Here is a 55,438-nt window from a genome sequence, read left to right as displayed (position 1 = left end):
TAAAGTGAATGGCATTCGCTGCGCGCTCGTTCATGATTTGTTCAGCGCGAAAGCAACACGGGCGCATAACGACAGCAACGTTCTCGCTATGGGAGAAAGAGTCATTGGACCGGGACTTGCTCTTGAAATTGCAGAAACCTGGTTAGACACTGATTTTGAAGGCGGCAGACACAAAAAGCGGATCGATAAAGTATCTGCTATTGAAAAATAAATGAGGTGAAAAGGCATGGAGAACGCAGCGCACTGGAGAGAATCTCTGACTGTATTTTTAGATGCTTTGTACCAGAAAAAAGCCCTTGATCACCGGCATGTACTGATTATTGGGGCGAGCACGAGCGAAGTGATCGGTAAAAATATCGGCTCCGCCGGATCAGAAGAAGTGGCAGAGGATCTATTTCAGGAATTTGCTTCTTTTCGTGAAAAAACAGGAGTCCATTTAGCCTTTCAAGGATGCGAGCATATTAACAGAGCCATCACAGTGGAAAAGGAAACGGCGGATCTGCTCCAGCTTGAACCGGTAAGCGCCGTTCCCCATCCGCGTGCAGGAGGAGCAATGGCATCCAGGGCCTACCGGAGAATGAAGGATCCGGTAGTAGTGGAACATATTCAGGCAGATGCAGGAATTGATATTGGCGATACATTTATCGGTATGCACATCAAGCATGTGGCTGTGCCTGTTAGAACCTCCATTGATGCCATCGGCTCCGCTCATGTTACAATGGCGGTCTCCAGGCCAAAGTTAATTGGAGGAGAGCGCGCGAGATATACTGTGGAATAAAACTTAATGTTTTTTAATTTTTTATCCATTAAATACGGAAATGGACGCTTTGAAATGTTATAATAGCTTCGGATATTCAGAAAAACAGTCAAATAACGAATAATAAAAGGATTGAGAGAGAAGGGAGCACTACAAATGTTAGAAACAGTAAAGAAAAAAGACGCCGCGGTATTTGAAGCAATGGAAAAAGAACTGCAGCGCCAGCGCGACAAAATTGAACTGATTGCTTCAGAAAACTTTACAAGCGAAGCGGTAATGGAAGCCCAGGGATCTGTCCTGACGAATAAATATGCAGAAGGTTATCCCGGCAAAAGATTTTACGGTGGATGCGAGCACGTTGACACGGTAGAAGATCTTGCACGCGACCGCGCAAAGCAAATTTTCAACGCAGAGCATGCAAATGTGCAGCCGCACTCCGGTGCCCAGGCAAACATGGCAGTTTACTTTACTATTCTGGAACATGGCGACACAGTGCTTGGAATGAATTTATCCCACGGCGGTCATTTAACTCACGGAAGCCCGGTAAACTTCAGCGGCATTCAGTATAACTTTGTTGAATATGGCGTAACAGAAGATAAGCAGGTTATTGATTATGAAGAAGTCAGAAAAGCGGCATTAGAGCACAAGCCTAAGCTTATTGTAGCTGGAGCAAGCGCCTATCCGCGTGAAATAGATTTTAAGAAATTCCGCGAAATTGCGGATGAAGTAGATGCCTATCTGATGGTGGATATGGCACACATTGCAGGTCTGGTTGCAGCAGGCCAGCATCAAAATCCGGTTCCGCATGCCCATTTCGTAACAACCACTACGCACAAGACCCTTCGCGGACCGCGCGGCGGCCTTATTCTCTGCGAAGAGCGCTTTGCTAAAAAAATTGATAAGACGGTTTTCCCAGGTATGCAGGGCGGTCCGCTTATGCACGTTATTGCTGCAAAGGCAGTAGCATTCGGCGAAGCGCTGGAGCCTGAATTTGTCGATTATTCCAAACAGATTATTGCTAATGCAGCACGTTTAGGAGAGTCTCTTGTAAACGAAGGAATTGACATTGTATCCGGCGGCACGGACAATCACCTCCTTCTTTTAGACCTCCGCAATATTGGTATTACAGGAAAAGTAGCTGAAAAAGCGCTGGATGAAGCTGGTTTGACTACAAACAAAAATGCGATTCCGTATGATCCGGAAAAGCCATTTGTGACAAGCGGAATCCGTTTGGGTACTTCCGCTGTAACGACCAGAGGGTTCAAAGAGACAGAGATGGATGAACTTGGAAAGATTATCGCTATCGTCCTGAAAAATACAGAGGATGACCAAAAGCTTAAAGAAGCGGCCGATCGAGTAGATCAATTAACGGCAAAGTTCCCAATGTATCCGAACCTGTAAAATGATTGTATGAAAACCGCAGCCTGTTGCAGGCTGCGGTTTTTTTATGGAAAAACAAGAACTTTATTTATCTGAATCATTGCTATTTTCCCAGAAACCTTGATTGCAGGGTGATTATTCGGTAGAATTTCAAAAGAAGTGTGCGCACATAGAAACGTTTAGTCCAGGTGACCGATATTCATTTGATTATATAAAAGAGGAGCTGCATGTATGTCAAAAGTACACGTTTTAAATCATCCATTAATTCAGCATAAATTAACATTTATCCGTGATGTTTCCACGGGTACAAAAGAATTCAGAGAATTGGTGGAAGAGGTTTCCATGCTGATGGCTTTTGAAATCACAAGAGACCTTCAGCTGCAGGAAGTAACGGTGGAGACACCGGTCGGTCCCGCTAAAGGACATACGCTTGCCGGTAAAAAGCTGGGTATTGTTCCTATTTTAAGAGCCGGTCTTGGCATGTCTGATGGTATTCTGTCACTTATTCCTGCTGCAAAAGTAGGGCACGTTGGATTGTATCGTGATCCTAAAACCCTGAAGCCGATTGAATACTACGTAAAGCTTCCAAGTGACGTAGCAGAACGCGAATTTATCGTTATAGATCCCATGCTTGCCACAGGAGGATCTGCTGTTGAAGCGTTAAACAGCTTGAAAAAGCGCGGAGCTAAAAATATGAAGCTAATGTGCCTTGTTGCGGCTCCTGAAGGAGTGGATGCTGTACAGGAAGCTCATCCGGAAGTAGAAATTTATCTTGGTGCGCTTGATGAAAAGCTTAATGAAAAAGGATATATTGTTCCGGGTCTCGGAGATGCCGGTGACCGTCTGTTCGGAACAAAATAAATAGGAAACCGTGTCGAATAAAGACACGGTTTTTGTTTTACGAAGAAACAATATCTGTGTAACAGTAAATTTACAATCAAATTGTCATCTAATAGTCACATTTGCTGAGGCGCTCAAACCCTTATATTGCAAGGTTTTTTTCCTCATTATGGATTGACAGAAACCCTCCCTATTGTACGATTACAAGGATATATGATAGGGTTTTCATGTTCATGAGCAGATGAGTTCAACTCAGGATCTAGTTAAGCAAATGCTTAAGCTTCTCCTTTGAACCCTCCTAAGCAGTTATACATAGAAATACCATTCGTGCAGACAGTTTTTTTCACATAAGTCTATGAAGCTTAGGACGGCAATATTTAACGTTTTGATTCAGGGTGACGGACTAGTCCGTCTGCTGAAAAAAAGAAGGAGAAGGTCAGATGTCTTCCTTTCAGGAAATGTACAAGCGCTATTTTATGCTGAGTGTAGCAGTTGTTTTTATCTACGCAGTATGCGCAGCACTGACGTCACACAGCCTGTTTTTCTTGAGCCTGGCTACTGGATCTCTGCTGGGATTGTTTAATTTATGGAGCATGTACCGTGATACGCAGGCGGCCACTGATTTTGAACGTTCGAACAAAGTGGCGTTTGCTTTAAGGATGCCTGCCAGAATAGCTTCAGGCATCGTTATTGCCATGCTGTTTCTGCAGTTTCCGGAATATTTTGGTATAGTGCCGCTGGCAGTTGGTTTAATGACTCCGTACCTTATCATTCTTTTTTCTTTAGTGTTTTTTGCTTTTTCGTCCGATTGATGGGGTAACACAGTCACTTGCTAAACTATAGGAAAAGGGGTGAATTTAACCATGGATCACGAATTTCCGATAGCCTACGATGTGTTTGGCATTCCGGGTTTTCATGCGAATCTGTCTAACATTCTTATGCTGGCAGTAGCGGCAGTTATCGTACTTATTATAGGGATGGTCAGCGCGCGGTCAATTAAAATGAAGCCGACAGGAATGCAGAATGTGTTTGAATGGCTCATTGACTTTATTAAAAATATTATTTCCAACACGATGAGCTGGAAAACCGGCGAACGGTTTTTTGGATTAGGAATCACTATTTTCCTATTTATATTAGTCGCGAATCTTCTCGGTGTACCATTTATGCTCTTCACAGAAGAAACGCATACCGTCTGGTGGAGGTCCCCTACAGCAGACCCGATTATTACAATGACTTTTGCTATTATGGTACTTTTTATCTGCCACTATTACGGCATTAGGCTTAGAGGCGGAAAAGAATACGTGAAGGATTTCTTCCGGCCTATTCCTTTCTTATTCCCATTTAAAGTGCTGGAAGAGTTTACAAACACTATCACACTGGGAATGCGGCTTTCGGTAACTTGTATGCAAAGGAAATCCTGCTTACAATGCTTGCCGCGGCAGGTGGAGCCAGTGTACTGGTGCGCTTGGTGCAAGTGTGCCGATGATTGCCTGGCAGGCGTTCAGCTTGTTTATAGGAGGCATTCAGGCTTTTGTTTTCTTAATGCTTACCATGGTGTATCTGGCTCACAAAGTTGAGGAAGAACACTAGAAGTTTACTATTAGAAACAGCAGATTTTATATAAACTACAATACTAGGAGGATTTTTATTATGGGAGCTTTAGCAGCAGGAATCGCGGCAGGACTAGCCGCACTAGGTGCAGGTTTGGTGTATCACAGATCGTACGTGGAACAATTGACGGTGTAGCACGTCAGCCGGAATTAAAAGGTACATTACAGACGCTTATGTTTATCGGTGTGGCACTCGTTGAGGCACTTCCAATCATCGCGATAGTCATTGCCTTTCTCTTAATGGGTCAATAAACGGCGGAAATATGCATGCCGGAATAAAATGGCGAAGTCCTTCAACCGATGCTTCGCCATTCCTTTTGTAAAATGTAGAAAGGAGTGAAAGAAATGCCAGAAACACTAACGTTAGCGGATCCGCTATTCGCGATTGTAACGTTCACTATCCTCCTCCTTCTTCTCCGGAAGTTTGCCTGGGGACCGATGATGAACATGATGCAGGAGCGGGAAGAAAAAGTTGCCAACGATATTGATGCAGCGGAAAATAACCGTCTGGAATCAGAAAAATATTTAGAACAGCAGAAGCTTGAAATAGATCGTGCCCGTGAAGAGGCGCAGTCCATTATAGAATCAGCGAAGAAAACAGGAGAACAGCAGGGCAGGGATATTGTAGAACAATCCCGCCGTGAATCCGAGCAGGTGAAAGAAAATGCTCTGGCTCAGATCCAAAGTGAAAAAGAGCAGGCGGTGGCAGAATTAAGAGAGCAGGTAGCTACGCTTTCTGTCATGATTGCAACGAAAATTATCGAGAAGGAACTCGATGAGGCGGAGCAGGAAAAGCTTATTGAAGAATATCTTCAAGAGGCAGGCGGAAATCTATGAGCAACCCAGCAGCAGCAAGAAGATACGCCGTAGCCATATTTGAACTGGCCAGTGAAAAAGGAATGCTCGACGAAATCAATAACGAGCTTCAAGTAGTGAAGGAAACGTTTGTCCAAAACCCGGCATACATGGATTTTCTGGAAAATCCACGAGTTACGCAGGAAAAAAAGGCGGCTTCTATTGAAGAAACGTTTCTTTCAGCTAATGATATGATCCGCAGTACTTTACTGCTTTTATTAAAAAGAAGACGCATCGACTCGATCGTACTTATCGCCGAGCAGTATAAAAAACTTGCAGATGATCAGCAGAAGCGCGGTTTTGCAAAAGTATATACTGTAAAGCCTTTAAATGAGCAGGAAAAAGCGAGAATTTCTGAAGTATTTGCAAAAAGAGTCGGAAAAGACACGATATTCATTGAAAACATTATTGATTCATCGCTTATCGGCGGTATGAAAATACGCATTGGCGACACAATCTTTGATGGAAGTGTAAGAAATCAACTAAATCGTCTGGAACATCAGCTGATTTCCGGAAAAGACCTTAGATAGGGGGGAACGCAATGAGCATCAGACCAGATGAGATAAGCTCTCTCATTAAGCAGCAGATTGAAGGATTTGAATCCGATGTCCAGGCAAGCGAAGTGGGTACTGTCATTCAAATTGGTGATGGTATCGCCCGCGCACACGGCCTTGAAAACGCAATGGCCGGTGAACTGCTGGAATTTTCCACCGGAGTAATGGGTATGGCCCAGAACCTGGAAGAAAACAACATCGGTATTATTATTTTAGGACCGTACTCCGACATTCGTGAAGGAGATGAAGTAAAGCGTACAGGACGTATCATGGAAGTTCCTGTAGGTGAAGAAATTCTTGGACGCGTAGTAAACCCGCTTGGCCAGCCTTTGGACGGAAATGGTGCTATCGGCACCACGAAAACACGTCCGATTGAAAGCCCGGCGCCGGGTGTTATGGATAGAAAGTCCGTACATGAGCCGCTGCAAACAGGAATTAAAGCCATTGACTCTATGATTCCTATCGGACGCGGCCAGCGTGAACTTATCATCGGTGACCGTCAGATTGGTAAGACATCTATTGCCATTGATACGATCATCAACCAAAAAGATGAAGACATTATTTGTATCTACGTAGCAATCGGCCAGAAAGAATCAACCGTTGCAAACGTAGTGGAAACGCTTCGTCAGAAGGGAGCGCTTGATTATACTATTATTGTAAACGCAGGTGCTTCCGATCCGGCTCCGCTTCTTTACCTGGCACCTTATGCCGGCGTATCCATGGGTGAAGAATTCATGTACAACGGAAAGCACGTTCTTGTTGTATTTGATGACTTGACCAAGCAGGCAGCAGCCTACCGTGAACTTTCGCTGCTTCTCCGCCGTCCGCCGGGCCGTGAGGCATTCCCGGGTGACGTATTCTATATTCATTCCCGTTTACTGGAACGTTCTGCTAAATTAAGTGATGCGAAAGGTTCAGGCTCAATGACGGCTCTGCCGTTTGTTGAAACACAGGCCGGTGACGTATCCTCTTATATTCCAACCAACGTTATTTCCATCACAGACGGACAGATCTTTCTGCAGTCCGACTTGTTTTATTCCGGTGTTCGTCCCGCCGTTAACCCGGGTATTTCCGTATCCCGTGTAGGTGGTTCCGCTCAGATTAAAGCAATGAAAAAAGTAGCCGGTACGCTTCGTCTTGATCTCGCAGCATTCCGTGAGCTGGAGGCATTTTCGCAGTTCGGATCTGATCTTGATGAAGCAACCCAGGCGAAGCTGAACCGTGGTGCGCGTACTGTAGAAATGCTGAAGCAGGACTTGAACAAGCCGCTTCGTGTAGAAAAGCAGGTAGCGATTATTTATGCTCTGACCCAGGGCTATCTTGATGATGTTCCCGTAGTAGATATTCAGCGTTTTGAATCAGAGCTTATGGGCTATCTTGATGCAGAAGAAAAAGCACTTCTTGATGGAATCCGTGAAACAGGAAACCTTCCTGAAAAAGAAGACTTTAACCGTGCAATCGAAGGATTCAAGCGTACATTCAATCCTACAAAGTAATATAAGATAATCACCCTAAAGAAGAAGGTGGTGAGATAGTATGGCCTCTTTACGTGACATTAAAAATCGAATTAATTCGGTGAAAAAAACGAAGCAGATTACGAAAGCTATGCAGATGGTATCTGCTTCAAAACTAAACCGGGCCCAGCGTCATTCTCAGGCCTATGAACCGTACACGAGAAAAATAAAAGAAGTAGTAGCAAGCATTGCCGCGAGCAATACGGATGTAACCCATCCTATGCTTGAAGAGCGCACAGTCAAGAAAACAGCGTATATTATGATCTTCTCCGATCAGGGACTGGCAGGGGGTTACAATGCCAGCCTTTTCAGAAATTTCATACAGACAGTAGAAGAACGCCATTCTTCGAAAGAAGAGTACGGTGTGATCGTAATAGGCAGAATTGGCAGGGATCTTCTTAAACGAAAAGATATTACCATCTTTGACGAAGTAACCGGGCTTTCTGATCAGCCAAGCTTTGAAGATATTAAAAATATCACAAGACTTGCTGTTGATATGTATAAAGATCAGGAAATAGATGAGTTGAACATCTGGTATAACCATTTCGTGAATCCGATTCAACAGGATGTGACAGAGAAGAAAATTCTGCCGCTTACTGGTTTTGCAGAAGAAGATAAAAGTAATCAGTCCTATGAATACGAGCCTTCCGAAGAGGCAGTACTTAAACAACTTCTGCCTCAGTATGCAGAGAGCTTGATTTATGGGGCACTGCTTGATGCTAAGGCAAGTGAGTTCGGTGCACGAATGACAGCGATGAGTGCAGCAACAGACAACGCTACCGGCATCATCGATGACCAGACAATTGTGTACAACCGTGCAAGACAGGCAGCCGTTACGCAGGAAATTACCGAGATTGTCGGCGGCGCCGCAGCGCTTGAATAAAAGCCTTTAAAGTAACAGTGAGGAGGGAAATGAATGAACAACGGACGCATTACTCAGATTATGGGACCGGTTGTGGATGTGAGATTTCCAAGCGGCCATCTTCCTGAGTTAAATAACGCACTGACTATATCGCAGTCAAGTACGGCTGAAGGAACATCCGAGGTGCATGTGACGCTTGAAGTGGCACTTCACCTTGGCGACGACTCTGTTCGTACCATTTCCATGGGCTCTACAGATGGGCTCGTACGGGGAACAGAAGTAGTGAACACCGGCGGACCTATTTCCGTGCCGGTCGGCGAACAGACGCTGGGACGTGTATTTAACGTACTTGGAGATACGATCGATTTGGATGACAAACTGGAAGAGGACTCTGTAAGAAGCCCGATCCACAGACAGCCTCCTAAGTTTGATGAACTGTCAACGCAGGCAGAAATTCTCGAAACCGGTATTAAAGTAGTTGACCTGCTGGCCCCTTACGTAAAAGGTGGAAAGATCGGCCTTTTCGGAGGAGCTGGTGTTGGTAAAACCGTTTTAATCCAGGAGCTTATCAATAACATCGCGCAGGAACACGGCGGTATTTCCGTATTTGCCGGTGTTGGAGAGCGCACACGTGAAGGAAATGACCTTTACTTTGAAATGACCGATTCTGGTGTTATCAAAAACCGCGATGGTATTCGGACAAATGAACGAGCCGCCTGGTGCACGTATGCGTGTAGCCCTGACAGGCTTGACTATGGCTGAGCATTTCCGTGATAAGGAAGGGGCAGACGTTCTGCTCTTTATCGATAATATTTACCGCTTTACCCAGGCAGGTTCTGAAGTATCCGCCCTATTGGGACGTATGCCTTCAGCGGTTGGTTACCAGCCAACCCTGGCCACAGAAATGGGTCAGCTGCAGGAACGTATCACTTCAACGAAAACTGGTTCTGTAACGTCCATTCAGGCGATTTACGTACCGGCCGATGACTATACGGATCCGGCACCGGCTACAACATTCGCCCACTTGGATGCGACAACAAACCTGGAGCGTAAATTAACAGAGCAGGGTATTTATCCGGCTGTAGATCCGCTTGCCTCCACGTCCCGTGCCCTTTCTCCGGAAATTGTAGGAGAAGAGCATTACAAAGTGGCTCAGGAAGTGCAGCAGACGCTTCAGAAGTATAAAGAACTGCAGGATATCATTGCTATTCTAGGTATGGACGAGCTGTCAGAAGAAGACAAGCAAATTGTACACCGTGCAAGACGCGTTCAGTTCTTCCTATCTCAGAACTTCCACGTAGCCGAACAGTTTACCGGACAGACAGGATCTTATGTCCAGGTAAAAGACACTATCAGAGGATTCCGCGAAATTTTGGACGGAAAACATGATGACGTGCCTGAAGATGCGTTTCGTCTAGTAGGTCCAATTGAAGCTGTGCTGGATAAAGTAAAAGCATCGTCTTAATTATGGAGGCTGCTGTGAAGGAGGATAAATGATGTCTACTACCAATCTCAGTATCGTTACTCCTGACGGCACAGTTTATGAGGGAGAAGCAGACCTGGTCAGTGTACGTTCCACGACAGGGGAACTAGGTATACTGCCAGGCCATATTCCTTTAGTTGCGCCACTGGAAACAAGCCCTGTGCGGGTGAAAACAAATGCAGGCACAGATCTTGTAGCGGTCAGCGGCGGCTTTGTAGAAGTGCGTCCTGATACGGTAACTATATTAGCCGAGTCAGCAGAGCGCCCGGAAGAAATAGACAAAGATCGTGCGCAGACAGCAAAAGAAAGAGCAGAAGAGCGACTAAACCGTGCTAAACAGGAAGAAATTGATATCAAGCGGGCTCAGCTCGCTTTAAAGCGTGCTAATACCAGGCTTGAAGTAGCAAAACAAAAATAAAAAATGGTTCACTGTGTCCAAACAGTGAACCATTTTTTATTTTTATACGTTATCCTATTAAAGACCCTTATTTACAAGTCATTCATTTCTATATTTGTAATTTTCTATCTATTGTTGTAATCTTTTTGTAAAGATAATTTAAAAAACGTGTTATATTGTATTTACTATTTTTCTAAATATGGTACATTAGGTAAGGAAATATGTAACTTTTTCATTTTTTACACACACTTTGGTCCTTAATATTAAAATATAACGGTGACAACAGCGGGGTGTTTTAGGTTTATAATGAAAGGGAAAGGGAAAACTGACAGTCTAATACAAGGACTAGGAATTTTGACCCTTCTTTTATGTCTGCATATAGCTTATGATAGTGTGCGGATTGTACCGTCCTCAATAAGGAGTTTTTCAAATGGAAGCCGGTCAGGAAGCAGTTTTACATATACTCGTAAACATCTTCTTTCTTATAGTAGTATGGTGGAGCCTGCAGGCCTTTCGTTTTGATGTCTTTTTGAGAGATCCCGAAGGCTTGAAAGCTAAATTGCTTTATTTATTTGTCACAATAGCTATCAGTTATCTTGTGAGCTCTTTGGAGTATCTACAAGGATCTTTCATGCTGAGAAACCTGCTTTAAGACAAAATATCAAGAAAAAGCAATAAATCTGTAACCTTTGCTGCATGCTGCCGACTATATTAGGTGGAACCATGCTCAATGCAGCATAACTGACAATCGTCCCGTAACTAACCTAAGATAATCAATTGAGAATAATAATGTCTGATAATGATGTATTAAATAGTGGAGGGAAAAATGGTGGAAAAAATTCTAGTACGAGGCGGAAAACGCTTAAAAGGATCAGTGAAAGTAGAAGGAGCAAAAAATGCCGTTCTACCTGTAATTGCAGCATCACTGCTTGCAGAAACAGGAAAAAGCACGATCTATGAGGTACCGCCTTTAGCCGATGTATATACAATGAAGAGCGTCCTTTCCCATATTGACGCAGGAATTGATTATAAAGATGGAGTCTTTACAGCAGACGCAAGCGGATCAATCGGAACGGAAGCTCCTTTTGAATATGTGCGTAAAATGAGAGCATCTTTTCTTGTTATGGGACCAATGCTTGCGAGAAAAGGGCTTGCTCATATTGCCCTCCCAGGTGGATGTGCAATTGGATCCCGTCCAATTGACCAGCATTTAAAAGGTTTCGAAGCGATGGGTGCAGTTGTTGAGATTGGAAACGGCTATATTGAAGCCAAAGTAGAAGGACGCCTGCAGGGTGCCCGTATCTATATGGACTTCCCAAGTGTAGGAGCAACAGAAAATATTATGATGGCAGCGGCTCTGGCAGAAGGAACAACCATTCTGGAGAATGTTGCAGAAGAGCCGGAAATTGTAGATCTTGCCAATTATATTAATGCAATGGGTGGAAAAGTACGCGGAGCAGGCACCGGCACGATCCGCATTGAAGGTGTAGAAAGCATGCAGGGCGCGGTGCATACTATTATTCCAGACCGTATTGAAGCAGGAACATTCATGATTGCTGCAGCTATTACAGGAGGAGAGGTTTTCGTAGAAGGCGCGCTTCACGAACATCTCCGTCCTCTCGTAGCGAAAATGAGAGAAATGGGCGTTATTATTGAAGATGAAGATAATGGAATGCTTGTAAAAGGTCCAGACATGCTTCGTCCGGCTGATATTAAACACTGCCGCATCCTGGTTTCCCAACAGATATGCAGGCTCAGTTTATGGCTCTTCTTACACAGGCGCATGGAACAGCTGTCATTACGGAAACTGTCTTTGAAAACCGCTTCATGCATGCAGAAGAATTCCGCCGCATGAATGCCGATATTAAGACAGAAGGAAGAACAGCTGTTGTTACCGGCCCGGCTCAATTAACGGGAGCAGAAGTAGCTGCAACAGACCTTCGTGCAGGCGCTGCGCTCGTTCTTGCCGGTTTAGTGGCAGAAGGAGAGACATCCGTAACAGAACTCCGCCATCTTGACAGAGGCTACGTGGACTTCCATCAGAAGCTTCAGGCACTTGGAGCGAACGTTACGCGTGTCAGTGTAGAAGAAAGCAAAGTAGAAGAAGCAGAAGAAACAACCGTTCTTCGTTCCGTACAAAATCGTTAATAGCTAAAGACCAGGCCCGGCGCTTACGCGTCGGGCTTTTTATTTTGGGGAAATGGATAAAAAAAGTACACATTTAATTTCTTCTGCCGATATAGTGAAGGAGAGTTCTATAAGCAGCGGAAAGAAACTAAAAAAGGATGTGGAGCCCCGATGTTAAGAGGGTTTTATAGTGCAGCGAGCGGGATGATAACCCAGCAGCGGAAAACGGAAATGCTTAATAATAATATATCCAATGTTAATACACCTGGTTTCAAAGAGGATAAAGGGGCGATCCGGACGTTTCCGGAGATGCTTCTACAGGCAAAAAATACAACCGGGCAAAAGGGACAGGGCTCCCATCCTATTGGAGATCTGGCTGCGGGTGTTTATATGCAGGAAAAAACGGCTAACACGATGCAGGGAGATCTCCAGGAAACAGGAAATGCTGTTGACATTGCTATTTTAAATGGAAATATTCCTGAAAATGAAGCTGGAGATCCTAGTTCTATTTATTTTGCGGTAACGAATGATGAAGGAGAAACAGGATACTCCCGCAATGGTAATTTGGCCGTGGATGGGTCAGGATTTTTAACGACGAGCCAGGGACATTACATACAGGGCACAGACGGTCAGCCTATAGCTGTAGGCAATGAACGGTTTACATTAAGCCGGGACGGCATTGTGACAACGGAAGATGGGGAACAGGTTGGAGAGATGGCAATAGCCTATGCAGAGAACAGCGATGACCTCGTAAAAGAGGGATCCGGGCTTTACCGGTCGGAAAATGGGGAACTTCCCCTGGCCGGAGAAGCCGGCGCTGACTACCAGCTGCAGCAGGGCTTCGTGGAGCGATCCAACGTAGATGCGACCCAGACAATGGGAGAGCTGACAAGCAGCTACCGGAACTTTGAATCCAATCAAAAGATACTGCAATCGTATGACCAGAGCATGCAGCGCGCCGTAAACGAAGTCGGCCGTCTGGGATAGCCATAACTAAAGGAGACAGCTTATGAATTCAATGATGATGCCTGCATACAATACAATGGGAGAACTTCAGAAACAAATGGATGGCATTACCAATAACCTGTCCAACAGCGATCAAATTGGCTATAAACGAAGAGAAAGTACGTTTTCTGATTTACTGTTTCAGCAGATTAACAATCAGCCGAACGCCAATCAGCTGGGGCGCAGAACACCCGAGGGCATCCGCCAGGGAAATGGAGCGGGTATTGCCCAGACCGCTATCCGCCTGGAGCAGGGCGCATTGAAACAGACGGATCGTGAGCTTGATTTTGCGATTACCGACGAGGATTCCTTCTTTCAAGTAGAAAATACGCAGGGAGATGGAGCAGAGAGACGTTATTCTAAAGACGGAAACTTTAAGCTGTCTGAGAACCCGCAGGCGCCCGGATCATGGACATTAGTAAACAGTTCGGGTGAATATGTACTCGGAGAGAACGGGCAGAGAATAAACGTTCCTGACGGTGCAGGAGAGATTACGCTGCTGAATAATGGCCAGCTTACAGCTGTTCTGGAGAACGGGGAAACGGCAGAAATCGGCAGCATTGAACTGGCAAAAATACTAAAGCCGCAGCTTTTGGAAAACCAGGGCGGGAATTCTTATACACTTCCAGATCCTGCATTGCTTGATATCGCAGAAGAAGATATGATAGAGTTGCAACCGGGAACATCAGATCTGCTTCAGCAGAACACGTTGGAGCAGTCTAATGTTGATATGGGTCAGGAAATGACAAATCTTATTCAGGCACAGCGCAATTATTCCTTCAACGCCCGTGCGATTACGCAGGGAGACCAAATGATGGGGTTAATTAACAGCGTTCGCGGTTGATCAACCTGCTGGCTTGCCGGATAGATGGTATAGGAGAGAAGCCGATGAAGTCAGGAAAGAAGCCCAGGCAGGGGACGACTAGAACGGAACAAAGACATAGAGGAAAGCCGGCATCGGACAGCGGGAGCCCCCGTAAAGAAGATAGCCATGATAAACCTATTCCACCTTTATGGAAGCGTCTTGTTGGCCTGATTATCGTACTGCTTATTCTTGCTGTGGTGGGATTAATTGTCGGCTATCTTATTTTAGGAGACGGCGAATCTTTACACGTATTGAATCCCGTGACGTGGATTGAACTGCTCCGCTTTGTTACGGGTCGATAGATAGCACAGCCTGTTTATGGCATACTATAAGCAGGCTGTGTTTTATTATGCTCAAAAAAGAGGAGAGATACATATGTTAACCATCGATGAGATCAAAGAAATTATCCCGCACCGTTATCCCTTTCTTCTAATTGATAAAGTGATTGAAGTAGAAGATGGCAAGCGGGCCGTAGCTGTTAAAAATGTGACAGCGAATGAAGAGTTTTTTAATGGTCACTTCCCGGAGTATCCGGTAATGCCCGGCGTGCTTATTGTAGAAGCCATGGCCCAGACCGGTGCTGTAGCTTTGTTAAAGCTGGAAGAAAACCGGGGAAAGCTTGCTTTATTTGCAGGCATTGACGGCTGCCGGTTTAAGCGCCAGGTAAAACCGGGCGACCAGCTTACATTGGAAGTGGAAATTAAAGGCTTCCGCCGTTCTATCGGCAAAGGAAAAGCCACCGCTAAAGTAGATGGCGACATTGTAGCAGAAACAGAGCTGACTTTTGCGCTTCAGGACGCCCCGTCTTCTTAAATAAAGCTGATAATGAATAGCTGACAAAGCCCGCAATGCATCAATGCCGGGCTTTTTTTGTCGGGTTTATACAGGCATTATATGAAAAAGAACAAGGCGGCTGTGATAAAATAAAAAGAAACTGTTACAACGTATAAGGGGGGGCTCTTGCAATGCTTTTGACATCTAAAGAAAAAAAACACCTGCTTAAAGTATTAAAACGAGATCAATATAAATGGTTCCAGCCGCAGGCGGAAAAAGAAAAATCAAAAGAGCTGTACGATAAAATCAAACAGACTATTCGAAATGAAAAAATAAATGAAGATAAGCCCAGCAGTAAGCTTTAAAAATCCGTCCGTACGGTTTACGGATAAAGCGGAGTAAAGCAGGCGGTAAAAAACGAGAAAGCCCCCGGGGCTTTCTCGTTTTTTAGATTCCTATTAAGCTTGAACAGCCACAGTCCAGTTCATTTTATCTTCCATCATACCGGTTTGAATACCGGCAATCGTTTCATACAATTCAAGGGATAATTTCCCTGTTTCCCCATTGTTAATCGAAAGATCTGTGCCTTTCCATTTGAGCGTGCCTACCGGGGAAATAACGGCTGCGGTTCCTGTACCAAATATCTCTTCAAGGGTTCCATTTTCATGAGCCGCTTCTACTTCATCTATAGAGATCAAACGCTCAGTCACTGGAATATCCCAGCTTTTAAGGAGCTCGATTACAGAATTCCGGGTGATACCCTCCAGGATGCTTCCGTTTAGAGCCGGAGTAATAACTTCTCCATTAATTTTAAAGAAGATGTTCATGCTTCCTACTTCTTCTATATATTTCTTCTCAATGGCATCAAGCCAAAGCACCTGATCGTATCCGAGATCTTCTGCTTTTTTCTGGGCTTTCAGGCTGGCTGCATAGTTTCCGGCCGTTTTGGTAAAGCCTACGCCGCCTTTAACAGAACGAACATAATCATCTTCTACGAAAATACTCACAGGACTCATCTGTTCGGAATTGGAATAATAGGCTCCAACCGGGGACAAGATAATGATGAGCTTATAGCGTGAAGAAGGCTTGACGCTCAGGCTTGCTTCCGTTGCAATGATAAAGGGACGAATATAAAGCGACTGACCTTCTTTCGTAGGGATCCAGTCTTTTTCAAGCTTAACTAATTCTTTTAAAGCCTCCACCATGAAATCTTCGTCAATTTCCGGAATGTTCATGCGGCGGTTGGATTCGTTTAGGCGTTTGAAATTTTTCTCCGGGCGGAATAAAAGCAGCTTATCCTGAAAATGATACGCTTTTAATCCTTCAAATACCGCCTGCCCATAGTGAAACACAAGACTGGACGGATCCATGGTTAATGGCTGGTACGAAACAATTCTAGGGTCGTGCCAGCTCTCTTCCGTGCTGTAATCCATAATAAACATATGATCGGTGAATTCTGCGCCAAAGCGGAGGTTATCATAGTCCGGCTTTGCCTTTTTTTCTTCTCTCTCGTGAATGGTCAATGATAAAGACATACCGTATCGCTCTCCTTGTGTGTAAATACAATCGTATGGTGTGCATTATAGCAAGTATACTCTTAAAAAACCACTTAAGGAAAGAGTGTTCAGGAATAAGAGACAATCGATTTTTCGATAACGGGGCTTTTGCGAAATAATAAGAAAATACTTATGAGAAGCACCCCTGCCGATAAAATAAAACCGCCGGTATATTCGGTACCCGTTGTCACAGTGGCTGCGGCAAGCGGACCGATCAGCTGGCCGATACCATAGCTTGCTGTGAGACCGCCCATAATCAGCTGTGGTTTTAAAGGCTGCAGCTGTCTGGCAAGCATCATTGTTAACGCTACGATGCCCATGAAAGAGCCTCCATAGCCGATGGCAGAGATTACAGCAAATCCTGTGGTTGGAGAAAGTATAGGTAACAGCACTGCTGTTGTCTGCAGGATATAAGCGCTTTTCAGAGCGGAAAGTAATCCAATCCGATTTTGCAGCCAGGACCAGAATAAGCAGGAAGGGATAACTGCTGCACCAACAACTGCCCAAATATAAGAAGGAGATAGACCGAGTTCTCCTTTAGAAGACAAAAGGGAAATAATAAAGGTTCCAAATATAATGTATCCAAAACCCGCACAGCCATAAATAACGTACAGAGCCTGCACCGCCTTTGGATCCGGGTCACTCCCGGAAATAAAGGATGCCTTATCTGAAGAGGCTCCCTGATCGGGAAGCTCAGGCAGTTTCAGCTGAAGACCGAGCCAGATTAACAGGGACAGCACCAGACTGATAGCCCCGAAACCAAGCCATGCGCCCTCCATTCCAATCTTTTCGACCAAGGCAGGGGTAAACAGGCCGGAGAGCAGAATACCGCCTCCAACGCCTCCATAGAGCACCCCGGATACAGGCAGCCGGTCATACCTTCTTAATTTATTCAATACAAAAGCAGCAACGAGGACAAAAACGAGTCCACTTGCCACGCCTGAGAGAAGACGCCATATAAACCAGGGGAAAAGAGAACCGCTCCATCCCATTGCAGCTGTGGTGATAATACTAACAGCCAGCCCCGAATAAATAATACCTTTCCCTGGTTCAAGGCGGCGGGCCCACATCGCTCCAATGAAATAACCTGTGTAGTTAGCGGAAGCCAGAAGTCCGGCAGAAAAAGGAGTCAGTCCCTGGTTTTCCATTGGAGGAAGAAGCGGTGTAAAAGCAAATCGCCCGATTCCCATCACAACCGATAGAGCAAGAAATCCGGCTGCCATATAAATAATAGGTGTCCATTTCATTGTATCAGCCTCTTTTACGTAGTTCTTATTTCTTTTTTTGATGTATTTCCAATATTTTCAATTAATTATGAACTTAAAAATAGATATTCTTTTTAATGAAACTGCTATATGGTCCTATATTTAAAAACGAAAATTATTAAGTATAAAGACTTATATAAAAAGAAAGAAAATATATGTGGGGGGAGGCTGCGCTTTGTTTATTTTATGGCGGTCGTTCTTATTTTACACCAGATGTATCATTGGCAGTGCATAATGTTGAAACACAGCGGCTCTATTTGCGCTGCATCAAATGGCAAGCTATGGGGGATGGAAAAAAGGCTGTTTAAACGAAGAAGGAGATAGAGGATATAAAAGGTAGACAGAATATCTGATTGATTCGTTACAGGGTTGGAATAAAGCATTACGGGCTTTCTATGAACAGCAGAAAAACTAAAATAAAAAGCCGGCACCTTCTTATAAAGAAGGGACCAGCTTATTTTCCGGTGTACTGCTGTATTTATCATTAAAAGCTAAAATAGGGCACGATGCGCAGCTTTCATTGATTCCGGTGCAGGTAACCATGCATTCTATTTTTCCTTTATTGTATACCTGGGATAATTCCTGTTTGACATAACAGTCAAGTTTGGAGCAGAAAACCAGCTGTTCTGAAAGAGCATATTCCATCGTGTGCACCTCCCTTATTATTTGCCTTAAAAAGTATCTTCATACTTCTATATACCCATTATATGAGTGTAGAAACAACAATATGCCACATTCTTATAAAAAATATTTATAAAATTAAGGATAAAATGTTTAAAAAGCATTTAAATAAGGAAAATATTACTAGTATATGTAATGGTACATGAATTGCCTTTCTTTACCCGGAGGACTGTTTTGTTGTACCGGAAAGGGGAGGCTGACATGAAACACGGAAGATACATACTTTTTCTTATATTTCTTTCAGTCCTGCTGGCTGGATGCGGAACACAGAGTACAGATTCAGTTCTTCTGGAAGAAAGTCCGGAAACCCCCTCTTTTTTTCTGGTTTCCAATGAAGATAACATGACAGAAGAAAAACCTTTTTACGACGCACTTCTTACTTATTCCAATGCATGCGGAGAAGCCGGAGGGGCGGCGGTGGAAATCTTAAGTCAAACAGCTGGAACCGAAAGCGGCCCTGCGTCTTTTCTTTTTGTGGAGCAAGAGCAGGAAACGCCATATGACGGCGAAGTTGATGCAGAGAGCATCTATGGTTTTATGGAAGAACATTCCCCGTGTACGTCGGAAAATAAGTACTAAACAGTAGCAACACTTTATTTCTGAGAGTATAATGAGGAAAATGATGTTTGTTGATAGAGAGAGGTAAACTGCAATGAAAGATAATTATATTTCAAAGGAGTTCGCTGATTCACTCGTTGGTCAGACTATTGATTCAGCACAAGTGGGCGTTACGATTACCGATCCCTCCCAGCCGGATAATCCCATTATCTATTTAAACAATGGTTTTACCAAGATTACAGGCTACACGAGCATTGATACGCTGGGACGTAACTGTCGATTTCTGCAGAGTGATGTAGCGGGAGAAGAAGCGGTTGAAGAAATGCGCCGAGGCATAAAAGAAAAAAAGCCGGTTACCGTCGAATTACGTAACCGTCGCAAAGATGGCAGCGTTTTTTGGAATGAAATTTACATAGAGCCTCTCTATAGAGAGGGTAAGCTCTATTTTCTCGGCGTGCAGAAAGATATCTCCAAACAAAAAGAGTATGAAGAAAACCTGGAAAAAACCCAGGAGCAGGTTTCACAGCTTTCCACGCCTATCGTACCTATCACAAAAGAATTTTCCATTCTTCCTGTGATTGGGGATTTATCCTATGAGCGATTTGAGACAATCCGCAATTATATATCGGAAACCTATCATTCGATGCACTACTCTTATCTGGTACTGGATTTATCCGGACTGGGTAAATACGATGATATGGTGGCAGACGGCTGTTGAATCTGAATCGACTTCTAAAGATGCTTGGGCTAAACTCATTATTACAGGGCTTTCTCCGGAGCTGTCCATTGCCTTTGTAACGAGAAATATTAATTTAAGCGATATTCAGACAGCATCCACTGTGAAGAGTATCTTGAAGCAGTATGGTATAACGTAAAAAGCCGAAAATCCCAAAAGGGGTTCTCGCTTTTTTAGTGTTAGTTTTTCTTTTTTAAATTCCCAATGCCTTCCTGGGCTTTACCTTTTGTTTTATCTTTTTTTCCATCGGCCTGCATATCCGGATCATTTTTTGCATTTCCTACCTGATCTTTTACTTCACCTTTGGCTTTGTTAACAGTGCTTTTTGCTTTGTCGCTGAAATCTTTTTATCTGCCATTACGTTTCGCTCCTTTTGTAAGTTGATACTTTTCTATTCCTTTCCTTCAGGGAAATGAAACCGGATTATGATATACTAACGGCTGAATAAGGAGGGTAATCCTATGGACAAAACAAGGAATCCACTTTCGGCACTTCTATTCAATCGGTAGACGGGCACTATTGATTCTGGATCTGCTTCAGGAAAAGCCTGAAGGAATGGGAGTAACGGAACTGGCCAACAAGATGGATGTAGCTAAAAGTACGGTACCGTATGCTGACGTCATTGCAAAAGAAAAAATATGTAATGAAATGTCGGATAAATACATGCTTGGCTTAAAATGCCTGAAATAGGCGAAGCTATGTCAGCCGTCTTGATATACGAACGATAGCCTCCCCTATATTAGAAGCGCTTTCCAAAAGAACAAAAGAAACGGTTTCATTTGTACTATGGATGAAGGAGAAGTTGTTTATATCGATAAAAAAGAAAGTGAAGCCGTCATACGATGTTTTCCCAGATTGGAAAACGTGCCCCTGTTCACTGTACGGGAGTAGGTAAGGCAATGCTTGCTTTTTATCCGGAGAAACAGATTGAGTCTATTCTCGACAGGCATCCTATGCAAAAGTTTACGGAAAATACGATTACGACAAAAAACAAATGATGCCCCAGCTGGCAGCTATTCGCAAAAAATGGCTGGGCGCTTGATGATGAAGAACACGAAGAGGGGATTAGCGTGCGCGGCAGCACCCGTATTTAATCGAAACAGGAGGAGAAATAGAGGCAGCTATTAGTATCGCAGTCCCAATGATTCGAGTGAAAAACGAAGATTTTGATAGCTATATAGAGGAAATCAAAACAGCTGCTCATGAAATATCAAAAGCGATGGGTAGTAAAGGAGCTTCTTGACGGCGCTTTCAAAATGAGTATAATAATAAAAATACATGGAAGTATTTTTATTTAACCTTATTAAGGAACGGTGTTCCTTAATAAGGAACAAGGAGGAGCTATGAAAAACAAGATACTTGAAGTATTAAAAGAGAAAAAGCTGGCAGCTATTATTCGTACAAACTCGAGTAAAGATCTGGATAAAACGATTGAAAGTCTTTACAGGGGAGGTATTCATTTTATTGAAGTGACATTAAATACTCCCCGGGCCCTGCAAGTTATAGAAGAAAACAAAGATCTTTATGATGATTTGTATCTTGGCGCCGGAACGGTTCTGGATAAAGAGTCTGCGTCAGCGGCCATCAGAGCAGGAGCTTCTTTTCTTTTGACCCCAACTCTTGATGAAGACGTAATAAAAACTGGAAATCAGTATGGAGTGCCCGTCATTCCGGGAGTCATGACTCCAACGGAAATACTGGCTGCTTACCGGGCTGGAGCCGAGTTAGTGAAGATTTTTCCAGCTCATACGTTAGGCAGTTCGTATCTTAAAGATGTGAAAGGACCGCTCCCGTTTGTAGAAGCAATGGCAGTAGGAGGTATATCAAAAGACAATATGCCGGAATATTTACAGAAAGGCTGGCATTCAGCTGGCATTGGAAGTTCCCTTGTGAATCCGGAATGGATAAAAAATCAGGAATTTGAACGAATCGAAAAGCAGGCAGAGATATTTGTAGACCTTGTGCGTCAGACAGAAAGGAAATAGAGATGAAATATATTATGCTTATTGATTCAGGAACAACAAATTCCAGAATCAAGCTGGTAGAGCAATATTCTACAAAAGTTAAAGACTCGGTAAAGGTGGAAGCAGGAGTCCGGAACACCGCAATAAATGGCACAAACGAAGAATTAAAAAAAGCAGTCAAGCAAGGGATGGAAAAGCTCTTAAAAGATAACAACATCCAAAAGCAGGATATTAATTATATTTTAGCATCCGGGATGATCACATCGAATTTAGGCCTGCATGAGGTACCTCATCAAGAGGCACCGGCGGATGCAGAGAAACTGGCCGCTGCTATGGAAAGGTGCTCTCTGGAGGAAATGCTTTTTATACCATGTTATTTTATTCCAGGCTTGAAAAGTATAAAAGAATTGAAAGGCCGTAAAGAGGTGCTGGACGTGATGCGCGGCGAGGAAACAGAAGCTATTGGCCTGATGGAGGTAATGCAGCTTTCAGGAAATGGAACACTAATGCTTCCTGGTTCGCATACCAAGTGGATTAGAGCGAATGGTCAGGGAGAACTGCTTTGGAGTTCCACCAGCTTAAGCGGAGAATTATTAAAGGCTGTACAGTCCAGGACTGTTCTTTCTGATTCGCTTCCAGAGACCCTGATAACTAAACTTGATGAACATGCATTGTGGAAAGGGTTTTCAGCTGCAGAAAGAATGGGAGTAAACAGGGCATTGTTTCAGATTCGTCTGCAGCACTTATCGGGCGAGACAGAGGAAAATGAAAGGGCTAATTTTTTAGCCGGCGTCATTTTCCACTCGGATATTACTGCGTTAAAAGAAATGCATCAGCAGAATGACGGATGGGTACTGGTAGGGGGATCCTTTCCTTTAAAGGATGCCGCAGCATCTTTAATTAAACGGGCCCTTCCGAAAGTGGAAGTAATAGAAGCTTCTTCTGATGAAGTGGAGCAGGGAGCCTTAAGAGGGCCACTGTTAATAGCAGAAAATAAGGAGGAGTTATCAACATGAAAATTACAGGATACGAATTATTTCAAGTGCCGCCGAGGTGGCTTTTCTTGAAAATTGAGACGGCAGAAGGCATCACAGGCTGGGGGGAACCAGTTATCGAAGGAAAGGCCCATACAGTTAAAGCTGCTGTAGAAGAAATGATGGAGCAGCTTGTAGGACTGGATGCCCGGAGAATTGAAGATCACTGGAATATGCTTTACAGGTCCGGTTTTTACCGTGGAGGACCTATTCTAATGAGTGCGCTGGCTGGTATTGACCAGGCCTTGTGGGACATTAAGGGGAAATATTTTAACGCCCCCGTGTATGAACTGATGGGAGGCGCTTGCCGTAACTCTATTGGTGTGTATTCCTGGATCGGCGGGGACAGGCCTTCAGATGTAGGGGCAGCTGCCAAAGCAGCGGCAGATTCCGGGTTTGCTGCGGTGAAAATGAATGGTACAGAAGAGCTTCAGTATATTGATTCCTATCAAAAGATTGATGAGGCTGTAGAAAGAGTAGCTGCTGTAAGAGAACACGGCGGAAAGTATATGGGAATTGGAATTGATTTTCATGGGCGTGTGCACCGGCCGATGGCAAAAATTTTGCGAGAAGAAGCCCGTGCTTCCTGAAAATAATGAAGCGCTGCGCGATATTGCCAGGCATACTCATATTCCCATTGCCACAGGAGAAAGAATGTTTTCCCGCTGGGATTTCAAACCTCTGTTGGAGGATGGTTATGTTGATATTATACAGCCGGACGTTTCCCATGCTGGAGGGATTACGGAAATGAAGAAAATAGCTTCCATGGCTGAAGCATACGACGTAGCGCTTGCCCCCCACTGTCCGCTGGGTCCGATAGCACTTGCTTCATGCCTTCAGGTGGATGCTACTTCCCATAATGCCTTTATTCAAGAACAAAGTCTGGGTATTCATTATAATAAAGGAAGCGACCTGCTTGATTATATAAAGGATAAGACCGTATTTGACTACGAGGATGGAGAAGTCAAAATACCATCAGGTTCGGGTCTTGGCATTGAAATAAATGAAGACTATGTAAGAGAACAAGCCCTTAAAGGCCACAATTGGAAAAATCCAGTATGGCGCCATAAGGATGGCAGTATTGCCGAATGGTAAAAAAAGCCGGTCCGTTTTGTAAGACGGACCGGCTGCTTGTATTACAATCTCTTTCGGGAGATAGCCTCCCGGATTAAGGATAACGCTTCCTGCGTCTGCTGTTTTCTCTTCACGCAGTAATTCACATACAGAGTATCAAGCAGGGACAGCTCAGCAATCCTGGAAGCCAGTGCTTCTGAACGATATTCGGTTTCCTGAGCTACTGTGTACAGAGAAATATCTGCCTGTTTTGTAAGAGGAGACTTCGCATAGTTAGTAATAGCAATAGTCCGGGCTCCTCTGCTCTTAGCTACTTCGAGCACTTCAAGCAGGTCTTTATTGGCCCCGGTATGAGATATGAAAAAGGCAGCATCTTTTGGCTTAAGCTGAGAGGCGGCCATCAGCTGTAGATGATTGTCGGTGTAAGCCAGGCTTGAGAGACCGGTGCGCATGAATTTGTGCTGGCCGTCCTGCGCCGTTACGCCGGAACCACCGCTGCCGTAGAAATGAACCTGGCCCGCTTCCAATAGGATAGTCAATGCTTCCTGGAGTGTTTCTTTCTTCTGAATATCCCTTGTATGGGCAAGGGCCGTCATATTGGATTGAAATACTTTGTTCATAATCGTTGTTTCGGAGTCTTCCTCTTTTATATCTTCATGAATATCTTCAATAGGTGTTACAAGTTCAGAAGCAAGTGAAATTTTCATTGCCTGATAGCCTTTAAATCCCAGATGCTTACAAAATCGAAAAACCGTAGCATCTGCTACATGAAGATCGTCAGATAATTGGTTAATGGTAGAATGAATAATTTTTTCGGGATTTTCTAACACATAATCAGCAATCTTTTTTTCTTTTACGCTCATTTGTTTATAAGAAGAATGAATACGGTGAAATACATGAGGGACGGATGCATCGGCCATATAGGGCTCCTTTCCGAATCTGCTTTCCTGATAGTGTAAAGCAAACATAAAAAGAAGAAAAGTTAAAAGAAAAAAATTTTCAGGTTGTTTAAAATTTTATTTCTTGTATAATAAAAAAATAAGAAAAATATTTTCATAAGAGTAAAAATGAAAACGCTGTAATTATACAGGGAGGCACAATAAATGAAAGCGATTATTGGAATTGATATAGGCACAACAAGTACGAAAACGCTCGCATATGGTACTGATGGCCGCATATTCTCAGAAATAGAGAAAGAATATCCGCTTTATTCGTCGATTCCTTCAGAAAAAGAACAGGATCCGGAAGAGGTGTATGCTGCTGTAATCGAAACATTAAGAGAGACAGTAACCACTTTGAGAGAGCAGGGAGTAGATACAGCCGGAGTGGGATTCAGCTCAGCTATGCACAATATTATGGCTGTTGATGAAGGTGGAAATCCCCTTACCAGGCTCGTTACCTGGGCAGACCAGCGCTCGGTAAAAGAAACGGAAGCTTTAAAAGAAGGTAGCGGGCATGAGATTTTTCTGCGGACGGGCACGCCAATTCACCCAATGTCACCGCTCACTAAATTAATGTGGTACCGGGAACATGAGCCCGATCTTTTTAAGAGGGCAGCAAAATGGATTTCAATAAAAGAATTTGTTTTCTACCGGCTGTTTGGCACATACGCAGTCGATTATTCGATTGCTTCTGCGACAGGGTTGTTTCATCTTAAAAACCTGGATTGGGATGAGGAAGCCTTACAGACAGCAGGAATTACAAAAGCGCAATTATCTGATCCGACCGACACGAATACTATCTTCACAGGCCTTCAAAAAGAGCTTCAAAAAGAGATTGGCCTGTCAGCTGAAACACCCTTTGTTATCGGTGCAAGTGACGGTGTACTTGCCAACGTAGGTTCAGGCGCGCTGGCTCCCGGAGTAGTAGCCTGCTCGATTGGAACAAGCGGTGCTGTCAGAACAGTAATTGACCAGCCTTATGTAGATCCGAAGCAGCGGATTTTCTGCTACGCTCTCTCCGAAGGAAGATGGGTGATCGGCGGACCGATTAATAATGGAGGTATTGCGCTGCGCTGGGCTCGTGATAAATTATTTCCGGATTTGAAAAAGCTGGCGGAAGAGGAAGGTAAAAATCCATATGAGGTTTTGAATGAGATCATTGATTCGGTGGCTCCTGCTTCAGATGGTTTGATATTTCTTCCTTACTTAATAGGAGAAAGAGCTCCCTTTTGGAATTCTGATACAAAAGGTATGTTCTTTGGACTAACGCTTCATCACGGCAGAGAGCATATGCTTAGAAGCGTGATGGAAGGCGTCATGATGCAGATGTACTCTGTTGTTATTGCTTTAATGGAAGCCGGCGTAGAGCCAAAGCAGTTCAGGGCAGGCGGAGGCTTTGCTCGTTCACAGATATGGAAGCAGATGATGGCGGATATGTTCGAAACAGAAATTGTGATTCCGGAAAGCCACCAGGGCTCCTGCTACGGAGCGGCATGGATGGCGATGGAAGCACTTAACATGGTGGAAAGCCTGGACAGCATAGAACAGACTATTTCCATCGATGAAAAAATACCCAATTCAAAAAAATGTAACGGCATATAGAGATATTAAGCCGATTTTTTACGGATGGCAAGAGACCTGCAGGATGAGTTTAAAGCAATATCTGATGTGCAGCGCTCCCATGCGGAAGGGAAAAGACAGCTTTCAGCTGATCATGAGGAGGAAATACTATGACAACATCAACGCCGTGGCTCGTTATTGTTGCGGTACTGGCAGTCGTTCTACTTTTATTTCTAGTAATGAAGACAAAGCTGCAGCATTTATTGCATTACTGCTTGTCAGCTTTATCGTAGGACTCGCTGTTGGGATGCCGCCTGGTGAAATTATAGAAACGATTGAAGCTGGAATGGGAGGGACCTTGGTTTTTATTGCAGTAATTATTGGACTCGGGGCGATGTTCGGGGAAATGCTGCGTGTCTCCGGAGGGGCCGACGCCTTGCATTGACGCTGATGGACAAATTTGGAGAGAAAAATGTTCCGTGGGCGCTTTCTCTAACTGGTTTTATTATATCTATACCTGTGTTTCTCGACGTGGGCCCTTGTTATTTTAGTACCGATTCTATACAGTTTAGTCCAGCGTACCGGTAAATCCCTGCTTTATTTTGGGATGCCGCTTTGGCAGGGCTTGCAGTCACCCATAGTTTTATTCCGCCGACGCCGGGGCCAATTTCTGTAGCAGCTCTTCTTGGAGCAGATCTAGGATGGTTATCTTATTTGGCGTGATTGCCGGAATACGGCGGTAGCTATTGCCGGTCCGATTTTTGGTAAATATATTGGCAGCAAAATTCAGGTAGGCGTGCCTGAATATATGATGGAACAGATGAAAGAAATGGACTACGACCGTGACCTTCCAAGTTTTCGAAGCGTTGTAGCTATTATTACGCTTCCGCTCGTGTTAATTCTGGTTAACACAACTGCTGATCTTATTCTTGAAGATGGAAGCACGCTGCAGGTAATACTTACGTTTATTGTCATCCATTTGTAGGCGCTTACCATGGCAGCTCTTTTGACCTTTTACATTTTTGGTATCCGCCGTGGCTATAAAAAGAAGAAATACAGCAGATCACTACAAAAGCGCTCGAACCTGCAGGCATTATTATTCTTGTTACTGGTGCCGGCGGGGTGTTTGGTGAAATGCTCATTCAATCTGGAATAGGGGATGTACTTGCAGATTCGATGCAGAGCGTGCAGATGCCGCTGATGTTATTTGCTTTCATCACAGCGACGATCGTAAGAATCGCCCAGGGCTCGGCAACGGTATCAATGATAACCGCAGCGGGTCTTGTGGCACCGCTTTTGGACACCTATAACGTCAGTGACCCGATGCTTGGCCTTCTGGTTATTGCCATTGCCTCCGGCGCGACCGTTGTGTCCCATGTAAACGATTCTGGCTTCTGGCTTGTAAACCGCTATTTTGGATTAACTGAAAAAGAAACGCTTCAATCATGGACAGTAATGGAAACGATCATTGGTGTTGTTGGCTTTACTGTCGTATTCATTATCAGCTTTTTCGTATAAAACAAGAGGAGGACATATATTATGAAAATTGGATTAGTAGGATTGGGAAAAATGGGGTTTAATATTGGAGCGCAGATGCTGGAGAAAAAGCACGAGGTAGTGGCTTTTGATTTGAATAAAGAGTTCGCGGATTCGTTTGTAAGTGAAGGGGGTACAGCGGCTGACAGCCTGCAGGATCTGGTGCAGCAGCTGGAGACGCCTCGCGTTATCTGGGTTATGGTGCCGGCCGGCGAACCGACAGAAAAGGTGCTTAATGAAATAGCGGGGCACTTAGACGAAGAGGATATTCTAATTGATGCAGGAAATTCGCACTACAAGGAATCGGTAGAACGTCATAAGGCGCTCTCCGAACGTGGTATCCGGTTTATGGATATGGGCACAAGCGGCGGTATTTCCGGTGCCCGCAACGGAGCCTGCTTTATGGTAGGCGGGGCTAAAAGTGCCTTTGATCACATTGAGCCGGTTCTTGATGACCTATCTGTCCCGGACGGCTATCACTATTCAGGAGAAGGCGGAAGCGGGCACTACTTGAAAATGGTGCATAATGGCATCGAATATGGAATGATGGCGGCAATTGGAGAAGGATTTGACCTTCTCGAAAAAAGCCCCTTTGACTATGATTATGAAGGAGTAGCCAAAGTGTGGAACAATGGTTCGGTTATCCGGGGCTGGCTCATGGAATTAATGGAAGAAGCGTTCAAAGGCGATGCGAGACTCGATGATATAAAAGGTGTTATGCATTCTTCCGGCGAAGGAAAGTGGACTGTAGAATCGGCGCTTGATATGGAAATGGCGGCACCTGTTATTACGATGGCTTTAATGATGAGATATCGTTCGCAGGAGGATGATACATTTACAGGAAAGGTTGTTGCGGCACTGCGCCACGGATTCGGTGGTCATGCAACAGAGAAAAATACCGGTAAGTAAATGACCAAAAGCTGTTCCCTGTTAATAGGGAGCAGCTTTTTTTATAGAATATGGCGGAATTGATTGGATTGTTCTTCCAATTCTTCAGCGGCCCGGCTGATTATATGAAAGTCTTCCGCAGCCTTCTTAATATGCAGCTGGCTGTCTTTTACTCCCTGCTGGGAACGAGTGGTGCCTTTGCTTATTTTGTCTACTTCCCGGGTAATACCCTCTACATGGGTATTAACTTCTTTTGTTGACTCCTGCGCCCGGGTGGCAAGCTTTCTTACTTCTTCTGCTACAACGGTAAACCCGCGTCCATGTTCACCGGCTCTTGCTGCTTCAATAGCAGCATTTAGTGCAAGCAGGTTGGTCTGGGCCGCAATCTCCCTGATCGTTTGCACAATATCATTAATAGAGGCTGCCTGTTCCTCCAACGATTGTAACGTACTCAGGTTTTTATCTGCCTCTGCTGCTATACTATCAGCATTGTTCAAAAGGTTTTTGCTTCTTTCTACGCCGCCCTGTGCCCGGTTTAATAAATTTTCAGCCATTCCCTGGATACGTGACGACATAGCCGTGATTTCCGTTTCCCGGGGTGTAATATCTGTAGCGATTTTAATAACGGCGCTGACTTTCCTGCGTTCATCAAATACCGGCATGTAGGTGGCTTCTAAAGTGATTACTCTGCCACTGCGGGTGATACGCTGGATTTTATCTTGAAAAGAGACGCCGGAACGTAATCGCTTCCAAAAGTTTACATACTCCATACTGTTAACGAAGTCGGGCAGGCAGAGTTCTTTATGGTGCATACCAGCTAATGCTTCGGCAGTATACTCAACGGCGTCTGCAAATAGAGCGTTTGCCCATAGAATGGTGCCGTCCGGCTTAAATTCAATCATAGCAAGAGATTTTTCCATAGAAGCTAGTACGGCCTGCTGCTCGAGTACCTGGTGTGAACGAGTTAGTGTAGTCATGATGTGTCCTCCGATTTACATAATAGGTGTAAACTATATATCGGCAGAACATAAAAAACATTAATAATAAATAGTAACTATTTTAAATATACTATAAATATTTTAATATTTTTAAAATTTAAATTGATATATTGCAAAAAATGCATAAAAAAAGAGTCTGGCTTAGAAAAGTCAGGCTTCTTAATCAGTATTATGTATATATAGCAGGGTTAGGATACATCAAACGAAAAATTCTACGCTTGCAGCAGGGTAAGCCGAGCAGGTATCCGAGCCCTGCATTCTGGTAATTCCCTCATCGAAGGAATTTATTTGTTTGTCATAGTTATGCTTTTACTTTTGTTTTCTTTGTTCTTTTCTTAAATAGCGGCTTTTTCTCAGCTTTAACAACAGTAGTTGAATTGTTCTGCTGTTCAGCATCTTTGCCATAAAGCTCTCTTGCTTTAGTGTACATTAGTGTCAATTAATAACCCTCCTTTTTATCTTCTTATAAACACTTTTCCCGCTGTGTTTTTTCTCGCAAACATACGATTTTACAGACAAAAATCAGTCGGCGGATTACCTGGGAAATAAATTGCTTATAAGGGAAAATTAAACCATTTTTGAAGCACTGTCAATAGAAGAATTTCAATAAAGTTCTATAAATTTAGATAATTTCTCTAAAGCGCTTCTGACAGTAAATACAGCGGATTTATAAAAAGGAAAAATTCTTTTTTTGCAAAGAAAAACCACTCCTTTTCAAGAGCGGTTTTTCAGGAAATTAAGAGCTTGTTTTTAATGCTCTTTTTAAAATTTTACCGGTTGCGTTTTTCGGAAGTTCTTCGATGAATTCAATATCAGCAGGAAGTTTAAATTTGGCCAGGTGCTGGCTGCAGAAGTCGTGAACATCCTCTGTTGTTAATTCTTTATTTTTTGTCACAACAAATGCTTTAATTTTTTCTCCGTATGATTCATCCGGCTCTCCGAGAACCGCTGCTTCTACGACATCCGGATGCTGATATATGACCTCTTCTACTTCCCGGGGATACACATTATAACCGCCTACAATGATGAGATCTTTTTTGCGGTCTACAATGTAAATGTAGCCGTCTTCATCCATCCGGGCGAGGTCACCGGTATGAAGCCAGCCGTCGCGGATAGTCATGCTGGTCTCTTCGGGAAGGTTTAAATAACCTTTCATTACATTAGGACCCTGCACAATCAGCTCTCCCACTTCATTGCGGGGCACTTCCCTGTCTTCCGGGTCCACGACTTTATTTCGAATTCCGGGAAAATCCACGCCGACGGAGCCGGCTTTTCTTTCCCCGTTAAGCGGGTTAAAAGCTGTAACTGGAGCACTTTCTGAAAGTCCGTATCCTTCTAGAATCGGCACTTCAAATCGCTGCTGGAATCGTTTGAGAAGCTCTACCGGCATAGATGCACCGCCGGAAATACAGAGACGGATGGAAGAAAGCTCTTCTTTTCCGATATCAGGCATCTGATTAATAAAGTTATACATTGTCGGTACCCCTGCAAATAAAGTCACCTGATGCTTCTGTATGGCTGCCACGGTTTCTTTTGGACTAAAGGCAGGCATAATAACAATAGGTACTCCTTTAATAAGAGAGGCGTTCATTGATACCGTCATACAGAAAACATGGAACATCGGCAGTACCGCCATAGAGACATCTTTTTCTTCGTATTCCATGGCATCTGCGGTAGCCAATGCGTTGGAAAGTACATTTTCATGCGTTAAAATGGCTCCTTTTGGCCGTCCGGTCGTACCGGATGTATAAAGAATAACTGCGGTATCGTCTTTTGTAAGGGTAATGTCGCTTAATGGCGCCTGGTTTTCATCTAGCAGGGAGGAAAAAGAGATATAATCCGACGAAGGCTCAAGGTCTTCTCCTGTTAAGATAACGTGATCGAGAGAAGAGAGCTTATCTTTTGCCTGCAGCAATGGGTCCTTCATTTTTCCTATACCAACGATAGCTTTTGCTCCTGAGTTGGAAAGAATAAACTCCAGCTCACTTGCCGTATACATTGGGTTCATCGGGACAACGGCTGCTCCGATACGAAGGATGCTGTAATACGCAAATTCGGGAGAGTTACCGAGCAGAAGTGCTACGCGATCACCCTTTTGGATGCCGAGAGATTCCAGCACGCCGGCGGCCTGATTAATGTTTTCAGCAAGAGAAGAGTAAGTGAAGGGCTGATCCTGCCATATGTAAGCAGGAGAATCAGCGGAGACAGCTGCATCTAAATAATCTATCAGTGTAGTCAATAAATGAATCCTCCTTTTTAAAATAATGAATGAATGGTCATTCAATGTAAGCGATAACAAACTACTACAATAAACATAATCTCTATGAACATGTCAAGAAACGAATCCCTGCTGAAAATAAAGAAGCGGGCTTTATGCCCGCCTCCTGTTAATTATCTGTCTGTTTTCCGAAGTAAAAAACACCTATGGCCCAGGATAGAATCATTAGTATACATACTCCAATGAAGAACGGCACAGGGCCAAATTGGAAAATAAGCGGAACGGAAGCTGCAGTAACAAGACCCCCGCCCACCATCGGCTCAAACAAAATCTGCTTGTAGCCAAATGCAGTCATTGCCGGTGATTTATTATCCGGATCCGCTACTTTCATCAGCAGCAGCCCGGTAGCCGCCACGCCGGTGGCCTGTCCGAAATCACCCATTCCCCTTTCAAACCAATAGGAGGGAATCATGCGTGGAGCGAGATAAATAAAGCCAAACACGTTCAGCAGAATACCTCCTACTGAAAGAATAATAAATGGAACAAAATATGTTCCCAGCACTGATAAGGCGAGAGTAGCAAGAGCACTTACGATTAAAATATCAAGAGCCAGCCCCTGAATCCGGTTAATCAGCCCGCGGTCGATCGTTTCATCGTATTTAGTGAAGATGAGCTGGATAATGATTCCGCCGATCATCGCAAACGGAAACAGTGGAATATATTCGAATAAAAATACGTCCGTCCATGCTCCCCATGTAACGGTTTCGAGCCAGACGAAAAGCATTAGCCTATAAAAATGGCCAGAGCGACGTAGGCGACGTGAAGAGCCAGCGGGTCAATCGAAGTAGGGGATGTAGTCATTTCTCCGGCAGATTCGCGGTTTTTCTGTTCTACGATACCAAGCTGTTTTTCCACAGAAACATCGTCAGGATGCTCCAGTATTTTCGCACGTCCGGTTCTTACCCCCAGTTCAGCATAATAATTCCTACTATAACACCGGAGAGCACCCCGACCGTAGCTAAGCCTATAGCAAGATCATAGCCTTCTGGAAATCCAATTTGTTCAAATGTACCCTGCAGGCCGGCCGCTGTTCCGTGTCCGCCGACAAATCCGATTTCAATCAGTGCTCCGGCTGCAGGAGGCAGATCGAAAAATGGAGTTAAAATCATCATAGCAAGTCCAAGTCCTACTACGTATTGTCCCCACGAAAGCGTGTAGCCGAGCGCTATCTGCGGACCACCTGTTTTCCACATGCTCTTAACGCTAGGGAGCGCAAATCCAATGAACAGGCAGGCGAATACAATATTAATCAGAAGCCCTGGGAGAGCAGCCCATGTGTCGTACATTGCTTCTGTAAAAATACCGTATTCCATTACATTGCTCCCTGTGACGGCACCGATGATTCGACCCAATACTTCCGGACCGAGCAGCAGTGCCAGAAAACCGCCAATAAGCGAGCTTGGAAGAAACAGTTTCTGCAGCGTTACAGACTGCAGACGGATCCATTTGCCGATAACCAGAACAATACTGATGATCACAATAGCAAACCCAATCGCATCGTAAGACATAATACCCCGCCTTTTTATGTATGTTTATTAAAATATTAACATAATTGCAAGCGATTTTAATTCTTTTTTCTATAGAAGGAAGGAAAGGAAGTTCCTCCTATAGAAAAGGTATAGTATAACGAAGGAAATGATACATAGGTGGGATAAAATGGAGAAACCGTATATTTTAGCATATGGAAGAGTAAGTGAAGAAGCACTGAATAAGCTCGGACAGGATTATGAAACAGTTTATTTTACCCAGGGAGAAAATCTGGAAAACGAGCGCTTTCGCAACGTGTTAAGAAAAGCAGAGGCCATCGTAGGTGTAGAGCTTGAGGTGAACAAAGAGCTGCTCGAACATGCTCCAGCCTTAAAGGTTGTCAGCAATGTAGCAGTAGGTTACGATAATCTTGACGTGAAAGCGCTATCTGGAAGAGAGATCGCCGCATGTCATACGCCGGACGTTCTGAATGACACGGTCGCTGACGCTGTGTTTGGAATGATCCTGGCCTCAGCCCGGAGAATTCCCGAAATGGACCGATTTGTAAAAGAGCAGAAGTGGACCGGCGTCATGCCGGATGACAAGTTCGGTGTAGATGTACATCATAAAAAAAATAGGCATTATTGGCATGGGCCGCATCGGAGAAGCGATAGCAAAGCGGGCCAGCCTTGGATTTGATATGGATGTTTTATATCACACCCGTTCCAAAAAGGAAAAAGCAGAACATGAATACGGAGCGGTTTATCATGAATTACCAGACCTGCTGGAACAATCCGATTTTGTCGTACTCATGACGCCGCTCACTCCGGAGACAAAAGGGCTGATGGGAACAGAAGAATTCCGGAAAATGAAAGCAGACTCTATTTTATAAATGCTTCCAGGGGAGCGGTAGTAGATGAAGAAGCACTGGTTCATGCGCTGAAGAATAAAGAAATCCGCGGCGGCAGCACTTGATGTGTTTCAACAGGAGCCGATTCAGCCGGACCATCCTTTTTTAACGATGGAACAGGTTATAACTCTTCCCCACCTCGGCTCGGCAACGGCAGAGAACGAAAATAATATGTCCCTGCTCGCAGCAGACAATGCTCTTAATGTACTGAAAGGGAAGACACCGGCATATATAATAAACCCAGAAATACAGAAAGGGGAATGAACATGACTGAAAAGTATACAGCAGAAGCAGTCAGTCCGGCCGAATGGTATGAAAAAGACGAGGAGCTTGTGTGGCACGCCATGCGTCCCGGAAGCAAAAAGCGTTCCTTTATTGCCTCAAAAGCAGAAGGATCATGGATTGAAGATATAGAGGGAAACCGTTATCTTGATGCTATGGCCGGTCTTTGGTGTGTAAATGCAGGCTACGGCCGCAAGGAAATAGCTGAGAGCGTATATGAGCAGCTGCTGGACATGCCCTTTTACCCTTTGACGCAAAGTCACAAGCCGGCGATTGAACTGGCTGAGAAGCTAAACGAATGGCTGGGCGGAGATTACGTTATCTTTTTCTCCAACAGCGGATCAGAGGCAAATGAAACAGCTTTTAAAATAGCAAGACAGTATTTTCATCAAAAAGGAGAGGCAGCGCGGCAAACGTTTATCTCGCGCTATCGTTCTTATCATGGCAATACGATGGCGACGCTTGCCGCAACCGGACAGGCGCAGCGCAAATATAAATACGGTCCCGGCCTGCCTGGATTTGTTCATGTGTCACCGCCGGATCACTACCGCTCGGGAATGGAAACAGAAGCCAAAAGCAACGAAAAAGCAGTACAGGATTTGGAAAACGTGATGAACTGGGAGCTTGGCGAAACGATCGCTGGTGTGATTATGGAACCGATTATTACCGGCGGAGGTGTTCTCGTTCCGGGCGATACGTATATGAAGCGAGTGCAGGAAGCATGCCAAAAAAATGGGGCTTTGTTGATCTCAGATGAAGTGATCTGCGGGTTCGGCCGAACCGGTAAACCCTTTGGCTTTCAGCATTTTGATGTCCAGCCGGATATTGTAACGATGGCAAAGGGCATCACAAGCGGCTACCTGCCGCTGTCAGCAACTGCTGTGAAGCGGGAGATCTATGAATCATTTCAGGGTACGGAGGCTCATGATCATTTTCGGCATGTAAATACATTTGGAGGAAGCCCGGCCTCATGCGCCGCAGCGCTTGCCAACCTCGAAATTATGGAGAAGGAACAGTTAAGTCTCCGCTCAGAAGAGCTCGGTAAAGAACTTCAGGAGTCCCTGCAGGAATTGCTGTCCCTTCCTCATGTAGGGGATGTCAGGGGAAGAGGGCTTCTGGCCGGTATTGAATTTGTGGAAACAAAAGAAAACAAAACACCGTGGGAAGAAGCAAAAGTAGCGCAGATAGTAGCACGATGCAAAGAAAAAGGTATGATTATCGGAAAAACGGCGGATACCGTAAACGGCTATAATAATATTATTACGCTTTCGCCTCCGCTGAATCTTACCCGTGAAGACTTTGATTTTATGGTGAAAACGCTGAAGGAAACCATTCATGAAGTGGTAACGCAGTAAAAATAAATAAAGTTGATCTATGCCACCAGATAAAATAAGATCTGGTGGTTTTTCTGAGTTTATTGGTATAGACAACTATAACAATAACTTGCTATACTGTATGAAGAAAGAATGGCAAAGGAAGTGATAGAATGAGCGAAGAATGGATTATAAAAAATGTTCGTATCGTGAATCCGGAAGAGGATCTGGAACAAGCGTTTATTCATATACAACAGGATAAAATTAGTAAAGCAGCTTCTATGGAAGAATGGGAAGTATATAAAAATGAGATAACGATTGAAGATAGAGCAATACTGGATTTTTCCGAAGAAGAGAATGTTTTTCTAGTGCCGGGTTTTGATATTCATATTCATGGAGCCAACGGCAGCGATGTAATGGATGGAACACGGGCAGCTCTTAAAACAATGGCTTCCTTTCTGCCTGGAGAAGGAACGACAAGCTTCTTAGCTACGACAATGACCCAGCATCCGGACAAGATCAGGCAGGCGCTTGAACAGGTGGGAAGCTGTCAGACAGAAGAACGGGCTGAAGCTGAATGCTTGGGCGCTCATGTGGAGGGCCCTTTTTTCACGAAGGAAAAAGCAGGTGCACAGCCGGGGGAATATCTGCGTCAGGCAGACACTGCTCTTTTTAAAGAGTGGCAGCAGGCAGCATCTGGAAAGGTGAAAATAGTATCGCTGGCGCCTGAGCAGGATCCGGAATTTCTGCTTACATCTTATTTAAAAGAAACGGGAGTCGTCGCTTCCGCTGCGCACTCCAATGCAAAAGCCGGTCTCGTTCGATCGGCACAGAAGCACGGGATTTCCCATGCCACACACTTATATAATGGGATGAGCGGTCTGCATCACCGAGAACCGGGACTGGCAGCGGAAGCGCTTCTTAATCCGGACATCACCATAGAAATGATCGTAGACGGGGTACACATCGATCCTGACATGGTTAAGCTCGCCTACCGCCTAAAAGGCGCTGCTTCTACACTGCTTATTACTGATTCCCTGCGCGCCAAAGGACTGCCGGATGGGAAGTATGATCTTGGAGGGCAGCAGGTGACCGTTAAAGGAAACAAGCCGTATTTAGATGATGGAACGATAGCCGGCAGCGTACTGCCAATGAATGAAGCCTTAAAGAACATGATGTCATTCAGCGGCTGTTCCCTGCAGGAAGCGGTGCGGATGGCTTCCTGGAATCCTGCGAAGTTAGCAGGGGTGCTTGATAGAAAAGGAAGCATCGAAGCAGGTAAAGATGCAGACTTCGTTTTGATGAATAGAGAAGGAGAGGTACTCAAAACATGGTGCAGAGGACATCAGGCATATCAGAAAGGAGAATGACGGTGCGTTTAGTAGAAACAGCTGATTATAAAGAAATGAGCGAAACGGCTGCCCGCATGCTGTATGAAAAAGTGGCAGAAAGGCCTGATACCGTGCTCGGTCTGGCAACAGGAGGAACTCCTGAAGGAACATATGCTGCACTTGTTAAAAAATAAAAGCAGAACCATTGAATCTTGACGGTCTTCAGACATTTAATCTCGATGAATACGCCGGACTTTCCCCGGCTGATCCAAACAGTTATTATAAATATATGGAGAAAAAGTTCGTAAGTCCGCTGCAGCTTAACAAAAGGCAGTGCCATATTCCAAATGGACAAGCAGAAGATTGGGAAAAAGAGGCAGAGCGTTATGAAAAGATAGTGAAGCAGTCGGGTGGAATAGATCTTCAGCTTTTAGGTATTGGAGAGAATGGACATATTGGATTTAATGAACCTGGGACCTCTTTTCATTCCGCAACGCACGTCGTTACACTAAATCAAGAAACCAGAGAAGCGAATGCAAAATATTTCAAGCGGCAGGAAGATGTTCCTGAAAAAGCGATTACTATGGGGATTGGTACGATTATGAAAAGCCGCAGTGTACTGTTGATTGTGTCAGGAAAAAGAAAGGCGGAAGCGCTCAAACGGCTGATGGACGGAGAAGTGACAGAAGCTTTTCCTGCATCCGTTCTGCACAATCATCCGGATGTGACGATTATTGCTGATAAAGAAGCGGTCTCACTTCTTTCGTAATTTAGAAAATGCGTTTATGACAATATGCCAGGAGGACGCCATATGATTGATAAACAGTCTCCGCTTCCGATTTATTATCAAATTCAGGAGCTGATACGAAAAAAAATTGAAAAGAAAGAGTGGCAGACGGGTGATGTTCTGCCTTCCGAACGTATTTTTGCGGAGCAGTATGAAGTTAGCCGAATGACTGTAAGACAGGCAGTAACCGAACTTGTGAACGAAGGCCTGCTCCGCAGAGAAAAAGGAAGAGGAACCTTTGTAGCAGAGCAGAAATTTACCCAGACGCTGCAGGGTCTGACAAGTTTTACGGAGGATATGAAGGCCCGGGGGCTGAAGCCAAGCAGCCGTCTAATAAGCTTTAATATCAAAGAGGCTGCGGGAAAAACAGCCCGGGTGCTCGGTTTGAATGATGGAGAAGAGGTATACGAAATACAGCGTATACGGTTAGCAGATCAATCGCCAATGGCCATGGAAACGACGTATATTTCAACAAAGATGGTTCCCGGCTTAACAGAAAGCATCGTTCAACATTCTATTTACGAATATGTAGAATTAGAGCTTGATCTGGCAATTGGATATGGAGAGCAATCCCTGGAAGCTGCTTTGTCTACGGAAAAAGAAGCTGATCTTCTGGATATAGAACAAAACGATCCTATTCTGCTTATATCAAGAATCACTCATCTTCAGAATAAAACTCCGTTTGAATATGTGAAGTCCGCCTATAGAGGCGATCGTTATAAATTCAGCATTCAAATGCCGCGAACCTGAACAAGATAAAAGCTGTAACCTATAGCAGTTTCTTAACAGAAAAAAAAGGCCGATTCTGCGGCCTTTTTTTCTGTTAAAGCAGTTTTTCATTGATTCTTTTATCAGTTTTCATTTAAGTAAGACTGAAGGGCAGCTTTTAATCTTCCATTATGGGCATGTAATGTTTTTTGGGGAACCTCTCCGGTTTCTCCAGTTATTAATTGAAAAATAGCAGCTTTTGTAGAATGATGCTGCTGTTTTAGTGCCTGCTCTGCTTCGGCCCGTCCTGTACCGGAAGCTTCCATCACAATTAAAAGGGCGCGTTCTTGCAGTTTTTCATTAGTAGGCTGTACATCAACCATTAAGTTCCCATACACTTTGCCGCTTTTAATCATGGAAGCCGTGGAAAGCATATTTACTGCCAGTTTTTGAGCAGTTCCGGCTTTCATTCTGGTAGATCCTGTGATAACTTCCGGTCCAACTAGCAGCTCGACCGGGATATCGGCTTCCTGGCCATTGGTGAATGAGGTGAGCATACAATGGCAGCTGTTAAAGCACCTATTTCTTTGGCTGCTTTCATAGCGGCAAGAGTGTAAGGAGTTCTTCCGCTGGCTGCAAGAGCAACGATAATATCTTTGCTGGTTATAGATATATGTTGGATATCCTCTCGTCCGGCTTGTTCATCGTCTTCCGCGCCCTCTAAAGCATCTGTCAAAGCATTGTTTCCTCCAGCTATAATTCCAACAACCTGAGAAGGATCGGTGCCATATGTCGGCGGACATTCGGAAGCGTCGAGAACACCGATTCGTCCGCTTGTTCCGGCCCCGATATAAATTAATCGGCCTCCTTCCGTAAAAGCACTGGAAATATGTTCTGCAATTTTACTAAGAGCGGGAAGAGCTCTGGACAAAGCTAGAGGAACAACAGCATCCTCCTCATTAATCAGGGTCATGATATCGGTAATAGGCAGCTCATCAATATAAGTAGTTTTTGCATTGCGTGTTTCTGTTTTAATCGATTGTATGTTTATCATTTCTACACCTCTTTTAAATAGAATTTTCTGCCGCCCGCAATATATGGAAGAAGTGCGGTGTCTTCCGGAATAACCCGGCCCGTTACTGAAGCATCAGAATTGGCAGGCATGGATTTTTTGGCAATGGTTAGTTCACCCTCATATCTTCCAGCTTCTTTCGCATCAACTAATATATCTCCCGGCATGATCGGAATATTTCTGTTGGTATTATCAGCTTCTAAGCCGTTACAACGTGATCCGTCTGAACGAATTAAATAATCAGCTTCATCCTTCCTGTTTGTATGCAATTGATTCATATGTTGAAGCAGAGAAGGCTTTTCTGTAGTTCTATTATACCGAAGCAGAAAAGTTTGTTCATTCAGGTAAAGTGATATTTGCTCCATTGACTCTTTGGATAAAGCTAAGTCACCAAGAAGTACTTTTTGATGTCCAAAATACTCTATACATTCTACCATCGATACAAATGGAGGAATAAAGCGATGTTCTTCTATAGTAGGAAGTCCTTGATAAAAGGGTCCTCGCTTTTCCAGGTCCCCCGGGAAAAAGGAGGCTGTCTGAATGTGAAATTTCCGGCAAATCTCATCTTGTCTTTGAAGAAAAGAAAAACTAAGTCCTGTGTAGTCTTAGGATAAAAATTATGCCATGCTTCCATGCGTTTCATAGGAATTTCCCAGTGTCGATAGGGTCTGGAGTTCTTTTTCCTGAAGTGTACTTGCATTTAAAATGAGATGAAAAGAAGCGGACAGTTGTTTTACTTCCGCCATGGTAAATCCATAATCCAATCGAAGCGAATGCAGCGATTGTGCATAAAGATCTGCAAATTCATCCAATGTCAGCCTTAAATAAGATAAAGCTGCCGGGGAAATATCAGCTACAACCTTCATATGAAAAGACTCTGCTGCAGTCAGCAGACGCTCCAGTCTTTCTGCCATGCTGACGGCTTGATCTTCTGGTATGTGAAGAGAGTGAAAACCTGGTTACAGCCGATATCTTTCATTTCGCGCAGCCAGTGATGGATAAATTCCGGCTCATCTAATTGATGCATATATATAGAAGCAACTAACATGATGTACTCCTTTCTTTACATATGTTTAACCATGCTGTCATTAAATCCCCAGAAATAAGTGAATAGGAAGCCGGCCGCATAAGCAATAACCAGTCCGAGCAGATAAAAGATAATAACGTTAGGAAGAACAATAAAGGTAAGCGGTAAACCGGAAATCCCCACAGCAGTGGCAGCTGTGCCGGCGACAGCTTGAAAAGCGCCACCAACTGCTCCACCAAGGCAGGCTGTCAAAAAACGGTCTTCCTAATGGAAGTGTAACACCGTAAATTAGGGGCTCGCCGACACCTAAAAACCCGACGGGAAGAGCGCCTTTCAAAGTCTTTTTTAAATTATCATTTTTGTTTTTGAAAAAATAGCCAGGGAAGCTCCAACCTGACCGGCTCCAGCCATAGCAAGAACAGGAAGCAGCGGAGTAGAACCGATAGAATTGATGAGCTCCAGATGAACGGGAGTAAGTCCGTGATGCATACCAACCATGACAAGGGGCAGGAAGGTTCCTGCTAAAATGGCGCCGGCTGCTGCTCCTCCAGTATCAAGCACAGCAAGAAGGCCTGTAGTAATCCCTGACGCGATAAAGCCGCCGATAGGCTGTACTAATATAATGATAGCGAAAGCTCCAACTAAAAGAGTTATTAAAGGAGTAACAATAATATCCAGAGACATCGGAACAAATCTTCTGACTTTTTTCTCAATAAATGTTAACAGCCATGCTCCTAATATAGCAGCGATTAAACCACCTTGACCGGGAACAAGTTCCTGACCAAATAAAGTAATACCTGCCAGGTCCGGAGAAATAATCAAAATGCCTGCTATGCCTCCAAGTACAGGAGTTCCGCCGAATTCCGGGCGGTATTAATGCCTACGAAAATGGCGAGATACGCAAACAGACCATTTCCAATCAATGCTAAGATTTGCATAATAGTAAGCTCTGGATTAACATCCATATTCTGCAGAGTACTGGTTAGTCCTAAAACGAGTCCAGAAGCAATTAAGCCTGGTATTAAAGGAATAAATATACTTCCTATTTTACGAAGAAGCTGTTTAAAGGGGGTCTGGTTTTTCTTTTTAATTTCTGACTGTTTTTTTTTCTGCAAGCCCATCAAATTGATTGTGTTCATCAATTTCGCCTTTGCGTTCGGCGTTTGTTAGTTTACCAAATTCTTCTGCAGCAGCGGCTGCCATTCCAGGTCCTACAACAACTTGTATCGTCTCATCTTCTACGACACCCATAACACCGTCGATTTTCTTCAAGCCGGGCATATCTACAGTAGTATCGTTTTTCACTTGGACACGGAGTCGTGTCATACAATTGGTAAAGCTATGTACGTTTTCAGGGCCGCCGATAAAATATAGTATGTCTTTTGCTAATTTCTCCTCTTTTTTCATACGAGATTTCCTCCTTTTAGCTTCCTATAAAAGGAAATTATCACATAATAGTATAGATGTCTATACCAATGTAAGATTACCTCTTCAAAAACAAAATGACTGCGCTTACATAAATATATCATCTTATAGTATAGATGTCTATACCGGAAAATCAATTCTTTTTTTCAGTTGAACGCCGGTTTATATAATAGAAGAAATAGAAAACAGAAAGAGAAATAAATAAAAAGAAATGAACGCAAACGGTTGCGTTGGAGTCTCGTTCTTCCTATAATATTCTTCGTGAGCTAAAAACGAGAGAGTATTATAGAAAGAACAAGGGGGATTTATGAAAGACACTAGTTTTGCTATACACCCGGATCATCAACAGACAGCAGAGGCAGTTAGTTTTCAGGATATTGGAAATGTGACAGACGTTTCCGAAAGCGATGGTGCAGTAACCCTTACTTGCGAAAATGGTTATGTGCGGATCAGCTTTCCTGCACCCGGTACAGCCAGAGTGAAAATGCATCCAAAAGAAATGCCGGATGATTCCAGCACGGCAGCGGTTATAGCACAGAAACCGCTTCAGGAAATATCCGTTCAGGATATGGAGGAGGTATTAGCCGTTAAAACGGAAGAACTCCGATTGTCGATTTCTAAATTTCCCTGCCGGGTGACAATTTATGATAAAGAGGGAATGCAGATTACGGATGAATCACAGGAGGGAATGGCGTTTTCCCCAAGAGGAGAAGTCCGTGTGCATAAAACAATGGAGCCGGAGGATCATTTCTACGGATTTGGAGAAAAAACAGGCTTTTGGAAAAGCGCGGAGAAAAAATGAGAATGTGGAATACGGATGTATTTGCCCCTCATAATCCGGAAATAGATGCGCTTTATCAATCCATTCCTTACTTTATGTCTATCCGAAATGGGAAAGCATATGGTCTCTACTTAGATAATACGTTTCAAACGGAATTTGATTTGAAGACATCCTATGAGACCTATTCTATTTCAGCCGACGGGGGAGCACTGGATTATTATATCTTAGCAGGTCCGGAGCCTAAAGATGTAATCCGCCAATACACCTCGTTGACAGGAAGAATGGAACTGCCGCCTAAATGGGCCTTGGGCTATCATCAGTCCCGCTACAGCTACCGCAGTGAAGCAGAAGTGCGTGAGCTGGTGGAAGCTTTTAAACGAAAGAATATTCCTCTGGATGCGGTTCATCTGGACATTCATTATATGGATGAGTACCGTGTATTTACATTTGATGAGGAGAAATTTCCAAACCCGGAAAAGCTCGTTCAGGATTTAAAGGCAGATGGGATTAAGATTGTGCCGATTGTGGATCCGGGAGTAAAGCGTGATGAAACGTATCGTCCCTACCAGGAAGGAATGGAGAATAACCATTTCAGCGCCTACCCGGATGGCTCTGTTTATTACGAGATGTATGGCCGGGTGAAAGTGCCTTTCCTGACTTCTTCCGGGAAAAACCAGAAAGTGGTGGGAAGGGCAGCAGGCCTACTACACAGACATGGGTATAGAAGGCGTCTGGAACGATATGAATGAACCAGCGGTATTTAATGAGAAAAAGACAATGGACAATGACGTTTACCATGAAGAAAATGGAACATTTAAGACTCACCGTGAGCTTCATAATGTGTATGGTCTTCATATGGGTCAGGCAAGCTTCGAAGGCCTTAAGAACAAACTGAATGGAAAAAGGCCATTTGTCCTTACAAGAGCAGGCTTTGCCGGTATTCAGCGCTATGCGGCAGTATGGACCGGAGATAATAGAAGCTTCTGGGAGCATCTGCAGATGGCTGTACCGATGACTCTTAATCTCGGAGTATCTGGTGTTCCCTTTGCCGGAAATGATGTAGGCGGTTTTGCACATGATACAAGTGCAGAACTTTTAACAAGATGGACCAGCTTGGAACGTTCACGCCTTTCTTTCGGAATCACAGTAACATCGGCACCGTGTTTCAAGAGCCATGGGCCTTTGGCGAAAAAACAGAAGGAATTATTAAAGAATATATTGAACTCCGTCATAAATGGATGCCGCATTTGTACGAGCTGTTTCAGGAAGCCGCTGAACCGGCATGCCGGTGATGAGGCCAATGATGATGCATTATGCAGATGACCCAAATACGCTTAAACTGCATGATCAGTTTATGATAGGCGAAGACGTCCTTGTAGCACCGGTTACTCAATCAGCTGCAAAGCATCGAATTGTTTATCTGCCGAAGGGCACATGGTATAACTACTGGAACGACAAAGAGAGCCACCAGGGCGGACAGTATATTATGGCCGCGGCTGATTTGGATACCCTTCCTATATTTATCAAAGAAAACAGCGCAGTGCTCGAAGGCGATGTGAAACAAAATGCAGATGCAGAAAAAACCATTTAACAGTACATGTGTATTTAGGAGAAGAAGGAAATCTGCAAAAACGTATTTATGAAGACGATGGAGAAACGCTTAATCATCAAAAAAAGAGTATTTCTCGCAAAGTGTTCTTATTTCCCGAAAAAGTGATGTTATTTCTATAGAAGAAAACGAAATTCAGGCAGGATATACGCCAGGCTGGACGTCCAAAAGGTATGTATTTCATCAAGTGCCTGAAGAAACAAAGGTATATGTAAACGGCATAGAGAAGGAAACTTCATATGATGAAGCGCTCGTTTGCGCTTTTGTATAAAAAAGTATCCCGGCTGCTTATAAGCAGCCGGGATATTGATTTTTCAGAAAAGTATAGGTCATAAGGATGAAGTATTTAATATTTCTAAATATTACACTGTGGTTACACTGTAATGTTGGGATATTTTAGGGTGAAAAAAGAAGAATGCTGTAAAAGCAGTTATTACAGAGGTATTATTACACTATTTACCCTGTTTTTCAGTGAATTAAACATTTCACTGTACTATTTTTTTTTACAGTTGTATCACAAAGCTCCAAAAAAGGTTGAGGAATAACGTCACGGCCTCTATAATTCAGAGTGTTGATAAGAAAACAAAGACAAGTGAAAAAAACATACAGTATTAAAAAAAATATCAGGGGGTGACTTTTCGTCTTAAGAACAGCATATACTTTATACCGATAAGAAATACATAGAATGATTTAAAGTAATGAAAGTACAGTAAATCTCATCTGTGGAAAAATCGATAAAAGTTTCGTGCGGCGTTCAATATACCATGTACATGTATAGGGTATAAAAAAGACGAAAATCAATTATGAAAAAATATCTAGTAGGTTCAGCATTTGCAGCAGCAGCACTATTCGCAGTACCAAACGTATCTGACGCAGCATCAATTGACGGACACGGCAGCTTAAATAGTGGAGACGTTAACTCTTCTGTTAACGCACTGCAGGAAGAATTAAAAGCACAGGGTTATTTCAACGGATCTACCGGTTCTACGTTTGGACCTAGAACATTAAGTGCAGTAAAAGCATACCAGCTCGATAAAGGCATTTCTTCTCCATCCGGCAGCTTTTATGGAGTAGTCGGACCGCAGACGCTTCGTTCTTTAGATGGAGCTGCGAGCTCATCAAACACATCTTCAAACACAACAACGGCTTCTTCAAGCAGCTCTTCTGAAACAAAAGTTGCAGGAGCTTCTACGACACAGTCGAGCAGCGGCGTTGTGTCTGCAGCCAGACAGCAGATGGGTACTCCATACGTATGGGGCGGAACTTCTCCAAGCGGATTTGACTGCAGCGGATTCCTACAGTATTCCTTTAAGCAGGCAGGCAAAGATATTCCACGTACAGTTTCTCAAATGTACAGCGCAAGCACGAAAGTATCCAATCCAAGCGTTGGAGATATCGTATTCTTTGATACAAGAGGCGGTCCTTCACACGCAGGTATTTATATTGGAAACAATCAGTTTATCCACTCCGGTTCTTCTACAGGAGTAGCTATCGCTGATATGGACAGCTCTTACTGGGCTCCACGTTTCATCGGCGCCGGCCGTATGTAATTAAAATATTCCAGAACAGCCTCTTCCTTTAGGAATGGGCTGTTTTTTTCCTCATCGGTGATGGGTGTATCGTCTTTCTTTCTTATAAGGTATAATAATAAATGAAGCCTATTCGACGATTCATTGCAAAGGAAAGTGAATAATGAATATACAATCTGTTCAGACTCAGCTCGCAAGTTATATAGGAAGACTGTTAAGGGATCATTTCGGCAAAGGACCGGGCTCTGTTTTCGTATCCGTGAAAAAGCCATTTATTACCATTTACTTAAAAGATTTATTACGCCTGTAGAGCAGGTGCTGATCAATCAGGACAAACAAACCAATGTCGAAAAAACACGGGATTACCTTATGGAGGAATTAATTCCGGAAATAAAGGAGTACCTTAGTGAAAATGCAGGTTTTTCTATAGAAGAGGTATATTATGACTGGTCCTTGGATACGAAATCAGGAATGATTTTAGGTGTGCTGTCCGAAGGGAAAGCTTCAAAAGAAAATACCTGGGAAATGTATCCCGGAAAAGAAAAAATTCATAAAGAAATTATCAGAATGAGCCGTCATGCCGAAAAAACGCCTGTATACGTAGATTCGTTTTATTTGAATGAACGGACGCTTGTTATTATGCGCACCGGAATTCTGGTAAGAATTGAAAAAGAACTCATCAAAGCAGGGTTTGAAGAAGAATTGAAAATCACAAAACGTCCGCTGGAAAAAAACTTAATCCGCAAAACGCAGCTGGAAGAAACTCTTCCTTCAGCGATAGAGAATATTTTTCTGGACTGGGATTTTGCAGAAGATATCAGCTTTATTGTCATCATTTTAAATCCCAATAAATAAAAGGCCAGAAGAAGGGCGGATTATAAGCCGGCCTTTGTGCCGGGAGCAGCAGATAATTCTGGTTTCCCGGCTTTTTTTATGGCTTTTCCGGTGATCAATATAGAATAATGTCTTCTTATCCGATCATATTAATATGTTATGATGATAGCAGTTATCTTGGAGAGGAATGCAAGAGGTATGAAAGAGTATAAAATAGGAATTGATATAGGCGGCACGAAAATTCTTGGTATAGTAGTAGATGCAGAAAATAAAATAATCAGAGAGTGCCAGTACCCTACATTTCATGAGAGTGGTACCCTCAATTGGAAGCAGGCCCTTTACGAGGCAGTTGGTGAACTTTCTAGTGAAGTAAGCGGCAGAGTCCAGCACATTTCCATTGCCTGTGCAGGATTAATTGATACTAAAATGGGAACCATAATCTATTCGCAGAGCCTGGGTGTTCATCAGTTCAACCTTGCGGAAGAACTGTCATATCATTTTTCTATTCCGGTCTCTGTTTATAATGATGCTGATGCAGCAGCCTGGGCGGAGAAAGAATTTTATCAGTCAGAGTCCCTTCTTTACATTTCTGTGGGAACGAGTATCGGTTCAGGTCTGATAATAAACGGAAACGTATTTAAGGCGGGAGGCATGGCTGGTGAGCTGGGCCATGTACCGGTAGAGCACGAAGGCAGGCCCTGTCCATGCGGGAATTCCGGTTGTGTCAGAGCCTATGCTTCAGGAAAAGCAATAGAACAAGAAGCAAACCAGTGGCAGCGAAAGCATCAGCAGCCGATTCTTTTTATGCCGCAGATATTGTCAGCAGCTGGAGAGGGACACCCGTATTATGAAAAGCTTCTGCAGGGAGCCGCTTCACGTCTTGCCCAGGCTGCGATAGGAGCGGTGCATTTATTAAATCCCTCGATAATCGTCTTTGGCGGAGGGCTCATGGAAAACAGCCCGTTGTATTTTAATTATACGAAAAAAGCTATATACGGAGGTCTTCTTTCAGGGTTTCTGATGACTTGAAAATCGAAACCAGCTATTGGAAAGAAAAAAGCGCTGCACTTGGAAGTGTTTACTTAGTATAAAGAAATAGATAAATGATGAAAAGTAATACTATTGTGTATGGAAAAATAACCAGAATTTATGTAGAATAATATAAGATAATGGAAAGGGGCACCCAGCCTATGTCATCGATACTACGAAAGCAGTTGAAAGACGCATTAAATGATGCTGTGGAAAAGCAGCAGTTTCATTTAGCCGAACAGGCAGTCACGCATTTAAAGAATCTGGCCGAGCTGGAAGCTTTTATCGAAGGAAAACCAGCTGCGGATGATTATTCCAGCCAGCATTTGCATGCTGCATCAAATCAAGGGGTGGTCGATCTCCTGGCTCCAGTCCCGGTGCAGGCAACCCCATCGGTAATGAGTTAGCTTCCCGTCAGAATGCAGTTTCCGCCAAAAGAGACATGCTTCTATTATATTATATAGAAGAAGAGGACCTGATCAAATTTAAGAAATCCCCTCAGACTTATGCAGTGAGTGTTGATTTCTTTCGATCGTTTCTGGATCATTTAATAGAATGGAAAGATAAATCTCCTTTTTCTTCTAAAGATTATTATGAAGCCTTTGGCAGAAAACTAAGTGAGAAATCGACGTATCAAACATCTACATTAAGACAATTTATTACTCTTTTATTCCGGTACTGCGTTAGACTTGGTTTGCTCGAAAAGCCGGAAATACATCAAAGAAGCCGTTACGTGGTTGCTGATGACAGCGATGTTGAGAAAACGATACAGTATATAAAAAGTGAAAAAATGCTCCAATTGTAATAAAAAGGCTGATTTTGCAGAGAATCTATAAGATTCTTTACAAAATCAGCTTTTTTTATGCAATAAACTTGAAATAGTTTGGACTATTAGATGTTGGTACTTTTATCTCTCCAATTGCTGGATTCATTCATAAGAACTGCAATTAGCAAATCTAAAGTCTCATTTATTATCTTTTATTAAAATTTAGAATAGGTAATTAATCATGTTTATGTTACACCTGATCGATTTATTGTTACGAATGTAGGTCTTACGTTACAGTTGTGTAACAAAACAATGAATAGTATTGTGAGTTCTTTCCCTATCATCATATAATTCAAACATAATAAAACAAACAATATAAAAAACAAGGAGGTGTACGTTCGTTTCGCTCTCACTACATAATAACTAACATGTCGTTAGAAAACATAAGAATTCCTTTTCATACATATAGCTTTATACATAGAACAATTACCAAAACCTGCTCTAACGACATACTTACATAAAAAGAGAGATTAAACGGCGTCTACAACAATATGAAAAAATACTTTATCAGCGGTGCACTTGCAACAGCAATTCTATTTACCCCATCCATGGCGGATGCAGCTCTTGGCGATCAGACTCTTCGCTCTGGTATGAAGCATTCCGATGTATCTGAACTGCAGACATGGTTGAACAGCAAAGGATTCAATGCAGGTTCTGGTCGATGGATCTTTTGGACCAAGAACGAGAAGTGCTCTTATCTCGTTTCAAAGAAGTGCAAACATTTCTGCTGATGGTATTGCAGGAAACCAGACATTCGGAAAAATGAACCTCAGATCTTCCGGCAGTTCTTCTTCTTCCAATACTTCTTCTAATACGTCTTCCAACACTGCTGTTAAATCTGCTTCTACCGGCAGCAGCGATTTTTCACGCACGCTCCGCCAGGGAAGCCGCGGCAATGACGTTAAGGCACTGCAAAGCGCATTGAACAGCAAAGGATTCAGTGCAGGAACAGCAGACGGAGTATTTGGGGCCCGTACTGCAAGTGCGCTCCGCTCTTTTCAGTCTGCTGCAGGAATTGGTGTAGATGGTGTAGCGGGCGCAAAAACATTTGCTGCTCTTAAAGGAAGCGTTAAAGCTTCTTCAAATAGTTCGTCTTCAAATTCTTCTTCGACTCCTTCAAAAGTAGCAGGAGCATCGACTACTGCTTCTTCAAGCGGAGTAGTAAACACGGCAAAAAGATATCTTGGAACTCCATATGTATGGGGTGGGACAACGACTAGAGGATTTGACTGCAGCGGCTATATTCAATTTGTTCTTCGTCAGCACGGAGTAAATACTCCACGTACGGTAGCACAGATGTACAGCGCAGCATCGAAAGTTTCCAGTCCATCCGTAGGAGATATTGTTTTCTATGATACTAGAGGAGGCCCAACTCACGCAGGGATTTATATTGGAAACAATCAATTTATCCATGCAGGCGCTTCTACCGGAGTAGCTGTTGCCAGCATGAATAACAGCTATTGGTCACAGCGTTATATTGGTGCAGGACGCCTTTAATATAGGGATCAAAAAAAAACAGCCGGCTGCGCATCTGCGCAGCCGGCTGTTTTTTTTATCGTTCTGTAGTAAGCCACTTTAAAAAAGCGGACAGGTTTTCCCGTAAATCCTTTTTGCCATCAAACTGGCGGCCGACCATCACTCCAAGCGTTAAAAGAAGCGTAACAAGCAGTGCTTCTCCAAATCCCCAAAGCAGAAAAACGATACCTGCGATAATAGCAGTTAAAAGGCCAATAATTCTTCCTCTGTAAGGCAGAAGCATTTCAAGAAAAGTGGGTTGAGTCTGCATAATATCCTCCATTCTATCAATGGGTGCTGTATAAGAGATATTTTCTTATTGTACATACTATCTCCCATATTGCCTATTTTGAAACTACCTTCAGAGACGTCCATTCTATAGAAAAAGGATTACAACTCTGTAAAAAAGGGAAAGCTTGTACCATAACGATATTATATATAAAGGAGCTAATAACCATGGCAGAAATAAATAACCAGAATAACCAAGAAGAAAAAGAATTGCAGTTCAGCAATGAGGTTATCAAGAAAATTGCAGCATTGAGCGCTTCTGAAGTAGAAGGAATCCTGTCTCTAAGCGGTGGAGTAGCTGAAGGTTTTGCGGAGCGCCTTGGCAGAAAAAGCCTTACTAAAGGAGTAACTGCAGAAACCGGTGAAAAGCAGGCGGCAATTGAACTGAATGTTATTGCAAAATACGGTGCCAACGTACCGCAGGTATTTAAGGAAGTAAAAAGAAAGATCACTGAAAACGTAAGACAGATGACCGGCCTTGAAGTAGTGGAAGTAAAAATGTTTGTTGACGATGTGGATGTTGAAGGAGACAGAAAGCTTGGAGAAGAGCCGGAAGTTCAAGAAACAGGACGTCTGGAGTAGTACTGCAATTTGACACGAGCTATTATAATTTTATTTAATTAAAGGAGAACATGCATATGTTTAGAATGATAAGCAGATTATTTAAATTTGGCGTTATGGCAGCCCCGTTTATTAAAAAGGGCTATAGCAAATATAAAGCAAAGAAGCGTCCAACGGACACTACGCGCTAAAAAATCCCCGGCGGGAAGCCGGGTTTTTTTATACTTAGATTAAAACAGCTGTATAGGAGGAAACTATGTCTTTTGAAAACAAAACATTGTGATAACAGGAGCGGCTAAAGGAATCGGCCTTGCAACGGCCCGGATGTATGCTGAAAAAGGCGCGGCGGTCGTACTTGCTGATGTGGATGAAAAGGGACAAAGTGTAGCAGAAGAGCTTCAGAACCAGCGTCTTCATGCTATTTTCATTAAAACAGACGTGACCCGGGAAAGTTCCGTGTCTTATTTAATGAACCGAGTGTATGAAATATACGGCACAATTGACGTGCTTGTAAATAATGCAGGAATAGAAGCTTTTCTTTCCCCGTTCGAAATTACGCTGGAAGAGTGGGAAAATGTAATGCATACGAATTTGCGGAGTGTTTTTCTAGGGACAAGAGAAGCTGCGAAGGTAATGAGGCAGACCCAGAATGGAGGCGCAATCGTTAATATCGCTTCAACGAGAGCATCGATGTCAGAACCCCACTCTGAAGCCTATGCAGCCTCAAAAGGGGGCGTTATCGGCCTGACCCATTCATTTGCGGCTTCCTTGAGTCCTTATAATATTACGGTGAACGCTATTTCACCAGGCTGGATCGAAACCGGTGATTATGAGCAGCTGTCTATTCATGATCATACGCAGCATTTTTCCAACCGGGTAGGGCGTCCGGATGATGTAGCGAAAGCCTGTCTTTATTTGTCCGAAGAAAGTAATGATTTCGTGACGGGAACAAATCTAGTTATCGATGGGGGCATGACCCGTAAAATGATTTATGAAGAGTAGTTTAGGAAAAACGTCGGATGACAGGCTGTACGGAGATGGATATATTTCCAGCCACTGCCCTGGAAATCATGCAGCTTTTTTCTGCTTTGTCTGCAAGCTTTACAGCTTTTGCTTCTTCCTCCTGCGTAACAGAGGAAGAGAGCAGTAAATCCGGAGAATGGATAATCTCTTTATATGTGAAAACGCCATTTGTAACATCGACCAGTCCTTTGCTTTCCATGGACAGCTTTTCGATTTTGATGCCGGCTCTTTCAAGGATAGCGGCAAACGTAATGATATAACAGGTGGCGGCAGCTCCAAGAAGCATTTCATCAGGATTGGTACCAATACCCGGTCCATTCATTTCTTCAGGAATAGAGATGGCTGTTTCCAAATGTTCAGAAGCCAGCGTTCCGACACTGTTCCGGCCTTCCGGCCATTGCGTCGTAACGATAAAAGGATGAAGAGCCACATATATCACTCCTATAACATATTGAGATACTCTATCAAACTAACGAAATTTGATTATTATTTCAAGAAATATCCTCCAAACTGTCTTGACAAGGCTTACATAGTAACTGTACGATAAGATTATGTTTAATGGAATCGATTCCATAAGCGGTATGAGGGAAGGACGGTAGTTAATAAATGAATTGGCTTCTAACAAATAAAGACAAACGTCTTACTCCGAATAATAAAAAAGAGCTGGAACATATAAAAGAGCAGGTAGCACAATCCCCTTGGCGCCAGACATTTCATATTCAGCCGGAGAGCGGATTATTAAATGACCCGAATGGTTTTGCCTTTTTTAATGGTGAATATCATTTATTCTATCAGTGGTATCCGTTCGGTCCTGTACATGGGTTAAAGCATTGGTATCACCAGACATCAAAGAATTTAGTAGAATGGGAAAGCCATGGAGCAGCACTTGCACCGGATATTCATGAAGACCGGCACGGAGTTTATTCAGGCAGCGGGATAGCAGTGAATGATAAGCTTTATCTTTTTTATACAGGTAATACAAAGCTTGATAATGGCGAAAGGGTTCCTTTCCAAATCTCCAGCACCATGAGGACAGATGGCACCTTTGAAGAAAAAAAGGTGCTGTTAGAAGGGGTGCCGGACGGATATACGACGCATTTTAGAGATCCAAAAGTGTGGAAGCTGGAGGACGATACGTATGCTGCTGTAATAGGCGCCCAGCGTGAGGACCTGACGGGAGTTATTCTGCTGTATACTTCCTCTGACCTGGAGAATTGGGAGTGCAGAGGAGAAATTAAGACAAGCCTGCCCTCGTTTGGATACATGTGGGAGTGCCCGGATTATTTTGAAATGCAGGAGCATGGAATTCTAATGTTTTCTCCACAGGGTATTGAGGCTGATGGCGACCGCTTCCGCAATATTTACCAGTCCGGTTATATTATGGGAGAACAGCTTGATATCACGACAGGCAGACTGGAGCATGGAGACTTCAAGGAATGGGATCATGGGTTTGATTTTTATGCTCCCCAGACAACAGAAAGTCCGGATGGCAGAAGGATTTTAATCGGCTGGATGGGCCTTCCGGATCAAAGCTATCCAACGGATCGTTTTGGATGGGCCCACTGCCTGACGCTTCCGAGAGAAATTGCTTTTGAAGACGGAGAGCTGCGGCAGAGGCCGGTTAAGGAATTAGAGGAAAAGCGCGGCAGAGCAGATCGCATGACCTGGGACGATGCAGGCCAGGTCCTGGATGGAAGTGCCTATGAGCTTGCTGTTCGTTTTGATTCCCTGCCGGATACGCCTTTCTCTTTATACATAAGAGAAAGCGGGCAGGAAAAAACGGAACTGCGCTACGACCCGCAGAAGCAAAAAATTATTCTGGACAGAACAAACAGCGGAGAGCCATTAAATGAAGAGTATGGCACGGTAAGGGCTGCTTCGCTTTCTCGTCCGCTCTCAGACCTTAGATTGTTCGTCGATACCTCTTCGATAGAAGTGTTCGCAAATGATGGAGAGTGCGTTTTTACTTCACGGATCTTTCCGAAAGAAGAGAGCACGGGAATCCGGCTGCAGACAGATAACGGCCTCGTTTTCCGCGCCGAGAAATGGGAATATAAATAAACCGACAGCCCTTTTTAACAGGGCTGTCGGTTTTGTTATTTCAGCTGATCGCGTTTATGCATAGCAACGAGAGTAATCATTTCAAAAGCAACGGCGGAAGCAAGAGCAGCCGTAATTTCTCCATGGTCATAGGCAGGCAGGACTTCAACGAGATCGAATCCTTTAATGTTGAGGCCGTATAATCCTCTTACATATTCAAGTGCTTCGTAGCTTGTAGGTCCGCCGACTTCCGGAGTTCCTGTACCGGGAGCGTAAGCTGGATCGACAAAGTCGATATCGTAGGACACAAAAGCAGGAGCGTCCCCAACGCGCTCTCGAACCTGGCGGAGCACTTCTTCATACCCTAGTTTGTGAACTTCACGCATTGGTATCGTTTTAAAGCCCAGGTCAACCGGGTCTGTGACATCATGCGGGCCATAGAGCGGTCCGCGCAGGCCTACCTGAATAGAACGGGAGGTATCAATCAGGCCTTCTTCTACCGCGCGTCGGAAAGGAGTACCGTGCATGTATTTTTCTCCAAAATAATTATCCCACGTGTCACTGTGCGAATCAAAATGTATTAAAGCGACAGGGCCGTATTTTTTAGCAAAAGCACGCAGGTGGCCGAGGCTTACAGAGTGATCCCCTCCTAATATTACGGGAGTCACATCGTCAGCCAGAATAGTGGAAAGCTGTTCTTCCACAAGTTCGTATGAGCGGTGAATATTCTGCGGAACCGTATCAAAGTCTCCGTAATCAACACCAGAACAGTAGTCGAATATATCGATTTCCTGATCCGGATTATACGGCCGAAGCAGGATGGAGAAATTACGGATGTGCTGAGGGCCGCCTCTCGCTCCAATCCGGTTTGAAACCGCGGTATCAAATGGGTTTCCGACAACTACAAAATCAACGTCTTTTGTGGTGCGGATGTTTTCGAGTCTCATGAATGTGCGGACCCCGGTATAGCGGGGCTTAATGAAGAATCT

General features: G+C 43.8%; 62 protein-coding genes and 13 pseudogenes (1 of these 75 cut by a window edge). 55 read left to right on the top strand and 20 right to left on the bottom strand.

All coding sequences use genetic code 11. The annotated features are described in order from the left end of the window. The 20 genes and pseudogenes from rpiB to MMY81_RS22720 all read left to right on the top strand — a co-directional run. Nucleotides 1-211 carry the final stretch of a ribose 5-phosphate isomerase B gene (rpiB, locus tag MMY81_RS22815; RefSeq protein WP_252314667.1) on the top strand. The gene continues 227 nt to the left of window position 1, outside the view, so only the last 211 of its 438 coding nucleotides appear in the window; its start codon lies off the left edge, out of view; it ends in the stop codon at nucleotides 209-211. 15 nt (nucleotides 212-226) lie between these two features. Further along, on the top strand, nucleotides 227-778 hold the full coding sequence (locus MMY81_RS22810) for a TIGR01440 family protein (RefSeq protein WP_252314666.1): 552 nt from the start codon (nucleotides 227-229) through the stop codon (nucleotides 776-778). Nucleotides 779-913: 135 nt separating this feature from the next. Beyond that, a complete protein-coding gene (locus MMY81_RS22805) occupies nucleotides 914-2,158 on the top strand; it encodes a serine hydroxymethyltransferase (protein ID WP_252314665.1) in 1,245 nt (414 codons plus the stop codon). Nucleotides 2,159-2,368: 210 nt separating this feature from the next. Beyond that, nucleotides 2,369-2,998, top strand: a complete 630-nt coding sequence (gene upp / locus MMY81_RS22800) for a uracil phosphoribosyltransferase (protein WP_252314664.1) — start codon at nucleotides 2,369-2,371, stop codon at nucleotides 2,996-2,998. A 419-nt stretch (nucleotides 2,999-3,417) separates the two neighbouring features. Beyond that, on the top strand, nucleotides 3,418-3,789 hold the full coding sequence (locus MMY81_RS22795; protein WP_252314663.1) for an ATP synthase subunit I: 372 nt from the start codon (nucleotides 3,418-3,420) through the stop codon (nucleotides 3,787-3,789). A 51-nt stretch (nucleotides 3,790-3,840) separates the two neighbouring features. After that, nucleotides 3,841-4,567 (top strand): annotated as a pseudogene (atpB, locus tag MMY81_RS22790) (F0F1 ATP synthase subunit A). A gap of 60 nt (nucleotides 4,568-4,627) precedes the next feature. Continuing rightward, nucleotides 4,628-4,839: pseudogene (atpE, locus tag MMY81_RS22785) on the top strand (F0F1 ATP synthase subunit C). Between the two features lie 93 nt (nucleotides 4,840-4,932). After that, nucleotides 4,933-5,424: a F0F1 ATP synthase subunit B gene (gene atpF / locus MMY81_RS22780; protein WP_252314661.1), complete on the top strand. Its 492-nt coding sequence runs from the start codon at nucleotides 4,933-4,935 to the stop codon at nucleotides 5,422-5,424. Next, a complete protein-coding gene (locus MMY81_RS22775) occupies nucleotides 5,421-5,972 on the top strand; it encodes a F0F1 ATP synthase subunit delta (protein WP_252314660.1) in 552 nt (183 codons plus the stop codon). The genes atpF and MMY81_RS22775 overlap by 4 nt, the downstream gene beginning before the upstream one ends. An 11-nt stretch (nucleotides 5,973-5,983) precedes the next feature. Beyond that, nucleotides 5,984-7,492 (top strand): F0F1 ATP synthase subunit alpha, encoded by a 1,509-nt coding sequence (gene atpA, locus MMY81_RS22770; RefSeq protein ID WP_252314659.1) that lies wholly within the window; start codon nucleotides 5,984-5,986, stop codon nucleotides 7,490-7,492. A 40-nt stretch (nucleotides 7,493-7,532) separates the two neighbouring features. After that, nucleotides 7,533-8,393, top strand: a complete 861-nt coding sequence (gene atpG / locus MMY81_RS22765) for an ATP synthase F1 subunit gamma (protein WP_252314658.1) — start codon at nucleotides 7,533-7,535, stop codon at nucleotides 8,391-8,393. A gap of 33 nt (nucleotides 8,394-8,426) precedes the next feature. After that, a pseudogene (atpD, locus tag MMY81_RS22760) lies at nucleotides 8,427-9,837 on the top strand (F0F1 ATP synthase subunit beta). A gap of 31 nt (nucleotides 9,838-9,868) precedes the next feature. After that, complete coding sequence (locus MMY81_RS22755) at nucleotides 9,869-10,273, top strand: F0F1 ATP synthase subunit epsilon (RefSeq protein WP_252314685.1); 405 nt, start codon at nucleotides 9,869-9,871, stop codon at nucleotides 10,271-10,273. Nucleotides 10,274-10,682: 409 nt separating this feature from the next. Further along, nucleotides 10,683-10,904 carry a DUF1146 domain-containing protein gene (locus tag MMY81_RS22750; RefSeq protein ID WP_252314657.1) on the top strand — a complete coding sequence of 74 codons (222 nt, stop codon included), beginning with the start codon at nucleotides 10,683-10,685 and terminating at the stop codon, nucleotides 10,902-10,904. Between the two features lie 177 nt (nucleotides 10,905-11,081). Then, nucleotides 11,082-12,400: pseudogene (gene murA / locus MMY81_RS22745) on the top strand (UDP-N-acetylglucosamine 1-carboxyvinyltransferase). Nucleotides 12,401-12,550: 150 nt separating this feature from the next. After that, complete coding sequence (locus MMY81_RS22740; protein WP_252314656.1) at nucleotides 12,551-13,366, top strand: flagellar hook-basal body protein; 816 nt, start codon at nucleotides 12,551-12,553, stop codon at nucleotides 13,364-13,366. Between the two features lie 22 nt (nucleotides 13,367-13,388). Beyond that, nucleotides 13,389-14,228, top strand: a complete 840-nt coding sequence (locus MMY81_RS22735) for a flagellar hook-basal body protein (RefSeq protein ID WP_252314655.1) — start codon at nucleotides 13,389-13,391, stop codon at nucleotides 14,226-14,228. A 44-nt stretch (nucleotides 14,229-14,272) separates the two neighbouring features. Beyond that, complete coding sequence (locus tag MMY81_RS22730; RefSeq protein WP_252314654.1) at nucleotides 14,273-14,551, top strand: DNA-directed RNA polymerase subunit beta; 279 nt, start codon at nucleotides 14,273-14,275, stop codon at nucleotides 14,549-14,551. 73 nt (nucleotides 14,552-14,624) lie between these two features. Then, nucleotides 14,625-15,062, top strand: coding sequence for a 3-hydroxyacyl-ACP dehydratase FabZ (gene fabZ, locus MMY81_RS22725; RefSeq protein WP_252314653.1), 438 nt, complete (start codon nucleotides 14,625-14,627; stop codon nucleotides 15,060-15,062). Nucleotides 15,063-15,214: 152 nt separating this feature from the next. After that, nucleotides 15,215-15,388, top strand: coding sequence for a hypothetical protein (locus tag MMY81_RS22720; protein WP_252314652.1), 174 nt, complete (start codon nucleotides 15,215-15,217; stop codon nucleotides 15,386-15,388). A gap of 93 nt (nucleotides 15,389-15,481) precedes the next feature. Here MMY81_RS22720 and MMY81_RS22715 read toward each other — a convergent pair whose 3' ends face one another. The 3 genes from MMY81_RS22715 to MMY81_RS22705 form a co-directional block, all read right to left on the bottom strand. After that, on the bottom strand, nucleotides 15,482-16,558 hold the full coding sequence (locus MMY81_RS22715) for a branched-chain amino acid aminotransferase (RefSeq protein ID WP_252314651.1): 1,077 nt from the start codon (nucleotides 16,556-16,558) through the stop codon (nucleotides 15,482-15,484). 89 nt (nucleotides 16,559-16,647) lie between these two features. Continuing rightward, the gene (locus tag MMY81_RS22710; RefSeq protein WP_252314650.1) at nucleotides 16,648-17,826 is read right to left on the bottom strand and encodes a YbfB/YjiJ family MFS transporter; all 1,179 of its coding nucleotides are present in this window, start codon (nucleotides 17,824-17,826) and stop codon (nucleotides 16,648-16,650) included. A 453-nt stretch (nucleotides 17,827-18,279) separates the two neighbouring features. Further along, nucleotides 18,280-18,489, bottom strand: coding sequence for a hypothetical protein (locus MMY81_RS22705; RefSeq protein WP_252314649.1), 210 nt, complete (start codon nucleotides 18,487-18,489; stop codon nucleotides 18,280-18,282). Between the two features lie 237 nt (nucleotides 18,490-18,726). Here MMY81_RS22705 and MMY81_RS22700 point away from each other — a divergent pair, with 237 nt between their 5' ends. From MMY81_RS22700 to MMY81_RS22690, 3 genes are all read left to right on the top strand, one after another. Then, a complete protein-coding gene (locus tag MMY81_RS22700; RefSeq protein WP_252314648.1) occupies nucleotides 18,727-19,104 on the top strand; it encodes a hypothetical protein in 378 nt (125 codons plus the stop codon). A gap of 73 nt (nucleotides 19,105-19,177) precedes the next feature. Then, a complete protein-coding gene (locus MMY81_RS22695) occupies nucleotides 19,178-19,801 on the top strand; it encodes a PAS domain-containing protein (RefSeq protein ID WP_252314647.1) in 624 nt (207 codons plus the stop codon). Then, nucleotides 19,776-19,958, top strand: a complete 183-nt coding sequence (locus tag MMY81_RS22690) for an STAS domain-containing protein (protein ID WP_252314646.1) — start codon at nucleotides 19,776-19,778, stop codon at nucleotides 19,956-19,958. Before MMY81_RS22695 ends, MMY81_RS22690 begins: the two co-directional genes overlap by 26 nt. Before the next feature lie 40 nt (nucleotides 19,959-19,998). On the opposite strand, the pseudogene MMY81_RS22685 reads toward MMY81_RS22690, so the two are convergent. Next, nucleotides 19,999-20,142, bottom strand: a pseudogene (locus MMY81_RS22685) (CsbD family protein); the annotation flags it as partial. Nucleotides 20,143-20,338: 196 nt separating this feature from the next. Here MMY81_RS22685 and MMY81_RS22680 point away from each other — a divergent pair. The 6 genes and pseudogenes from MMY81_RS22680 to dgoD all read left to right on the top strand — a co-directional run bounded on the left by MMY81_RS22680 (nucleotide 20,339) and on the right by dgoD (nucleotide 23,912). Next, the gene (locus MMY81_RS22680; RefSeq protein ID WP_252314645.1) at nucleotides 20,339-20,509 is read left to right on the top strand and encodes a helix-turn-helix domain-containing protein; all 171 of its coding nucleotides are present in this window, start codon (nucleotides 20,339-20,341) and stop codon (nucleotides 20,507-20,509) included. Nucleotides 20,510-20,661: 152 nt separating this feature from the next. Beyond that, nucleotides 20,662-20,817, top strand: coding sequence for an IclR family transcriptional regulator domain-containing protein (locus tag MMY81_RS22675; RefSeq protein ID WP_252314644.1), 156 nt, complete (start codon nucleotides 20,662-20,664; stop codon nucleotides 20,815-20,817). A gap of 95 nt (nucleotides 20,818-20,912) precedes the next feature. Further along, nucleotides 20,913-21,062: an IclR family transcriptional regulator domain-containing protein gene (locus MMY81_RS35690; RefSeq protein WP_374562626.1), complete on the top strand. Its 150-nt coding sequence runs from the start codon at nucleotides 20,913-20,915 to the stop codon at nucleotides 21,060-21,062. A 100-nt stretch (nucleotides 21,063-21,162) separates the two neighbouring features. Then, nucleotides 21,163-21,804, top strand: coding sequence for a bifunctional 4-hydroxy-2-oxoglutarate aldolase/2-dehydro-3-deoxy-phosphogluconate aldolase (locus MMY81_RS22670; protein ID WP_252314643.1), 642 nt, complete (start codon nucleotides 21,163-21,165; stop codon nucleotides 21,802-21,804). Nucleotides 21,805-21,806: 2 nt separating this feature from the next. Next, nucleotides 21,807-22,799 carry a 2-dehydro-3-deoxygalactonokinase gene (locus MMY81_RS22665; protein WP_252314642.1) on the top strand — a complete coding sequence of 331 codons (993 nt, stop codon included), beginning with the start codon at nucleotides 21,807-21,809 and terminating at the stop codon, nucleotides 22,797-22,799. Further along, a pseudogene (dgoD, locus tag MMY81_RS22660) lies at nucleotides 22,796-23,912 on the top strand (galactonate dehydratase). The gene MMY81_RS22665 and the pseudogene dgoD overlap by 4 nt, the downstream one beginning before the upstream one ends. Nucleotides 23,913-23,953: 41 nt before the next feature. Here the strand turns inward: dgoD and MMY81_RS22655 are convergent. After that, nucleotides 23,954-24,811, bottom strand: coding sequence for a MurR/RpiR family transcriptional regulator (locus MMY81_RS22655; RefSeq protein ID WP_252314641.1), 858 nt, complete (start codon nucleotides 24,809-24,811; stop codon nucleotides 23,954-23,956). A gap of 183 nt (nucleotides 24,812-24,994) precedes the next feature. Between MMY81_RS22655 and MMY81_RS22650 the strand changes: the two genes are divergently transcribed. The 5 genes and pseudogenes from MMY81_RS22650 (at nucleotide 24,995) to gnd (ending at nucleotide 28,837) form a co-directional block, all read left to right on the top strand. Beyond that, nucleotides 24,995-26,434 carry a gluconokinase gene (locus MMY81_RS22650; protein ID WP_483882498.1) on the top strand — a complete coding sequence of 480 codons (1,440 nt, stop codon included), beginning with the start codon at nucleotides 24,995-24,997 and terminating at the stop codon, nucleotides 26,432-26,434. Further along, nucleotides 26,394-27,115: pseudogene (locus MMY81_RS35685) on the top strand (GntP family permease). The gene MMY81_RS22650 and the pseudogene MMY81_RS35685 overlap by 41 nt, the downstream one beginning before the upstream one ends. Nucleotides 27,116-27,188: 73 nt before the next feature. Next, nucleotides 27,189-27,377, top strand: coding sequence for a GntT/GntP/DsdX family permease (locus MMY81_RS35680; RefSeq protein WP_374562601.1), 189 nt, complete (start codon nucleotides 27,189-27,191; stop codon nucleotides 27,375-27,377). Between the two features lie 68 nt (nucleotides 27,378-27,445). Next, nucleotides 27,446-27,910, top strand: coding sequence for a GntP family permease (locus MMY81_RS35675; protein WP_374562624.1), 465 nt, complete (start codon nucleotides 27,446-27,448; stop codon nucleotides 27,908-27,910). 21 nt (nucleotides 27,911-27,931) lie between these two features. Beyond that, the gene (gnd, locus tag MMY81_RS22640) at nucleotides 27,932-28,837 is read left to right on the top strand and encodes a phosphogluconate dehydrogenase (NAD(+)-dependent, decarboxylating) (protein WP_252314640.1); all 906 of its coding nucleotides are present in this window, start codon (nucleotides 27,932-27,934) and stop codon (nucleotides 28,835-28,837) included. A gap of 41 nt (nucleotides 28,838-28,878) precedes the next feature. Here the strand turns inward: gnd and MMY81_RS33610 are convergent, their stop codons facing one another. The 6 genes from MMY81_RS33610 to MMY81_RS22610 all read right to left on the bottom strand — a co-directional run bounded on the left by MMY81_RS33610 (nucleotide 28,879) and on the right by MMY81_RS22610 (nucleotide 33,600). Continuing rightward, nucleotides 28,879-29,793: a methyl-accepting chemotaxis protein gene (locus MMY81_RS33610; protein WP_274622845.1), complete on the bottom strand. Its 915-nt coding sequence runs from the start codon at nucleotides 29,791-29,793 to the stop codon at nucleotides 28,879-28,881. A gap of 322 nt (nucleotides 29,794-30,115) precedes the next feature. Further along, on the bottom strand, nucleotides 30,116-30,253 hold the full coding sequence (locus MMY81_RS22625; RefSeq protein WP_252314639.1) for a hypothetical protein: 138 nt from the start codon (nucleotides 30,251-30,253) through the stop codon (nucleotides 30,116-30,118). Between the two features lie 297 nt (nucleotides 30,254-30,550). Next, complete coding sequence (locus MMY81_RS22620) at nucleotides 30,551-32,053, bottom strand: long-chain-fatty-acid--CoA ligase (protein ID WP_252314638.1); 1,503 nt, start codon at nucleotides 32,051-32,053, stop codon at nucleotides 30,551-30,553. Between the two features lie 148 nt (nucleotides 32,054-32,201). Further along, complete coding sequence (locus MMY81_RS22615; RefSeq protein WP_252314637.1) at nucleotides 32,202-32,816, bottom strand: sodium/glutamate symporter family protein; 615 nt, start codon at nucleotides 32,814-32,816, stop codon at nucleotides 32,202-32,204. Then, on the bottom strand, nucleotides 32,816-32,947 hold the full coding sequence (locus tag MMY81_RS33475; RefSeq protein ID WP_256497989.1) for a hypothetical protein: 132 nt from the start codon (nucleotides 32,945-32,947) through the stop codon (nucleotides 32,816-32,818). The genes MMY81_RS22615 and MMY81_RS33475 overlap by 1 nt, the downstream gene beginning before the upstream one ends. Nucleotides 32,948-32,991: 44 nt before the next feature. Then, nucleotides 32,992-33,600, bottom strand: a complete 609-nt coding sequence (locus MMY81_RS22610; protein WP_252314636.1) for a sodium/glutamate symporter family protein — start codon at nucleotides 33,598-33,600, stop codon at nucleotides 32,992-32,994. Between the two features lie 148 nt (nucleotides 33,601-33,748). Here MMY81_RS22610 and MMY81_RS22605 point away from each other — a divergent pair, with 148 nt between their 5' ends. The 7 genes and pseudogenes from MMY81_RS22605 (at nucleotide 33,749) to MMY81_RS22580 (ending at nucleotide 38,932) form a co-directional block, all read left to right on the top strand. Continuing rightward, entirely contained in the window at nucleotides 33,749-34,258 is a 510-nt protein-coding gene (locus MMY81_RS22605) for a Rossmann-fold NAD(P)-binding domain-containing protein (RefSeq protein ID WP_252314635.1), read from the top strand. Next, nucleotides 34,176-34,534: pseudogene (locus tag MMY81_RS35670) on the top strand (NAD(P)-dependent oxidoreductase). The gene MMY81_RS22605 and the pseudogene MMY81_RS35670 overlap by 83 nt, the downstream one beginning before the upstream one ends. Nucleotide 34,535: 1 nt before the next feature. Next, nucleotides 34,536-34,733: a hypothetical protein gene (locus tag MMY81_RS35665; protein ID WP_374562596.1), complete on the top strand. Its 198-nt coding sequence runs from the start codon at nucleotides 34,536-34,538 to the stop codon at nucleotides 34,731-34,733. A 2-nt stretch (nucleotides 34,734-34,735) separates the two neighbouring features. Next, nucleotides 34,736-36,106 (top strand): aspartate aminotransferase family protein, encoded by a 1,371-nt coding sequence (locus MMY81_RS22595; protein ID WP_252314634.1) that lies wholly within the window; start codon nucleotides 34,736-34,738, stop codon nucleotides 36,104-36,106. Nucleotides 36,107-36,237: 131 nt separating this feature from the next. Then, nucleotides 36,238-37,434 carry an N-acetylglucosamine-6-phosphate deacetylase gene (gene nagA / locus MMY81_RS22590; RefSeq protein WP_252314633.1) on the top strand — a complete coding sequence of 399 codons (1,197 nt, stop codon included), beginning with the start codon at nucleotides 36,238-36,240 and terminating at the stop codon, nucleotides 37,432-37,434. A 2-nt stretch (nucleotides 37,435-37,436) separates the two neighbouring features. Then, nucleotides 37,437-38,164, top strand: a pseudogene (nagB, locus tag MMY81_RS22585) (glucosamine-6-phosphate deaminase). Nucleotides 38,165-38,206: 42 nt separating this feature from the next. Next, nucleotides 38,207-38,932, top strand: a complete 726-nt coding sequence (locus tag MMY81_RS22580) for a GntR family transcriptional regulator (RefSeq protein WP_252314632.1) — start codon at nucleotides 38,207-38,209, stop codon at nucleotides 38,930-38,932. A gap of 101 nt (nucleotides 38,933-39,033) precedes the next feature. On the opposite strand, the gene MMY81_RS22575 is transcribed toward MMY81_RS22580, so the two are convergent. From MMY81_RS22575 to MMY81_RS22550, 6 genes and pseudogenes are all read right to left on the bottom strand, one after another. After that, on the bottom strand, nucleotides 39,034-39,360 hold the full coding sequence (locus MMY81_RS22575; protein ID WP_252314631.1) for a hypothetical protein: 327 nt from the start codon (nucleotides 39,358-39,360) through the stop codon (nucleotides 39,034-39,036). A gap of 32 nt (nucleotides 39,361-39,392) precedes the next feature. Then, nucleotides 39,393-39,944 (bottom strand): N-acetylmuramic acid 6-phosphate etherase, encoded by a 552-nt coding sequence (locus MMY81_RS22570; RefSeq protein ID WP_252314630.1) that lies wholly within the window; start codon nucleotides 39,942-39,944, stop codon nucleotides 39,393-39,395. Nucleotides 39,945-39,946: 2 nt separating this feature from the next. Continuing rightward, the gene (locus tag MMY81_RS22565; protein ID WP_252314684.1) at nucleotides 39,947-40,240 is read right to left on the bottom strand and encodes a DUF871 domain-containing protein; all 294 of its coding nucleotides are present in this window, start codon (nucleotides 40,238-40,240) and stop codon (nucleotides 39,947-39,949) included. A gap of 132 nt (nucleotides 40,241-40,372) precedes the next feature. Then, nucleotides 40,373-40,876: pseudogene (locus tag MMY81_RS22560) on the bottom strand (MupG family TIM beta-alpha barrel fold protein); the annotation flags it as partial. Next, complete coding sequence (locus MMY81_RS22555; RefSeq protein ID WP_252314629.1) at nucleotides 40,849-41,010, bottom strand: hypothetical protein; 162 nt, start codon at nucleotides 41,008-41,010, stop codon at nucleotides 40,849-40,851. The gene MMY81_RS22555 and the pseudogene MMY81_RS22560, both read right to left, overlap by 28 nt. A 15-nt stretch (nucleotides 41,011-41,025) precedes the next feature. Continuing rightward, nucleotides 41,026-42,396 (bottom strand): annotated as a pseudogene (locus tag MMY81_RS22550) (PTS transporter subunit EIIC). Nucleotides 42,397-42,721: 325 nt separating this feature from the next. On the opposite strand from MMY81_RS22550, the pseudogene MMY81_RS22545 reads away from it, so the two are divergent. From MMY81_RS22545 to MMY81_RS22495, 11 genes and pseudogenes are all read left to right on the top strand, one after another. Beyond that, a pseudogene (locus tag MMY81_RS22545) lies at nucleotides 42,722-43,296 on the top strand (alpha-glucosidase); the annotation flags it as partial. Further along, nucleotides 43,291-43,944: a TIM-barrel domain-containing protein gene (locus tag MMY81_RS22540; RefSeq protein ID WP_374562621.1), complete on the top strand. Its 654-nt coding sequence runs from the start codon at nucleotides 43,291-43,293 to the stop codon at nucleotides 43,942-43,944. The pseudogene MMY81_RS22545 and the gene MMY81_RS22540, both read left to right, overlap by 6 nt. Continuing rightward, a complete protein-coding gene (locus MMY81_RS35660; RefSeq protein WP_483882497.1) occupies nucleotides 43,910-44,518 on the top strand; it encodes a TIM-barrel domain-containing protein in 609 nt (202 codons plus the stop codon). Before MMY81_RS22540 ends, MMY81_RS35660 begins: the two co-directional genes overlap by 35 nt. Next, a complete protein-coding gene (locus MMY81_RS22525) occupies nucleotides 44,496-44,786 on the top strand; it encodes a glycoside hydrolase family 31 protein (protein WP_252314626.1) in 291 nt (96 codons plus the stop codon). The genes MMY81_RS35660 and MMY81_RS22525 overlap by 23 nt, the downstream gene beginning before the upstream one ends. Nucleotides 44,787-44,794: 8 nt before the next feature. Continuing rightward, entirely contained in the window at nucleotides 44,795-44,926 is a 132-nt protein-coding gene (locus MMY81_RS35655; RefSeq protein ID WP_374562592.1) for a hypothetical protein, read from the top strand. A gap of 681 nt (nucleotides 44,927-45,607) precedes the next feature. Next, nucleotides 45,608-46,354 (top strand): C40 family peptidase, encoded by a 747-nt coding sequence (locus MMY81_RS22520; RefSeq protein WP_252314625.1) that lies wholly within the window; start codon nucleotides 45,608-45,610, stop codon nucleotides 46,352-46,354. A 142-nt stretch (nucleotides 46,355-46,496) separates the two neighbouring features. Further along, nucleotides 46,497-47,188: pseudogene (locus MMY81_RS22515) on the top strand (Na-translocating system protein MpsC family protein). A gap of 177 nt (nucleotides 47,189-47,365) precedes the next feature. Continuing rightward, a complete protein-coding gene (locus MMY81_RS22510) occupies nucleotides 47,366-48,196 on the top strand; it encodes an ROK family protein (protein ID WP_252314623.1) in 831 nt (276 codons plus the stop codon). A 161-nt stretch (nucleotides 48,197-48,357) separates the two neighbouring features. Next, complete coding sequence (locus MMY81_RS22505; RefSeq protein WP_252314622.1) at nucleotides 48,358-48,603, top strand: hypothetical protein; 246 nt, start codon at nucleotides 48,358-48,360, stop codon at nucleotides 48,601-48,603. Between the two features lie 35 nt (nucleotides 48,604-48,638). Beyond that, entirely contained in the window at nucleotides 48,639-49,001 is a 363-nt protein-coding gene (locus MMY81_RS22500) for a hypothetical protein (RefSeq protein WP_252314621.1), read from the top strand. Between the two features lie 666 nt (nucleotides 49,002-49,667). Continuing rightward, nucleotides 49,668-50,519, top strand: a complete 852-nt coding sequence (locus MMY81_RS22495; protein WP_252314620.1) for a C40 family peptidase — start codon at nucleotides 49,668-49,670, stop codon at nucleotides 50,517-50,519. Nucleotides 50,520-50,574: 55 nt separating this feature from the next. Here MMY81_RS22495 and MMY81_RS22490 read toward each other — a convergent pair whose 3' ends face one another. After that, nucleotides 50,575-50,808 carry a DUF2273 domain-containing protein gene (locus tag MMY81_RS22490; RefSeq protein WP_252314619.1) on the bottom strand — a complete coding sequence of 78 codons (234 nt, stop codon included), beginning with the start codon at nucleotides 50,806-50,808 and terminating at the stop codon, nucleotides 50,575-50,577. A 185-nt stretch (nucleotides 50,809-50,993) separates the two neighbouring features. On the opposite strand from MMY81_RS22490, the gene MMY81_RS22485 reads away from it, so the two are divergent. Both MMY81_RS22485 and MMY81_RS22480 read left to right on the top strand, forming a co-directional pair. Further along, on the top strand, nucleotides 50,994-51,407 hold the full coding sequence (locus MMY81_RS22485; protein ID WP_252314618.1) for an Asp23/Gls24 family envelope stress response protein: 414 nt from the start codon (nucleotides 50,994-50,996) through the stop codon (nucleotides 51,405-51,407). A gap of 303 nt (nucleotides 51,408-51,710) precedes the next feature. After that, nucleotides 51,711-52,388 carry an SDR family oxidoreductase gene (locus tag MMY81_RS22480; RefSeq protein ID WP_252314682.1) on the top strand — a complete coding sequence of 226 codons (678 nt, stop codon included), beginning with the start codon at nucleotides 51,711-51,713 and terminating at the stop codon, nucleotides 52,386-52,388. Nucleotide 52,389: 1 nt separating this feature from the next. On the opposite strand, the gene MMY81_RS22475 is transcribed toward MMY81_RS22480, so the two are convergent. Further along, nucleotides 52,390-52,839 (bottom strand): SACOL1771 family peroxiredoxin, encoded by a 450-nt coding sequence (locus MMY81_RS22475; RefSeq protein WP_252314617.1) that lies wholly within the window; start codon nucleotides 52,837-52,839, stop codon nucleotides 52,390-52,392. A 176-nt stretch (nucleotides 52,840-53,015) separates the two neighbouring features. On the opposite strand from MMY81_RS22475, the gene MMY81_RS22470 reads away from it, so the two are divergent. Further along, a complete protein-coding gene (locus MMY81_RS22470; RefSeq protein ID WP_252314616.1) occupies nucleotides 53,016-54,470 on the top strand; it encodes a glycoside hydrolase family 32 protein in 1,455 nt (484 codons plus the stop codon). 35 nt (nucleotides 54,471-54,505) lie between these two features. Here the strand turns inward: MMY81_RS22470 and speB are convergent, their stop codons facing one another. Continuing rightward, entirely contained in the window at nucleotides 54,506-55,429 is a 924-nt protein-coding gene (speB, locus tag MMY81_RS22465; RefSeq protein ID WP_252314681.1) for an agmatinase, read from the bottom strand. Between the last annotated feature and the right edge of the window lie 9 nt (nucleotides 55,430-55,438).

The sequence above is a fragment of the Sinobaca sp. H24 genome (genome assembly GCF_023845525.1).
The sequence above is the reverse complement of the archived record's forward strand: the minus strand, read 5'-3'. Positions and strand labels throughout refer to the sequence as shown.

Coding starts and splice junctions, on each gene's coding strand:
- MMY81_RS22650 (WP_483882498.1), top strand. CDS start 24,995: ATGAAAGCGATTATTGGAATTGATATAGGCACAACAAGTACGAAAACG.
- MMY81_RS22755 (WP_252314685.1), top strand. CDS start 9,869: ATGTCTACTACCAATCTCAGTATCGTTACTCCTGACGGCACAGTTTAT.
- MMY81_RS22495 (WP_252314620.1), top strand. CDS start 49,668: ATGCAGGTTCTGGTCGATGGATCTTTTGGACCAAGAACGAGAAGTGCT.
- atpG (WP_252314658.1), top strand. CDS start 7,533: ATGGCCTCTTTACGTGACATTAAAAATCGAATTAATTCGGTGAAAAAA.
- MMY81_RS22470 (WP_252314616.1), top strand. CDS start 53,016: ATGAATTGGCTTCTAACAAATAAAGACAAACGTCTTACTCCGAATAAT.
- MMY81_RS22735 (WP_252314655.1), top strand. CDS start 13,389: ATGAATTCAATGATGATGCCTGCATACAATACAATGGGAGAACTTCAG.
- MMY81_RS22500 (WP_252314621.1), top strand. CDS start 48,639: ATGCTTCTATTATATTATATAGAAGAAGAGGACCTGATCAAATTTAAG.
- MMY81_RS22565 (WP_252314684.1), bottom strand. CDS start 40,240: ATGAATCAATTGCATACAAACAGGAAGGATGAAGCTGATTATTTAATT.
- MMY81_RS22730 (WP_252314654.1), top strand. CDS start 14,273: ATGAAGTCAGGAAAGAAGCCCAGGCAGGGGACGACTAGAACGGAACAA.
- MMY81_RS22490 (WP_252314619.1), bottom strand. CDS start 50,808: ATGCAGACTCAACCCACTTTTCTTGAAATGCTTCTGCCTTACAGAGGA.
- fabZ (WP_252314653.1), top strand. CDS start 14,625: ATGTTAACCATCGATGAGATCAAAGAAATTATCCCGCACCGTTATCCC.
- gnd (WP_252314640.1), top strand. CDS start 27,932: ATGAAAATTGGATTAGTAGGATTGGGAAAAATGGGGTTTAATATTGGA.
- atpA (WP_252314659.1), top strand. CDS start 5,984: ATGAGCATCAGACCAGATGAGATAAGCTCTCTCATTAAGCAGCAGATT.
- MMY81_RS22505 (WP_252314622.1), top strand. CDS start 48,358: ATGTCATCGATACTACGAAAGCAGTTGAAAGACGCATTAAATGATGCT.
- MMY81_RS22655 (WP_252314641.1), bottom strand. CDS start 24,811: ATGGCCGATGCATCCGTCCCTCATGTATTTCACCGTATTCATTCTTCT.
- MMY81_RS22750 (WP_252314657.1), top strand. CDS start 10,683: ATGGAAGCCGGTCAGGAAGCAGTTTTACATATACTCGTAAACATCTTC.
- MMY81_RS22670 (WP_252314643.1), top strand. CDS start 21,163: ATGAAAAACAAGATACTTGAAGTATTAAAAGAGAAAAAGCTGGCAGCT.
- MMY81_RS22595 (WP_252314634.1), top strand. CDS start 34,736: ATGACTGAAAAGTATACAGCAGAAGCAGTCAGTCCGGCCGAATGGTAT.
- MMY81_RS22610 (WP_252314636.1), bottom strand. CDS start 33,600: ATGTCTTACGATGCGATTGGGTTTGCTATTGTGATCATCAGTATTGTT.
- MMY81_RS22525 (WP_252314626.1), top strand. CDS start 44,496: ATGATGATGCATTATGCAGATGACCCAAATACGCTTAAACTGCATGAT.
- MMY81_RS22540 (WP_374562621.1), top strand. CDS start 43,291: ATGTCTATCCGAAATGGGAAAGCATATGGTCTCTACTTAGATAATACG.
- MMY81_RS22485 (WP_252314618.1), top strand. CDS start 50,994: ATGGCAGAAATAAATAACCAGAATAACCAAGAAGAAAAAGAATTGCAG.
- MMY81_RS22740 (WP_252314656.1), top strand. CDS start 12,551: ATGTTAAGAGGGTTTTATAGTGCAGCGAGCGGGATGATAACCCAGCAG.
- MMY81_RS22810 (WP_252314666.1), top strand. CDS start 227: ATGGAGAACGCAGCGCACTGGAGAGAATCTCTGACTGTATTTTTAGAT.
- MMY81_RS22480 (WP_252314682.1), top strand. CDS start 51,711: ATGTATGCTGAAAAAGGCGCGGCGGTCGTACTTGCTGATGTGGATGAA.
- MMY81_RS22775 (WP_252314660.1), top strand. CDS start 5,421: ATGAGCAACCCAGCAGCAGCAAGAAGATACGCCGTAGCCATATTTGAA.
- MMY81_RS22555 (WP_252314629.1), bottom strand. CDS start 41,010: ATGTTAGTTGCTTCTATATATATGCATCAATTAGATGAGCCGGAATTT.
- MMY81_RS22675 (WP_252314644.1), top strand. CDS start 20,662: ATGTTTTCCCAGATTGGAAAACGTGCCCCTGTTCACTGTACGGGAGTA.
- MMY81_RS35660 (WP_483882497.1), top strand. CDS start 43,910: ATGGGTATAGAAGGCGTCTGGAACGATATGAATGAACCAGCGGTATTT.
- upp (WP_252314664.1), top strand. CDS start 2,369: ATGTCAAAAGTACACGTTTTAAATCATCCATTAATTCAGCATAAATTA.
- MMY81_RS22580 (WP_252314632.1), top strand. CDS start 38,207: ATGATTGATAAACAGTCTCCGCTTCCGATTTATTATCAAATTCAGGAG.
- MMY81_RS22615 (WP_252314637.1), bottom strand. CDS start 32,816: ATGCTTTTCGTCTGGCTCGAAACCGTTACATGGGGAGCATGGACGGAC.
- MMY81_RS22715 (WP_252314651.1), bottom strand. CDS start 16,558: ATGTCTTTATCATTGACCATTCACGAGAGAGAAGAAAAAAAGGCAAAG.
- MMY81_RS22665 (WP_252314642.1), top strand. CDS start 21,807: ATGAAATATATTATGCTTATTGATTCAGGAACAACAAATTCCAGAATC.
- atpF (WP_252314661.1), top strand. CDS start 4,933: ATGCCAGAAACACTAACGTTAGCGGATCCGCTATTCGCGATTGTAACG.
- MMY81_RS22575 (WP_252314631.1), bottom strand. CDS start 39,360: ATGAAAGCCGGAACTGCTCAAAAACTGGCAGTAAATATGCTTTCCACG.
- MMY81_RS22710 (WP_252314650.1), bottom strand. CDS start 17,826: ATGAAATGGACACCTATTATTTATATGGCAGCCGGATTTCTTGCTCTA.
- MMY81_RS22805 (WP_252314665.1), top strand. CDS start 914: ATGTTAGAAACAGTAAAGAAAAAAGACGCCGCGGTATTTGAAGCAATG.
- MMY81_RS22605 (WP_252314635.1), top strand. CDS start 33,749: ATGGAGAAACCGTATATTTTAGCATATGGAAGAGTAAGTGAAGAAGCA.
- MMY81_RS22570 (WP_252314630.1), bottom strand. CDS start 39,944: ATGATAAACATACAATCGATTAAAACAGAAACACGCAATGCAAAAACT.
- MMY81_RS22510 (WP_252314623.1), top strand. CDS start 47,366: ATGAAAGAGTATAAAATAGGAATTGATATAGGCGGCACGAAAATTCTT.
- MMY81_RS22705 (WP_252314649.1), bottom strand. CDS start 18,489: ATGGAATATGCTCTTTCAGAACAGCTGGTTTTCTGCTCCAAACTTGAC.
- MMY81_RS22720 (WP_252314652.1), top strand. CDS start 15,215: ATGCTTTTGACATCTAAAGAAAAAAAACACCTGCTTAAAGTATTAAAA.
- MMY81_RS33610 (WP_274622845.1), bottom strand. CDS start 29,793: ATGACTACACTAACTCGTTCACACCAGGTACTCGAGCAGCAGGCCGTA.
- MMY81_RS22690 (WP_252314646.1), top strand. CDS start 19,776: ATGATATGGTGGCAGACGGCTGTTGAATCTGAATCGACTTCTAAAGAT.
- MMY81_RS22695 (WP_252314647.1), top strand. CDS start 19,178: ATGAAAGATAATTATATTTCAAAGGAGTTCGCTGATTCACTCGTTGGT.
- nagA (WP_252314633.1), top strand. CDS start 36,238: ATGAGCGAAGAATGGATTATAAAAAATGTTCGTATCGTGAATCCGGAA.
- MMY81_RS22520 (WP_252314625.1), top strand. CDS start 45,608: ATGAAAAAATATCTAGTAGGTTCAGCATTTGCAGCAGCAGCACTATTC.
- MMY81_RS22700 (WP_252314648.1), top strand. CDS start 18,727: ATGAAACACGGAAGATACATACTTTTTCTTATATTTCTTTCAGTCCTG.
- MMY81_RS22795 (WP_252314663.1), top strand. CDS start 3,418: ATGTCTTCCTTTCAGGAAATGTACAAGCGCTATTTTATGCTGAGTGTA.